This is a genomic window from Halogranum gelatinilyticum (assembly GCF_900103715.1).
Lineage (GTDB): Archaea > Halobacteriota > Halobacteria > Halobacteriales > Haloferacaceae > Halogranum > Halogranum gelatinilyticum.
Genome location: NZ_FNHL01000005.1, coordinates 169,514 through 214,766, shown reverse-complemented (window position 1 = coordinate 214,766; position 45,253 = coordinate 169,514). Strand labels below are relative to the sequence as shown.

Here is a 45,253-nt window from a genome sequence, read left to right as displayed (position 1 = left end):
TCCCCGACTGCACCCAACCTCTGGAACGACGAAGGCAAGACAGTTCGACAACACCGTGAGACGTACTTCACGGCGACTCGACGCCTACAACAGCGTGGGAGTAAACGTATCGCTAACTCCTATGGCGATGAGTTGTGGCGACGAATCGACCAGATTCTTCACACGGTCACGTCGGAGGTCGTCGCCTACGCTGACCAGTTCGACAACCCCGTTTTAGTGCTTGAAGACCTGACGTACATCCGTGAGAACATGGACTACGGTTCGTTCATGAACCGTCGTCTTCACGGATGGGGATTTGCGAAAATGCACGCACAGATTCGTTATAAATCTCTTGAGAAAGGGATTCGTGTCGAGACAGTGAATCCCGCGTACACCTCAAAGACGTGCCACTGTTGCGGAGAGCAGGGCTATCGTCCGAAGCAGGCGACGTTCAAGTGTACGAACGACGAGTGTTGGGTTTCAGAGTATCACGCAGACATTAACGCCTCGCTCAATATTGCAGACCGCTACCTCAGTGGAGAGAGCCATTCAAGAGAACACACGGATGGCGATGACTCGGCTGAGGAAGGGGGGCCTTTGACCGCCCCACAAGACAGCCAAGCCGATGCTACCACGCAAGAGACGCTTGGAACGTATGCGTCTTGAAACCTTAGGGCCGCGCTCGGCCTGAAATCCCATGGTGGGATTCCCGCGACTTTACGCGCGGGAGGAGGTCAATAGATGGCCACTCTAGCTGTGACTGACTACGTAGGCAGCACAGACGGTCCGACGGGCGGGAACCGGTCGTCCGACACGGTCAGGTAGCGTACCGACTACGGCCCGCGCTCCCCGAGGACGTCGCGAGGTCGGCGTAGACGTCGGCGATGCGCTCGCGGATCTCGCGGCCGACGACTCGGGGGTCGAAGTCGTCCTTGTTCGGTGCCCACTCGACGTCGTTGAAGAACGTCTCTCGGTCATCGTCGACGTCCGCGGGCGGGACGATTCCGGCGGCGTGCTCGCGGTAGAAGTCGTAGGCCGTCCGGGTGTACTCGTACTGGTAGTGGGTGTCTTTGTTGACCTTACAGACGCCGTGGCGGAGCATCTCACGCAGCTGGTAGGGCTGGACACCCGAAGAGCCGTGCAGCACGAGCGGAGTCTGAAGTCCGTGGTCTCGCAGTGCCGTCTGGATACGTCCTGCCAGGTCGGGACGCAGTTCGAGGTCCGTCCCCTTGGCGACCCCGTGTTGGGTGCCGACGGAGATGGCAAGGAGGTCACAGCCGGTGCGGTCGACGAACTCGACGGCCTGCTCTGGGTCGGTGTAGAAGGTTTCGTCGGCGACGACCTCGTCTTCGACGCCTTTGATCCGACCCAGTTCGGCCTCGACGAGGATGTCCGCGTCGGCCTCGTCGACCATCTCGACGACGGCCCTGCTCCGGGCGACGTTCTCCTCGAACGACTCGTGGGAGGCGTCGACCATGATCGAGGAGGGAATCCCCAACTCGACTTGCCGTTCGATGAGACCGAGGTCGGTCTGGTGGTCCATGTTGAGAAAGACGCCGACGTCGTACTGTTCGGCGACGAGTTGGATGTAGCCCCCCATCGCTCGGAGTCCCGCGATGGGGTCGCCGTTCCCGGCGAACGAGCAGGCACCGGTGCTCAACTGGAGGAGGAGATCCGAGTCGACGCGGGCCGCACCCGCCATCAGTCCGATGGCCGTGTTCGGCTCGGCGACGTTGCTCGCGATCAGACCGAACCCGTCACCGAGCGCGTCCTCGTACACCGACGCCAACTCGGAGCCGCCGTAGTAGGGCATCAGCACTCACCACAGAACGGCCGTTCGACATCTCCCACGACAACCGAGCGACTACCGCCGATCGAGCGTTGCATACCAGATGGAGCATCCGAGACTATCTAAGTATATGTTATAATCTGTCACAGTCCCCGAGAGGGAGCGAGCACGGCGAAAACGGGACGTGTGGTGTTTTACCAACAACTAAGAGACAAAGAATTGTCGTGTTTGTACGAATGGGGTTTGCGACGACGCTCGTCCACGTCACACTTCTCAGCACGTCAGCAGTGCTTACCGCGTGGCTCGCGGTTGTCGGGTGGCGGCGACGAGACCGGCCGGCTGCGAAGCCGTTCGTCGGGCTGATGGTCGTCGCGACTATCTGGAGTCTGGCGTACGCCGGTGGCTTACTCACCCCGACGCGGGGTGGGCGAGTCCTCTGGGAACAGCTGCAATGGATCGGCATCGCGTTCGTCCCTCTCTTTCTCGTCCTCTTCTTCGCCGAGTACACCGGATTCGAGACGCTCCGCCGACCTCTCACCATGAGCGTTCTCTCGGTCGTCCCGACGCTCACGCTCTGTCTCGTCTGGACGAACTCGTGGCACCACCTCATCTGGACCGACACGGTTCTCGTGCGAGCTAACGGTGTCGTCATCGCCCACCAAGAGTTTGGGCCGTGGTACTGGGTCAATCTGCTGTACACCTATCTCCTCACGGGCGGCGGTCTGTTCTTGCTCTTGCACGCCGTTCGCGAGTCGCGCTCGCTCCTCGCGCCGCCACAGTCGTTGCTCGCGGTGGGAATCGGCCTGCCGTTCGTCGTCAATCTCGCGTCAGTTCTCGGCTACCAGCCCATCGACGGTCTCGACATGACTCCCTACGTCTTCGGCCTGACCGGGCTCGCCTTCTCACGGGCCATCTTCGGCTACGATCTGTTCGACCGTCCGCCGTCGGTACTCAAACTCGGACGGCTCTCGGCACTCGAACACGTCGGCGACGCAATCGTCGTGACCGACACGGGTGACTCGGTCGTGTACCACAACCCGGCGGCCACCGAGGTGCTCGGGAACCGCACGTCGACCGGCCGGGACATCGACGACTTCCTTCACCCGGTACCGGTGCCGGGGGACGAACCAGTCGTCTCGCACATCGCCGACCGAATCTTCGAGATCCAATCGGCCACCATCGCGGATTCCGGGGGTCACGCTGTCGGGACGATGTATCGGTTTCACGACGTCACCGACCGAGAGGAGCGACTGGCCGAACTCGAACGTCGCCAGACGGAACTGATCGAACTGGACGAAATCAACCGCATCCTCCGGAACGTCGGTCAGGTGCTCGTAAGCTCTCGGACCACGGCTGCGGTCGAAGCTGGTGTCGCGAACCAGTTGCGAACGACCAGTCGGTACACCGACGCGACCGTCGTCGACGAGGCCGTTCGAGAGACACAGTACGACGCCGACGAGGAGACGGCACAACTCACCGTACCCGTGCGCTTCGGGACGACCGTGTACGGCTCGCTCCGTGTTCGGACCGACAGACGCGGGGGATTCCCCGAACCTGAGGTCGAACTCCTCGAAGAGCTCGCCGAGACGGTCGGCATGGCACTGAACGCCGTCGAGACGAGACAGACGCTCGTCTCCGACACCGTCGTCGAACTCGGCTACGATATCGGCCCTGCAGGGTCGCCGCTTGCAGCGGTCACCCAGGACGGCGACGCCGAACTGGCGGTCACATCGACCGTACCGCTGGACGCGTCGGCCGTGCTCGCATACGTCGATGTCATCGGCAGCGAGCCTGAAACGGTGGTTTCCGACCTCGACGCGAGGCCCACCGTCGAAGCCGCATCACGCGTACCGAACCGGTCGACTATCGAACTCCACCTCGACGGCACGACACCGCTCGCGATCGCGATTGCTCACGGAGCGAACGTCGTCGACAGCGTCGCGTCGGACGGATCAGAACGGCTCGTCGTCGAGACGGCGAGCGGGTCGAGCGTTCGGACGCTCACCGACGCGCTTCACCAGACGGCTGGCGACGTCAAACTCGCATCGAAGCAACAGCGCGCTCCAGTCGAGCCGGCACAACCGGAACCGTCTACCGTCGACGCCGGGCTGACACCTCGACAACGCGAGTCGGTCGACGCCGCCTACGACGCCGGCTACTTCGAGTGGCCGCGTGACAGCACTGCCGAAGACGTCGCTGCCGCCATGGACATCGCCCCGTCGACGTTCCACAGCCACCTTCGGAAGGCCCAAGGGAAACTGATGACGTGGTACGTCGAACGACGCGACGGATCGTGACGGCCGTGAGTGATGTCCGGACGAACACGCGCCTTCGAGGCTGAACAGGGTGTTTTCCACCTCCTCGCGATCCCGGCACGAAGTAATTAGCGTCGGGAACTTAGCCGAAATCCGAGAATGTGTAGGCTGAACTGACTATGATTCCAGACAGTTCGGTTCACGAGAATGAATCGGAACGCGAACGACATCCGGGAGTCCACACATGAGCGACGAGAGCAGCGAGACGTCCGTCCGACGGCGGACACTACTTGCGACAGTAAGCGGACTGCTTTCCGCTTCCCTCGCGGGCTGTAGCGTCTCAATCGACACCCCGTTCTCGGGGAGCACGGGTTCCGGTCAGTCGACACCGCAGCCGACGCCCGTCACTCGAACGCGGACGCGTGAGCCGACCGCGACTGCGACGGCAACCCCGACCCAGGCACCGACGACTGAGGAGCCGACGACCGCGACACCAGCGGCCTCAACCTCGACGGCGTCACCGACGACCACAACGACGACCACCCCGAACAGCCAGGTGGCCGACGAGACGCCGTCGTTCGACCCCCCACCGTGTCTCGCAGACGGGACCTGTGGCGGCCCGCCGACGAACAGGAACATCACCTTCGATCCGTCGGTGGTCAGCCAGCTTAACCGGTCGTTAATCGACCCCTCAGTGTTGAACGTCGACTTGACCACGTCGAGCGAGACGTCGAGTGACCCTCCATCAGCGACGACGAACAGCGGAGCAGTCTCAGTCGAAGTCACACCGGACCAGAAGCAAACGGAGACGACCAGTCAGGGCGAGTCGTCGACGACGGAGAACGACGGGATGGTCTGTACCGTTCGCAAGAAGACCGCGACGACCGGCGGGTCCGACGTGTTCCTGTTGAACCCGTCGATGACGGAGGTCTATCCGGGAGCACTGCTGACCGCGGCGTCCATCGCCGACGGCTCGTTCGCGCCGGCGTTGACCTCACAACGCCGTGGCGGCGTCTCGACACAGACGATCCGGAACCCGCTCCAGCTGTCGATTTCGCTCGCAAACATCGACGGGACGAACACCAAGACGGTCCAGACACCCTCACTCGGCGCAGTTCGGACCGCGCGAAACGAGATTCTCGACCGTGTCGGCTCGGGTGCGACGCCGGCTGTGATGAGCTACGAGAAACAACGAATCTACTCGAAGGACCAACTCGACGTCGAACTGGGTGCTCACTTCAGCAACCCCTCCGTGGACGTCTCGGGCAGTTTCGACTTCACGCAGACGACAGAGACGAACAAGCTCCTGGCGACGTTCTCACAGAAGTACTACGACATCAGTGTCTCGTTGCCGAACCCTGCCGGTAACGGCGTCGTGAGCGATATGAGCTACCTCCGGAAGAACGACGTCATCGTCAACAACGTGTCGTACGGCCGCCTCCTGTTCTTCAGTGTCGAGTCCAAGTACACCTATCAGGAGGTCGAAACCGCACTCGACGTCGCGGTGAAGTCCGGACTCAACAAGGTCGAGGCCGACCTGTCTACGGCAGACAAGCAGGTGTTGAAGAACACGAAAGTCAACATCAACGTCCTCGGCGGCAGCGCGTCGTCGGCGAGCAAACTCATCAGCGGCTACGGCGACACTGGTGCGGCGGCGGCCATCGGTGACTGGATACAACGCGGTGCGACGTACAGCCCCTCGGACTCGCCGGGCGCGCCGGTCGCGTACCAGACCAAGTATCTCAGCGGGTTGCAGACGGCGAACGTCTACCTCTCGACGACGTACAACGCGCGAACCTGCCGGCCGAAGACGCGTCGGTTCCGCGTCCACAACTTCGACATCCGCGTCGTGACCGCAAACGACGTCGTCGGAAGCAAGAACACCGAGGAGTTGTACGGGAGCATCTTCGTCGGCGGCAGGGCCTACTCGAAGGACGGGTCGAACAGCCAGCCGATCATCGGACTCGACTCGTGGGGGGCCGACTCGAACAACTGGGTCCGGGTCAAGCAGGGCCAGTCGAAAGACCTCAACATCGACAACACGCTCGAATTCTCGACGGAGGGCGAACTCGACCGTCGCAAGTCGTACATCGAGGTCGTGATGGAGCCACGGGAACACGACGCCGCTGGTGACGAGTTCAAAGGTGCCCGCAAGTCAGTGCGGTGGTTCCTCAGCGAGAGTCCGAGCGACCCCGACAGGGCGGGGTCGGGTCGGGGACGGTTCAAAAAGCGGTTCGCCGACAGGGGAACGGAGATCGAGATTACGTTCGACATCACACCGCTCCCGCCGAGGTGAGTGCTCGCGCCCGACGTTTGCTGACCACGTCGTCGTCCACCCCTACCGACTCGCCATCAGCGTCGGAATATCGCACACCACGCGACGAACGTCCGTGGATGCCGGTCGGTCCCGTCTTCGAGATGGCAGTCAGTCGGGGCAGCGTCGCCGAGTGCATCGGGAACTATCTAAAGGCGTGGTAACAACGTACACAAAATGAGCGAAATCGACGACACGGTCCGCCGGATCGAGGAGATGGACACCCAGAGCGCGTCGGTCGTCGCCGTGGAGGCCGCCGAGGCACTCCGAGAGTTGGCCGACCGGGAGTGTTACAGCGTCGACGAGTTCGTCCGTCTCGTCGAGCGCAACAGCAGTGCCCTCCAACGTGCGAACAGTTCGCACGCACCGTTGCATACGACCCAACAACGGATCGTCGAGAGCCTGACCGAGACCGAGGCCGACACCGTCGACGAGGCGAAAGAACGGCTGCTCGCGGCCATCGACGACGTCGTCGAGGAGGTCGAATCGAGCAAGCGGCTCGCGGCCGAGCGGGCCGCAGAGCTGCTCTCCGACGGCGACGTCCTCCTGACACACGAGAACTCCTCGACGGTGATGGCGACGCTCGAACGCGCTCTCGAAGCAGGCAAGACGTTCGAACTGTACGTGACGGAGTCGCGGCCGCGCTTCCTCGGCCGACGGACGGCCCGCCAGCTTGCCGAGTGGCCCGGCGTCGACGTGACACTCATCACCGACAGCGCGGCCGGATACTACCTCTCGGAGTGTGACCGCGTCCTCGTCGGGATGAACTGTCTCATCGACGACGTCGTCTACAACCGGATCGGCACCTACCCCATCGCGACGGCGGCCGCAGACCAGGACGTGCCGATGACCGTCATCGCCTCCTCCGCGAAGTTCATCGGGAGCGGCTTCGACTTCCAGAACAAGTTCCGGCCGGGGTCGGAGGTCCTGCTCGAACCGATGGAAGGGTTCGCGGTCGAAAACCCCGCCTACGACGCCACGCCGATTCGACTGGTAGAGACCATCGTGACGGAGGAAGCGGTGATGCAGTTCTAAGCCTGGCGCGCTGAGGAGCCTCGGCGTTCGGTGTCTTCGGGCGCGCTCCCACCGTCGCGAGCGAGGCCGTCCAGGGTCTTCGGTCGGGGTGAAGCGTTATGCTGTCTCGGGAGAATCTCTCGTGGTATGCGATCACACGGACCCGGCAGTACGCGGCGCAAGCAGCTCCGCGTCGCCGTCGGTGGCGTCCGAAGGGGGTCGTCGACGGACCCCCGGCCACGGCGCGACCCGGAACTTCTCGGACTCGTCGCCGACCCGTATCTCGACGTCACCGACGCACACGAGCGGCTGGTCGGTCTCGCCGCGGCGTTCGAGGAACGGGAGGACCGTCGGGCAGTGTTTCTCAATATCTACGCACGCATGACCGCTGCCGTCGCCGAGGGCATCGACCGGGGCGACTTCGCCGACCCCGAGTGGGTGAGCGCGTATCTCGTCGAGTTCGCGAACCTCTACCGGCAGGCCGTTTACGACTACGAGGCGGGCAACGCCGAACTGGTTCCCGAGGCGTGGCAGCTCGCGTTCGACGCCGCGGCCCGTGGCGACGGTCTCGTCGTCCAAGACGCCGCACTCGGCGTGAACGCCCACATCAACTACGACCTCGCGTTGACGTTGGCGGCGGTGGGAACCGAGTCCGGCCGCCGCGAGAAGTACGCGGACCACCACGCGGTCACGGACGTCATCAGCCACTTGCTCGACGAGACGCAGGACGCGTTGGCCGAGCGGGACGCTCCCGGTCTGGAGACGGTCGACGACTCCCTCGGCCGCCTCGACGAGTGGCTCCTGGTGTTCACCATCGACGAGTGTCGCGACAGCGCGTGGCGGACGGCCGTCGCCCTGCAGTCGCAATTCGGCCCCCGCTGCCGGCTCGCCCGGTGGCTCAACGACGTCACCGCCCGCGGTGTCGCGCGGCTGATCCTCTCCTCACAGGCGAACGAGACCGTCCACGAGCGACTGCGTGGGCTGGAAGCCTCGTCGTAGGGAATCAGAGCGGGAAGCCGCCGTAGCGGAGATAGACCATATCGAGGATGAGCAGCAGCTGAAACGCGCCCTGCACGCCTCCCAGCATGGCGTTCTGTGTGCCGATGGCGGCGATGACCGACGAGTCAGGCGTCGCCGAGCGCATCTCGCGGTACATCCGGATCTCGCCGGGCATGAGGAAGCCGAAGCCCTGGACCGAGAGGATCGTCACGATACCGAGCGCGATGACGAGTGCCGGGTCGATCATCCGGAGATCGCCGAGGGTGAGAGCGACCCACGCGACCGAGCCGACCGTCGCGAGCGCGAAGGGGAGCTGCCACCGCCAGTCGCGCCAGGCGTCGAGCCGCCACGCGATGAGCAACAGTGCCGGGACGAGATTGGCGAAGGTAAACAGCGCGAGCCACGGCTCGCCGTTCGTGAACAGGCCGAGCCGTTGGGCCAACGTGATGCCGCTGGCGATGGTCACGAGTGCCAGCGACGGCAGGAGAAAGGCCGTCTTCGGCGTCAGACGCTGGAAGACGGCGGCACTCTGGTCCTCCTCGAGACCGCCGACGACCGGGCCGAGCACGAGACCCATGAACAGGTCGATGCCCGTCCAGAGCACGCCCGTCATGACGTGGACGTAGGTGTGTTGCTGGAGCGATCCAATAGTCACCGCGTAGCCGAGCGCGGCGAGCGGCACGAACACGACGGCGGCGGCGAACGCCGGGTTCGCTCGGCTCCCCATCCCCGAAATCGTTCCGCGAACTGTCGAAGTTGCCATGCCGATGTGACGAGTATATATCTTTAAAATGACTTGTGTCTCGGCAAACATTAGCCCCCCGGACGGCGGCGTGAGCCGATAGTCCGGTACGTCGCTGGTTCGACCGGGCTCTGGCGGTTCGAAGTCGTCACGGTCAACTGCGGCGTCGAAACGTGTCAAGATAAATGATTACTTGCTGTCGTGTCACTGAAAAAATCGTTTTTGGGATAGACTTTTGTAGGATTTACCCGTCATTTTTACCGGATTATGGCGTCAAGAGAAGTCTCACTCCAAAGCACTGTATCGGGATTCACCGCGACCGGGAAGCTCCACAGCCTGAGCGTCTGGTTCATCCTCGGTCTGCGGCTGATGATGGGAATCGCGTTCTTCCAGAGCGGCATCGACAAGGTGCTGTCGGGGAGTTTCAGTGCCGCAGGCTATCTCCAGAACGCCCCCGCAGCCAATGGAAGTCCGGCCGCTGGACTGTTCGTGGCGATGGGACAGACGCCGTGGTTCGTCGACTTCGTCAACGTCGCCGTCCCGTGGGGTGAGGTGCTCATCGGTCTCGGACTCCTCGTCGGTGCGATGACCCGGCTCGCCGCCTTCTGGGGGGCGTTCATGATGTTGCTGTTCTACCTCGGCAACTGGGACATCGCCCACGGGTACATCAACGGCGACTTCGCGTACATGTTGGTGTTCCTCTCGGTGGCCGCCTTCGGCGCGGGCCGCATCCTCGGACTCGACAGCTACATCGAACAGTACGAGATCGACGGCCAACCGCTCGTCGAGCGGTATCCGTGGACGCGCTACCTCCTCGGCTGAGCGGCGCGCTCAGTCCGCAGGCTGCCCTGCAGACCCGTCGGCGTCCAGCGTGACTCGCTCTTCTTCGATACTACCGAGTACGTCGACTGCCGTCATCGAGACGGAGACTTCGGTCTGCCGACGCGTGGGCGTTGCCGGACCGTCAGCGGGCAGCGACCGCCGTTCCGTCTCGACGTACTCGATACCAGCGGCGACGAGTTCGTCGTCGGCGACCCGCCGCGCGAGGAGCGCGAACCCGTCGTCGTACGGGCTGGCCCGCACGTCGACCGCCGCGACGGCGACCTCCACTCGGTCACCCGACGCCGTCTCCCCGTGTACCACTGCCGCGCTCCGGCACGTGAGCGAGACGCTCTGCGCTCGACGGCCGAGATAGCGTCGCAGCCGACCGAACGCGTCGGTCCGCCGCATCGCGCGGAGACTGTCGTAGTGGTCGTGGTCGGAGACGGTTCGGAGCGTCGCGTCCTCGTCGGCGGCGAGCAGCGAGCGGAGCGAGACACCGAGAACCTCGCTTCCGGTCCGTGGCCGGAGCGTCGGATGGTCGGTGGCGGGGGTTCGGGCGGTCCGAGCGTCGAGCGACAGCCCGTCGGGACCGGCGGCCGACTCGGCGGCGGTTGGGCTCTCGTCGACGGTACGTGTGCGGGGCGCGTCGTGGTCCGGCATCTGTGTGACTAGTACAGCCGGAACCACCTTGTTAAACGTTGTTGTCGTTGTTATCGTTACGATAGTTAAATCGGCATGAAAGTTTAGAACTCAATAATTTGTCTCTAGATATGTTCGGTTCAAGAACCGGTCGTAGCCGTCGGGTCGTCATCGCGTCGTCATCGCGTCGTGCCGTCGTCGCGTAGCGGTCCGCCTGTCGCCGCGGCAGTTCGCGTGTCGCCGTCCCTATCGGCCGCTGTTCTCAGTCGCTGAGAAGCGACTCCCTCGGTTATACTCCCGCAACGCCTCTCTTCAGTCGAGAGATCATGTCGTCAATACTCGTCTGTTACGGGACCACGGAGGGACAGACTGCGAAGATCGCGGGCCGCATCGCCGACGGACTCCGCGAGCGCGGCCACACTGTCGAGACGGTCGACCTCTCGACCTCCGACCCGGCTGACCCCGCCGGATACGACGCCGTCCTCGTCGGCGCGTCCATCCACGTCGGCGGCCACCAGTCGGCCGTCCGGTCGTTCGTCGACGCCCACCGCGAGACGTTGGCGGCGCGGCCGACCGGCTTCTTCCAGGTGTGTCTGAGTATCGTCGCGGACGACGAGGCGACGCAGGCGGAGGCCGCAGGATACGTCGACGAGTTCATCGAGGCGACGGCCTGGCAACCGGACCGCATCGCCGTCTTCGGCGGCGCGCTCCGGTACTCGAAGTACGGCTTCCTCAAACGGCAGGTGCTCAAACGCATCGCGAAGGACATGACGGGCGATACGGACACCTCCCGCGATTACGAGTACACCGACTGGGAGGCAGTGGCGCGGTTCGCCGCGGACTTCGCCGACTTCGTCGAGGGAGACCGCGCCGAGCCGTCGGAGCCGTCGTTCCTTGAGTGACGGGAGCGGCTGTCCGAACCCCACCGGGAACGGGCGTATTCGTCTCGAACCCAACGGAGAGTTGCACTCAACGTCGCTCGACGCGAGGTGGAACTGCTAGTCGCCAGCCGAGCAGGCCCACCAGTGCGAAGCCGAAGGCGTTCAATGCCCCGTGGATGCGAACCATCCGCGAGATGCTCAGGCCGAAGGGATCGAAGCCGAAGTAGACCGCAACAGCGTAGCCCAACGCGAGGCACATCGAGACTGGCAGCGCCAGCGCGGAGAGGCCGACGAGCGTCCCCTGTAACCGAGGTCGTGTCGGTGCCGTCCTGACGAGGACGTATCCACCGAGAACCGCCACGGCGGTCGTGAACACGGTGACTGCGAGCACCTCCACAAGTGGCGAAAACGAGATGCCGACCGCGATGAGTGCCGGACCGACGAGGACGACGGTGGCCACCGCCTCGTATACGCGGCTCTGTCGGGTCGCACTGCGACCTACCAGTCCCGTCACGACCGGCAGGACGAACCCCGCGTAGTGGAAGTGGACTGCGGTGAGCAGGACGATGACGGGGCTGAACCAGAACGTGACGTCGAGGTGGTAGAGGACGAGTGCGACAGCACCGACGACGGCGTAGGCCAACCCGGTGTCAACGACCGTCTCCGGAAGCGGTCGCAGCCCCCGTTCGGAGGCGCGGGCCACCGCAGCGAGTGCGAGGAGTCCGGTGACGACGATCCACGGTGCCGCGAGCACCGCCGCAACGCCACCGTCGAACGGGACGACAACCGACGCAGCGAACAGAATCGCACCGACCGGCTGGATGACGACCGACGTGTCGTAGAGGCGACGTGCTGCCCCCGTGAACGGCGGCGTCGCCGCCATCCCGACACCCAGCGGGACTAACACGAGCGGTGCGAGCGTCAGTGCCTGTTCGACGACGTCGAGGTCGCCGACGAGGAGCAGGCTCAGCCAGACAACGCCACCCACGAGCGCGCTCGCGTCCGGCAGAGCGATACCTGCGAGCGACAGTCCGCCCGCGTCGCTCTCTGTGCTACTCATCTCGGGGGAAGTGTCTCGATGTCGCCGCCGAGGCGGAGGTCGTCCGGAACTGTGTCCACGTCTCTGACCTCCTGCGTGAAACTCCCCCGGTAGCTCAGAATGTGGCCGGCGAGCGGGTTCTCTACCGTCGCGAGGACGTGATACTGCTCGTCGGTGTCGTCGTAGCGGTCCCGCACCTCGACGCTCGCGGCGAGCGGGCCGGGCAGTCGGACGTAGCGGTCGCCGACGCGGACCCACTGTCGGCCGCCGTCGACGACGAGTGCCCCGGCTTCGACGCGTGGACGCAGTTCACTGACGAGATGGCCGTCGCGGCCGAGAAAGTCCAGCAGGCGTCCCGTGTGGTCGTCCCAGACGGTCAGGGAGTCGAACCGCCGTTGGGTACGCGGGAAGGCGAACTCCCGGCGAGTCGTCAGCGCTTCGAACCCGGCGTCGGTCCGGTAGGCGGCGGTCGTGACCGTGAAGGGGATCTTCTTGCCAGCCTCGGGGAACAGCAGGTCCTGGCCGGTCATCGCGTAGAGCGCGGGGAGGACGTGCGTCCCGCGGCTGATATCCATCTTCCCGCTGCCGACGCAGACGAGGGCGTCGTCGGGGTCCAACGCGTACCGCTCACGGACGTTGGGGTGGAGGTCTGCGGCAGCGGAGTCGAGGGCGTGTTCGTAGACACCGGGCATAGCAGACGCTTCGGTCGGTGTGTCCATGAGTTCTCTGGTGGGGCGTACTGATTCGCTCACCGCGTCGCCGTCGGCGATGAGACGAAGACAGAGGTGGAGGGGTGAGACGGAAACTGGAGTGGAGGGCCGTCAGCGGAGCCGAAGCGTCCGCACGTAGTCGAACACTCGCGCCGTCACGACGCCGAGCGTCCACGCAAGCGCGTTGACGACATGTAGCGAGACGACGAGGACGAGAAAGCCAGCGGCAGCGACGACCAGTGCCTCGTTCAGCGTGTCGACGTTCCACGACGTGAGCTGGACGACCGGCGAGAACGTCACGGACCAGAGGTCCTGGACGAACCGTATCTCGGGGGCGAACGTCACGGTGGATTCGACGACGAAGCCGTAGGAGCCCGGCAGGTCGTAGACGAACGGGGCTGCGAGGAGCGTGAGACTGAGCGACGTGAGGAACGTCACGACCACGAAGACGGCGGTGCCGACGACGAACTTCGCGAGGAGGTAGCCGAGACCGACGTACGTCCCCGGGTCGAAGACGAGGTCGCGGACGTAAGGGAGGACGCCGCCGTCGAGGTCGACGCCAACCGGTCGGCCCGCGACCGACACCGAGAGGAGCACGTCGGCCAGTCGGGCTTCGACGGTCGTGAACGCGGTGACGAGGAGCAGCGTCGCGACGACGAGCGGGATGCCGACGCCGACGATGCTCAACCCGAGACCGAGCGCGAACAGGGTGACGAGCGTCGTGAAGTAGAACACGCCGAGCGGGAACTGCAGCGCGAGGTAGACGAGGTTCTTGTACGTCTGGAGCCGGGCAGGGACGCCGAACACCCCCCAGAGCGCGTGGAGGACGTCGTCACCGGCGGATTCGGTGGCGGATGTTTCGGGCATAGGGGGAGTTGTGAGCGAGGTTATTTCAGGTTACGCGTGGTCGGCGGGCGAGCGGTCGTCGGCAGCGCGGGTGGTCGAGAAGACGCGGGCGTGCCGACAGGTGAAGGCGGTGAGGCGGCCCAGCAGCCAGGCGGTCGCGTTGAGCAGGTTCAGCGAGACGAGACACAGGAGCAGCCCGGCCGCCGCCAGCCCGAGTGCCTCGGGGAGCGTGTCGACGACGACGGACGGTCCGGCGGACGAGACCGGTCCCGTGACCAGCCCCGTGTCGGTGACGGCCACCTCGGAGACGGACGGGAGCGAGAAGATGTAGTTCGTCGTCGGGCTCGCGTAGAACAGCGGTGCCGTGACGAAGGCGACGACGAGGGAGCCGGAGACTGTCAGTGCGACGAACGTCGCGACGCCGACGACGAACTTGACGAGCACGAACGCGAGGCTGAGATAGGTGCCGGGGTCGAGGAGGAGTTCCGTGACGTATGCGACGACACCGTCGTCGAGTGAGGCGGTGGCGGCGTGTCGGTCCAGTTCGACCGGCAGGAGCAGTTCGGTCACGCCGCGGTCGACGGTCATCAGCGCGATGCCGAGCACGAGCGTCCCGACGAGCGGGAGACCGAACAGAGCCAACAGCGGGAGCGTCCCCAGCCCAAAGGCGAGCACGGGAACGAGGAGGGTGAAGTACGTCACCCCGAGCGGGAACTGCAGCGCGAGATAGACGAGGTTCTTGTACGTCTGAGCGCGGAACGGTGCGGTCATGAACCGGCCGACGAGGGTCGAGAGACCGTCGCCGGTCGGATCGGGGGGAGTCGCGGACATGACATCCGCTACTCCGTCCCCGGAGTGCATAAGCCGAGAAGCACAGTTTCCGGGCCGGAAACTCGGCCTACACCTTTTATATATGGGGGCGAGTCGTGTCGGGTGTGAGTGAGGACGTGGACGCGGCGGAGGTCCTCCGCCTGCTCGACGACGAGTACGCCCGCGCCATCCTCACAGCGACCAGTCGGGAACCAATGTCAGCGAACGACCTCACGACGGCGATCGACGCTTCACCACCGACCGTGTACCGCCGGGTAGACGCGCTCATGGACGCCGGATTACTCGACGAAGAGCTGAAATACGAGTCCTCGGGGCACCACTACGGCGTCTACCGCGCCAACGTCGAGCGCGTGACCGTCGAGTTCGTCGACGGCGAGTTCGAACTCACCGTCGAGGCGGTCGAAGAGACCGCCGCCGACCGCTTCACTAGACTCTACGAGGGCCTCCGATGACCGGACTACACGCACCCACGGCCGTCACCGACGCACTTACCGCCGCCATCTACACCGCTCCGACCGGCGCGTCGCTTCCGCTGCAAGTGACCTCGACGACCGACTCGGCACAGGTGTTCGTCGTCCTCGTCACGTTCCTCCTCTCGGCACTGCTCGGACTCGTCATCGCCCGGAAGGCGTTTCAGGGCTACCGCCGCAACGCCTCGAAGCCGATGCTGTTTCTCGCGGCGGGCATCGTCCTCCTGACCGCCGTCCCGGCGGTGCTCTCGCTGTTCCTCTCGAACTTCACGGGGCTGCCGAGCTATCAGGTGGTGCTCGTGACCAACGGCTCGGAGCTGCTCGGGCTGCTCGCCATCGCCTACTCGCTGTACGGCCGGTTCTGAGCCACGCGTCGACTCCAGTGGCGGCTGCGGCCGGTGGCGACGGCTCGGCGTTGGCCCAAGCTGTTGGGCACAGCGATTCGGTCGGGGCGACCGAACAGGAACTATGCGCGATAGGACGACTGCCGCCTTCGACAGATTCGATAGCACTCTCGACCCGCGAGCGTATCTGGTGTTCGCGCTCGCGACGCTCCTCGGACTGGCGCACCACGCTGACCACGTGATTCGGGGCAACCACGTCGGCTGGCCCGTCACGCCCGAGGTCAACCCCTTCACGTACAGTCTCGCCATCTACCCGCTCGTCGTCCTCGGCTTCGCCCTCTCGCTCACCGGGCGGGGCGGCGCGCGCTACTGGACAGTGGTGATGACCGCGGGGGCGGCGATGCTGGTGTTCTTCCATCTCAGCCCCTGGGCCGTCGAACCGCCGGGCGACGTCATCCTCCCCTACGCGGACCCGCTGTGGGGCTACGTGGCGTTCGTGATTCTCCTCGCGCTCGTCGGGGTCGTGCTGCTCGGCGCGGGCTACTCGCTCGTCCTGTGGCGACGCGACCTGCGGTGAGTCGGCGGTCCCTATGGCTCGCGGCCGTCACGACAGTGGCCGGAGGGCACGACTTGACTGACTCAGCCGACTCGACCGACTCGACCTTTATCAAGGCCGAAGTCCTCTCCACGGAAGATATGCAGCCGTTTCGGCCGGTTCGACCCACGCTGTTGGTGCGACGCACGCGGCCCTCGGAGGGCGAGCGGTGATCCGAGCGCGGTTCCGGCTGCAGCTCCCGGAGGGGCTGTGGATCACCGAGGTGTCGACGGCGTTCGCCGACGCGACGTTCCGACTGCTCGCGGCCGCACCGTTGGCCGAGCGGACCCTCGAACTCGGCGAGATACGGGGCGAAGACCCGCGTGCGGCCGCCGACGCGCTGGCGACGCATCCGGCCGTCGTCGACGCGGACCTGCTGTACGTCGACGACGGGCGTGCACTCCTGCAGTACGAGACGCGCGAGCAGGGGCTGTTCGACTTTCTCGGTGAGACATCGCTGCCGCCGGAGTTCCCGGTCCACGTCGACGACGGGGAGATGGAGTTCACCGTCACGGCGACGCGCGAGCGGTTCGACGCGTTCGGCGAGCAGCTCGACGCGAGCGGACTCCGCTACGACCTGCTCTCGCTCGTCCACGGCGATAGCCGCGCGGACGTCCTGACGGACCGACAGCGCGAGTGTCTCCGGGTCGCGCTCCGGATGGGCTACTTCGAAGTACCGCGTGACTGTCGGCTCGCCGCCGTCGCCGACGAACTCGACGTCGATACCTCGACCGCGAGCGAGACACTCAGACGTGGGTCGGCACGTGTCCTCAACTGGTTCTTCCTCGGGTCGAGGGAGGTCTGAGCGGGGTCAGATCACGCGGAACACGCGGACGGTGTCGCGGTCGCCCGGTTCGCGGAGCAGTTGGGTGAGTCCGTGCTCGGAGAGGACCTCCTTCCAGTTGCGGTGATAGAGCGGGAAGTCGTCGTTGACGTAGCTGACTTCCGCCCCGTTGCGGCCGCGTTGCGGGCCGTTGCCCTCGTTCTCGGCGGTGACGACGAGGTCGCTTGAGACGCGGGCCAGTTCCGCGAACACCTCGGTGTCGTCGGGGTGGACGTGCTGGAGCGTCTCGACGGAGTAGACCACGTCGAACGCGTCGTCGGGGACCGTCGGCAGGAACTCCTCTAACGCGCTCACGTGGAACGTCCCCGTCTCGGCGAGGCGGGGGTAATACTCCGTCATCACCTCGAAAGACTCGTCGTTGAGGTCGATACCGGTCAGATTCTCGTAGCCCTGCTCGCGGAGGTGCGCGAGATGTCGGCCGGAGCTACAGCCGAGTTCGAGCACCTTGGCGTCCGCCGGGGCGTAGTGGTCGAGGACAGCCGCGAGCGTCCGGCTCACCTCGTTGGGGCCGGCGTCGGCGTAGTAGGCGGGCGAGAACTCGCCCGAACGGCTGGCCCAGCCTCGGCGGTTGTCGTCCGGGTCCATACGCGAGAGGAGAGGGCGGAGGGCTAAAGCCTCGTGGAATCCAGTCAGTAGCTTACTCGCTCGATTTTGGTTGATGTACCTAACTATGGAGTGTCTCTGAGTAGTAACTAAATCCGATTAGCACGAGTATCCATAAACCCAGTTGCACAATTCTATGTTTTGAACGTTTTGTTGGAGGACGATCTATGCGAGTGTAGTGAAAGGATTGTCTCAAAGCTTCGGGAGTTTGGCGTGTCTGTGAGAAATAGTGACGAAGATACAGTGGCAACGGCACAGCAGCTGTTGGCCGAGAGCGGTTCTACGATAAATAAAAGCAAACAACGAGTAGAATACCTGCAGACAGAGGGCTCTGGTGAGTCGCCAGATGGCGTTGAGTTCGATCGTCGGAAGTTGGGAGATAGAGCGGGGGACAGTGGATAATCTGCGTGGAAAGCCTCCGCTTTACCAGCGAGGCAATCAGATTACCTACAAACTCTGTTGGACATCGGGGCGAAGTCACCGACTTCACTCCCTTATTTCTGCACTGTCGACGAGTTCACTTCGATATACCGTCCCGCAACACAGTGAAGTTACCCTAACGTATTACGACCTACCGAATGCAAACATAATAGATTAGATTAATGTGTGTGATTTCCCCCTAATGATATTATTCCAATCTTATAATATTGTATTATAGTGTTTTAACTTGTTGAAGAGCTATTTTCCAATCTAAATTGGGGCATAAACACTAGTAAATAGATTTTAGATTTCGTAAGGTTTAGTCTGAGTATGAGAACTTATGTGTGTAGTTGTGAGGATCAGTTCGTGAGACGTTTCGAGCTTGGCGATAGAAGTCATACTGTCTGATATGGGCGGGTGCTCTACTTCCCGAGCAGTTCGGGTTTACGCGGTTAATTCACGCGGGTAAAAGTGGCGGATGGTGGCCCAGGGGTTGACAGAGATGACAGACGGAACGGTGCTGGCTCCGTAGTGGTTGATGGACCGGCACACCCGCTCGTTCGTGGTCCGATGACCCGAACGACACACTGACTGCGACAGTGTGCTATTGGATAGTGGACAGTCATCAATAATCAATCTAGGGGTGAGCGCGGTATTGTCTCGTCACAATGGTGGGGACAGTCCCGAGCCACACGGCTAACAGATCTCACAGTGCATCTCCGCACCACAACTGACAACCAACGTCAGAGCTGGCCAGTACGCAGCCGCGAGTCAATGCACCAGCTTACCGGGTCACAGCTTGGAACCGATCGATGTCGAACAGGTCGATGTCGACGGCCGAGTCGCTCTCTGTCACGAGGTCCGCCAGTAACTCACCCATGAGGCAGCTAAACTTGAAGCCCTTTCCGGAGAAGCCTGCGCCGACGACGACGTTGGGGTCCGATGGTAGGTAGTCGACGATGAAGTCTTGGTCTGGCGTGTGCGTGACCATGCAGGTTTTCAGCCGCTTGATGCTCTTCGCTCCCTCAGGGAAGTACCGTTGGGCGTTCTCATGTAGCACCGTCCGCAGCCGCTCGCGCTCCTTCTCGGTGGGGCGGGGGTCGAAGTCGCTCGGGTCTGCAACGTCCTCTAAGTTATCGACGAGGCCGAATTTGAACCCCGATATCCCCGCCGCGGGACCGCCGTAATAGCTCTGCTGCTCGTCCTCGATAGAGAAAACGGGGAAGGAATCGGCCGTAAACTGGGTCCGGTTCTCCGGCTGGAAACCACCGACAATGACTCGCCAGGGCGTCAACGTCTCTTCTAGCTCCTCAACGAGCAACTGCGTCCACGCGCCAGCCGTGACGACGACGTGGTCGGCCTCGTAGGTCGTTCGATCTGTCTCGACGGTGACGCCGTCAGCCGACGACTCCCAGTCAACGACTGTCTCGTGGGCGTGCGTGGTCGCACCGTGCTCTTGGCCGAGTTCCACGTGGGCCTGGACGCACTTGGTGGGGTTGATGAACCCACCGTCTGGTTGGTAGACCGCCTCGAAATCCGGAGGGAGCTCGAAGCCGGGGAACTTTTCTGATAGCTCCCGGGCAGAGAGATGTTCGTGTGGCAGGTCGTAATCCGTGCAGGCTTTAAGCGCCCCTTGCACGGTCTCGCTGTCCGCTAGGCCGGCATCGACCGTTCCTGTTCGGTGAAGCAGCTGTTCGCCGTACTCCTCTTCAAGGGACTCCCACAGGGAGAGCGACCGCCGAACGTGCGGGACGTACTCGGGGTCCTCGTGGTTCGTCAACCGGATCAGCCGCGAGTCACCGTGTGACGAACCGATGGAGTTCGGGATGTCGTACTGATCCAACCCTAAGACGTTGAGCCCTCGCCGTGCTAGGTGGTAGACGGCTGCACTGCCAATGCCTCCGACACCCACAACTATGGCGTCGTACTGCTCACTACTGGATCGCATATCCAGTCGTTGCATAAGGGAGGTGTTAAAACTACGGTATCAGGAATATGTGTCTGGTTCGTCGTGATACTCTGTCTCCGACGTGGTCGAGCGGCCTACCGCGGCCCACTGCAGTCCGTCGCGACCGTCAGCCCTTCGTCACTCGTTTGTAACCTGCAAAAAGAATATGTGAGTCGGCTTCCGAACGTATAGCAGACATGAAGAACAGTTCACCCCGGACACTGAGCACGGTTGAGACCACCTGTAGCGTCATCGATGTGCTGGAGGAGAACGGCGGAGCTACCGTCACGGAAGTCGCTGAGACGCTGGGCATCTCGCCTGGCGGTGCCTACAATCATCTGGCAACGCTGTACGAGGAAGGGTATCTGGTCAAAGAAAACGGTCAGTACGAGCTGGGCATGAAGTTCGTCAACAAAGGACGACACGTCATCGACAACAACATCTTGTACCAAGCCGGAAAGGAAGTCACAGAGAAACTCGCGGAGGAGACTGGTGAGTTCACGCACTTGATGACCTGCGAACACGGCCGCGGCGTCTTCTTGCACAAGGCACGCGGTGAGCGGGGGATTTCGCAGGACTTCAACAACATGAAGCTCAAAAAGCACGATTACCTCCACTGGGGTTCCACGGGCAAGGCGTATTTAGCGCACCTCCCGCCCGAGGAGGCGAGACGGATCGTCGAAGAACAGGGCCTGCCGTCGATGAACGAGAACACCATTACTGACCCCGATGAACTATTCGAGGAGTTCGAGACGATCCGAGAACAGGGGTACGCCATCAACGATCAGGAAGAGATCATCGGAACGCGCGCCATTGGCGCGCCTATTGAAAATGACAAAGCGCTCTACGGGGCGATCAGCATCTCGGGACCGAAGAGTCGGTTCACGTTCGACCACCTCCACGGCGAACTGAGCGAAAAGGTTCTGGAGGCCGCCAACATCATCAGTGTCAACATCACCACGATTCAAAATCAGTAATGCAGTCGATTTGTGTATGACAAACAGTGCTGGTTTGTACGTGCGTGTCTGTGTCTTCGTGGTATAGATACGCGCGGTGCCGGCTCTGCTGTGCTTAACGGTGGGTTCTATTACAAACATAGAGATGTAATGGACTGTGGGACTGCTGCCGATATCTGATTTGTGTACCACAAATAACGGTACCAGGGTGTGAACGCCCTCGCTTGCGACCAAGAGCGGCTTCGGTCACGAGCGTGAAAGACGATTACTGACAGCATCGACGGTCTTGGTGGTGTGAGCAAGCCGCTCGCGGTTTGAGCCGCAGTCCCGTCCCCGTGGAACGGCTGAATTTCTGATCACCCAAATATTTATTAATGCGTATGTCAGTCTTTGACGTGCAATGCGCTATGAGTTAGCGACAGATTCCGATACCGCGCTCGATAGGCGACGGTATCTAGGACTGCTCGGTGGAAGTGCTGTAACAGGTATCGCCGGCTGCACGGGTGACTCGAACCAGGAGGGAACGGCGGGGACGTCGTCGGGTTCGGGCTCGGATCAGGGCACCGACTCGTCGTCGGGGTCCGGCGATCAACGTGGCGGCCATCTCCGGATCGCCATCACGCCGGAGACGACGACCATCAACCCGGTGATGATGCAGTCGAAGTTCCCTCAGCGATGGGGTGTGAAGCTGTTCTACTCCACGCTCACGCGCGTCGACCCTAACCTCGAACCGTACGGCGATCTGGCAGAGGACTGGTCGTCGAATGACGCCTCCGACGAGTGGACGTTCACGCTGCGCGAGGCAACGTTCCACGACGGAAGTTCGGTGACCGCCTCCGACGTGAAGGCGACGTTTGAGACAGTATACGACGAGGACGTCGGGAGCCCCGGCATGGGGACGATGGGTGACATCCAGCAGGTTGAGGCCGTCGACGAGCGGACGGTCAAGTTCACTCTTGGAACGCAGAACTCCGACTTCCATAAGCTCGTCTCGAAGGGGTGGGGCTCTATCGTCCCTGAGGATATCGTCACCGACTCCGAGAAGCGTCAAGCACTCGGAACCGAAGAGCACGGGTCAGGTGCCTTCACCTTAGAGTCGTTCGCGCCGGGCGACCAACTCGTCGGGGTCGCGTACGAGGATTACTACCGGACGGGTGACGACGGCGAGTCGCTCCCGTACATCGACCGTATCAGCCAGATCACCATCCCCGAGAAGAGTAACCAAGTCAACGCGCTCCGGTCAGGCGACATCGACATCATTTGGCAGCCTGGCTATGGCCAGTGGGGGCAGCTTCAAAGTCTCAACAGCGTGACTGCCCATCGGACGCCGGGTGGTGAGATCGCGAACTTCGTGATGAACGTGAGCGTCGAGCCGTGGTCCGATCCACGGGTCCGCCAAGCAGTCAAGCATGCCATCGACCGCGAGGCGATCCTGAATGCGGTTCAGGACGGGCTCGGTACCATCGGCCAGGATTCGCTGCTCTCGCCGGCGTACGAGTACTACTCGGATATCGGCGCGCCCGATCGCGACCTCGAGAAGTCGAGAGAACTGCTTGCGGAGGCGGGCTACCCCGATGGCATCAACCTCACCGAAGAGTTCGACCTCACGCTCCAGACGGCCAGCAACATCCCACATATGCGGGGGACTGCTGTGCTGATGCAAGAGCAGCTTAAAGAAGTCGGTATCGAGTTTGAACTCGAAACGATGAGCTACGACAACTGGAGTGCGACTGTCTGGAAGAAGTCTCCGTTCTACGTCGGTGCCTACGGGATGCGTATCAGCGGAGCGAACTTCATGAAGCTCATGCTGCACTCGGAGGGCAACTGGAACGGCGAATCCGACTGGTCGAACGAGGAGTTCGACGAGGTCGTCGACAAGGCAATCGCGGAGACCGATGTAGACCAGAAACAGCAGTATATGCGGACTGCCCAGCAGCTCATGCGCGACCAGGGGCCGTACGCGATATCGTTCTACATCGATACCATCGGAGCCTCAAAGAACTACGTCAATAAGTACGAACTCAACCCGCTCGCATATCAGATCTACCCCGACGAGTACGCACTCGGCCCAGACGCGCCGACGAAGTAATCGGGGTTCGCGAGAGAACACCGTCTGACGAGCACCGAGACCGACATCAACACCGCGTAGACTCTGCGCGCGGCCACGGCGATTAACCGAACCATGGGCTGGTTCGACCCGAGTCGAACCGACACACGCGGCACCTCAGACTGCGACGCGACCTCTCGCGTTGAGTCACCGCGCGCTCCCGCGCACCGTTTATGCCGATACAATCCCACCGAGCGAAGCGGCGGTCCCTGTTCCAACCAGCGGGTCGCACACGATTTCTGTCACGTCGTCAGTCACGTCAGCCCAGTGGCGTATCCCACGGTGGCACCGCTCCCGCAACGTGGACAGTCAGAGAATAGGATGGTTCAGCAACGAGTTTTGCAGCGGAGACGCGCGTTACAGTAAGTCTTCTGTCGGCGTCATCTCCTCGTTGTCGAGGTGACACGAGATCAAGTGATTCGGGTCATCGGGGTCAACAGCTTCGAGCGTCGGGACGTCCCGTTCGCAGACGTCTCCGATCTTCTGCGGACACCGAGTCCGGAACGGACAGCCCGACGGTGGGTCCCGCGCGCTCGGAACGTCGCCTTCAAGGAAGATCCGCTCTCGCTCCACGTCCGGATCCGCTGACGGGATATTCGACAGCAACGCACGCGTGTACGGGTGGAACGGCGGCTCGAAGACCGACTCGGTCGATCCAATCTCGACGAAGTTGCCGAGATACATGACAGCGATCCGGTCGCTGATGTAGTTGACGACACTGAAATCGTGGCTGATAAGCAGATAGGAGGTGCCGTACTCCGCTTGGAGTTCGGTCAGTAGGTTGAGGATGCTTGCCTGGACGCTGACGTCGAGCGCCGAGACAGGTTCATCAAGTACGACGAACGAGGGGTTAACCGAGAACGCGCGGGCAATGGCGACGCGTTGTTTCTCACCCCCGGAGAGGTCCCGCGGATAGCGGTTTGCGTAGCTCGGCTGGAGACCGACCCGCGTCAGGAGTTCCGCGACACGCTCTCGCTGTTCGTCCTCGGACTGGTCAGTAAACAGCTCCAACGGCCGCTTTATCGCCTGTCCGACCGTGTGCTTGGGGTTCAGACTCGAATGCGGGTTCTGGAACACCACCTGACACTCCGAGCGGAACTCCTTCCAGTCGCTGTCTTTCATCTCATCGAACGCTGTCCCTCGGAAGGAGATCTCCCCGTCTGTGGACGGGAGAAGGTTCAACAGTACCGAACCCAGAGTACTCTTTCCACAGCCGGACTCGCCGACGATACCGAGCGTCTCCGCTTCACGGACGTGTAGATCCACGCCGTCAACGGCCTTGACCGGTGGTTCGCCGTCGAACACGCGGTCAAGGAACGAACTCCCGCCGAAATATTTCGTGACGTTCCGCGCTTCGATGAGTGTCGGCCGTTCGGACTCCTTCTTGCGTTCAAGCGTCTGAGTGTCCGCCTGAATGGGGTTCGCCACCGCATGCTCCCACCGGCGACAGCGAGTCAGATGTGATGGGTTACCGTCGACGCTCACCTTCTCGATAGAGCCCTCTCGACATTCGTCGGTCGCAAACTCACATCGATCGGCGAAGACGCAGCCGTCCGGGATCGTCCGTAGATCACCGATCTGACCGGGGATGGGCTTTAGACGGCGGCCCTCTCCCTGCGGTAACGACGCAAGTAATCCCTGGGTATAGGGGTTCGTCGGCGAACGGAACACCTCGTCCGTCGCTCCCACCTCCATGATCTCGCCAGCGTACATGATGCCAACCCGGTCGGAGATTTGGTTAATAACGCCGAGATTGTGCGTGATGAGCAGGACGCTTGTGTCCCGCTCCTCGATGAGGTCGTCGATGAGGTCGAGAATCTTTGCCTGCGTAGTAACGTCCAACCCGGTCGTCGGTTCGTCGAGGATGAGAAGCTGCGGTTGGCACGCCAAGGCGATAGCCAAGAGGACGCGCTGCTGTTGGCCGCCGGAAAGTTCGTGCGGATACTGCGAGGCGTTCGTCTCCGGGTCTGGGAGGTTGACCTCGTGAAGTACCTCGTACGTCTGTTCCATTGCCTCCGACCGCGAGACATCGCGGTGGGTCCGGACAACCTCCGCGATCTGGTCGCCGACCGTCATACTCGGGTTCAGTGACGTGTTCGGGTCCTGCGGAACATGAGCGATCTCGTTACCACGGAGTTCTTTGAGTTCCCGTGAGGAGAGATCGAGGACGGATCGTCCGTCGTACTCGATTGTCCCACCCGTGATTCGGCCGTTCCCCTCCAGATACCGGAGGATTGCGAGCGCGAGGGTACTCTTTCCGCTCCCGCTTTCGCCAGCGATACCGAGCGTCTCGCCGGGTTCGATGTGGAGCGAGACTTCGCGAACCGCCTTAACCGCCCCGTCGTCGGTTCGATACTCGACGGACAGATCATCGACGGAAAGTACTGAACGGTCGTCTTGACCGGTATGAGTTTCACTAACAGCCCTCATTCCTACGCAAACTGTGTACAGCCCGATATAAATATGTTTCTCACAGGATACTGGGTTTCGATGGTGCCGTCCGTCGTCAGCTCTCTCAGACTGTCGACTGTCGCGTACTTCGTCCTCGTATAACCCTGTAACGGCCTGTGCGGTTCACAGGGGGAAAGATATAAGACAATGTGAGAGGGTTGAACTCATGTAGCATGTCCGAATTTAGCGTATACCTAGTCAAGCGGATGGGATATATCGGGGTGACGCTCCTGTTGATCTCCCTGATCATCTTCGCCATCACACAACTGCTGCCGGGTAACGCGGCAGTCATGATCTTGGGCAAGCAGGCGACGGAGGAAAGCATCGCCGCCATCGAGCAGCAGCTCGGGTTGAACCGCGCGTGGTACGTTCAGTACTTCGATTGGTTGGTCGGGTTCGTGACCGGCGACTGGGGGACCAGCTTTTCAAACCGTCAGGCGGTCGCGGAACTCATCTTCCCCCGTCTTGTCCGGTCGGCACAACTTGCAGCTATCACATCAGTTCTCGTGACGGTGACAGCGATACCGCTGGGCGTCCTCGCGGCGATAAAGCGTGACTCTATCTGGGACCTTCTAGCTAGCGCGGGTGGCTACATCGGTGTCAGCATGCCCGAATTCGTCATCGGAACGGCGTTCATCGCGCTCTTTACCGGTCCAGTCTTCCAGATCCTTCCCTACGGTGGCTACGAGCCGCTGAGTTCAGGGGTGGTCACGTGGGCGAAACATCTGATACTGCCGAGCGTCACGTTATCGATTATCTTGACTGCGCACGTGATGCGGCTGACCCGGTCGGAAGTCGTCGAAGTTCTACGGAAAGACTACGTGCGCTCGGCGCGGCTTAAAGGACTGAGTGAGACGAAAGTCATCTCTCGGCACGCACTCAGAAACGGACTGCTGCCGACGATCACTCTACTCACGCTGAACGTCGGCTACCTTCTTGGGAGCATCGTTGTCGTCGAAGAGGTATTCACGTTCCCCGGCCTCGGCAGGCTCCTCGTCCGGTCGATTCAGGCGCGAGACTTGCCGGTTATCCAAGTGACGGTCATGCTACTGGCCATCGTGTATGCCTTCTCGAATCTCACGGCTGACGTGCTGTACACGTATCTGGATCCGCGGATCGAATACGGAGAGGAACAATAATGTCAACTGGCGAATCCACCACTGAGTCGGTACAAATTACGGAACCGTTGACAAGTCGTGTTTCGAGCGTCTTGTTCGGACTACTCTCCACGAGAAAAGGGTTCATCAGCGTGTGCTTTCTCGCACCCATCCTCGTGTTGAGCCTCGCGGCACCATTGATCGCACCATACGACCCCACGGCGACCCACGTCGCCGACAAGTTCGCTGGGCCGGGTGGGCAGTATCTCCTCGGCACTGACAACTACGGCCGCGACCTGCTGTCACGGGTACTCTACGGTGGCCGTGCGAGCATCATCATCGGACTCGTTTCGACTGCGTTCGGACTAGTATTCGGCGTCCCCATCGGTATCGTCTCGGGCTACCTTGGCGGGCGGTTCGATGAGGTGATGATGCGGCTGATGGACACGTTGCTCAGTATCCCTTCGCTGTTGCTGGCTCTGCTCGTCGTGACAGTACTGGGCTCCGGAATCGTAAACACGATCCTTGCTATCGGCGTCGTCTTCACCCCTGGTATTGCGCGTATCACACGGAGCAGTACCCTCTCAGTGAAGAACGAGGAGTACATCACGGCCGCGGAGGCGCGTGGAGAGTCCGTCTACCGCATCGCATTCCGCGAGATTCTCCCGAACGTGAGTTCGCCCATTCTGGTCGAGGCGTCGATCCGTGTCGGCTTCGGTATCCTCATCGGAACATCGCTCTCGTTCCTCGGGCTCGGTACGCAGCCACCGTTCCCCGACTGGGGCTACATGATCTCCGTCTCCCGCAGTCACCTGCATTCGTCAATCTGGTTCATGCTGTGGCCGAGTCTGGCACTTGGGTTCACGATCATGGGCTTCAATCTGATTGGCGACGCACTCCGGGACGTAATGGACTCGAAGGTACACTCCGACTGAACGGGAGCTGTTCTACCCGCCGTCTCACTCTTCGCACGTCTCTTTTCACGCCGGTTCGTTTTCGACGGCTCAGTCGAGGGAAACCACCCCAGACGCGTGTGATACACTGTCAAACCGGTACGCCTAAGTTTCTCACCCATCGTCTTTCGTACATGAAGTTCGGAATCCTAAGTACAGCGAACATCGGCGTCAAACACGTGATCCCCGCAATCAAGCGTACGAACCACGAAGTCACTGCCATCTCCTCCCGGAACTTCTCTCGGGCGCGGCAGGTGGCCGATAAGTACGACATCGAGGAGGTCTACGAGTCCTACGATTCGCTCCTGGCCGACAGTGACATCGATGCCGTCTACAACCCTCTACCGAACGGTCTCCATGCCGAGTGGACGAAACGGGCCGTCGACAATGGTCGGCATGTCCTCTGTGAAAAGCCGCTGACCGCGGACGCCGACGAGGCCCACGACCTCCGCTCCTACGTGGGAAACACCGACTCTCTCGTCATGGAGGGGTTGATGTACGCCTACCACCCGCGGACCGAACGCGCACTCGAGTTGGTCAATGAGGATCTGTCGGGGGTCAGCTCCGTCACCGCGCGGTTCTCCTTCCACCTCGACCGGACGGACGACATCCGTCTCGACGGCGACTTGGCGGGCGGGAGTCTAATGGACATCGGCTACTATCCTGTCGACCTCGTGCGCTCCATGCTCGGAACTCCCCAGTCGATCTACGGAACGCTGGTCGACGCCCGCGACTGCGGGACGGACACGAACATGAAGGCGATTTTCGAGTACGACTCCGGCGCGACGGCACAGCTCTCGTCGAGTTTCGAGTCGCCGCTCACTCAGTTCTACCGCGTCGAAGCGGAGAACGGCTGGTTCGAAGTCAAAGATGCCTTCGACACGCCGGAGGACGTCGGGGCAACGATTCGAGGGGAGATCGACGGCGAGTCACTGGCCGAGACGTTCGACCCAGTCGGTCAGTACGAGAAGGAAGTACTCCACTTCGCGCGCTGTCTTGACGAGGACACGACGCCCCGGACGGACATGACGCGTGCGACCCGGAACATGGAACTGGTTGACGCGATCCGTCGAAGCGACATCCGCGGTGAACCCATCTCCGAGATCTGAACGCAGGACCCGACGGCGCGAATCTCCCCGGCTTCTTTCTGCTCTGAATTACTCGGAATCGAATTACTGGCCAGAGCGAGTCGGTCTGAATAGTGAATCGACTCATAGGGGCACTCGACGACTCTCTGCCAGACACTTTTCTCGCCAAGCGGCGAAGTGAATCGGCGACTAGATTAACAGATACTCAACATTAATGCGACGGGCGCAGAAGTGTCGGCACCACCGTGCCGACTTCCGCTCCACTGTTCCCCAGTATCTGAGTGAAGCTGGTAGACAAATTTGTGAATAGCAAACATAGGATTACAGCACTATGGCTGTAATTCTCTCGTCCGTATCATCGGATGGGAAGTAGCCGGTAGTCCAGATGCTGAATCGGGTTTCCAAAACCGATCGATCCCCTATTATCCCAGAAAGTCTATCGACTGTATCAGACCCCCTACCTAGTGATATTTGTATACAACAAACTAAAACGGGTAGAGCGAATATCTTCACTCGAGTAGTGGTGAGCGCCACTATCAATAGAAATAATAATGCTCGGCTGGTGAATTCAAATATGCCACAGGTAGACAGCTACGACGTTGTCGTGATAGGCGCAGGTTCCATCGGATGCAGCACTGCCGACCATCTCGCAGACGACCACGACGTTCTCGTTCTGGAGAAGGGCGAACTCGAGGAGAGTGCGTCGGCGAACGCGAGCGCGTTTATCTCGGATTGGTGGTTCTTCCTCGAAGGCGAGTATATCCCAGGCGTGACGGCGAAGATCCGCGACTATTTCAGGGAACTGTCGGCAACCGGCGGGTTCGAGTTCTACGACCAACCCTTCATCAGTCTAGTCGACGAAGAAGACATCAATACCCCCGAGACGCGGAAGATGCGCGAGAACGCCGAGAAGATCCCCGGTATCGAGTACTTCAACGCTGACGAACTCGCCGAAGCGTATCCGGACGTATTGAACCTCGAAGGCTTCGTCGGCGGCATCGTCGACACCGAGGCGGGCTACGTCAAGCCGCGCCCGTATCTCAGGGCGATGAAAGAGCGCGCCGAGCGAAGGGGTGCGGAGTTCGAGTTCGGGACGGAGGTTACAGGAATCGAGACGGAAGCCGGCAGCGTCGCCGGTGTGACGACCGATACCGGTGACCTCGTCCAGTGTGACAGTGTCGTCGTCGCGGCTGGTACACACACCGAGTCGGTGGTAGCGGAGTTCACCGACCTTCCCGTCCGGCCGTTCGTCATTTGCGCAGCAGCGGTTCGGGGCGATCCGTCGTTCAGCGGATCGGTACCCACGACCTCCGGCCGCGGGACGCTCATAGGGCCAAACGCCGACGGCGATCTCCTAGTCGGTGACGAGTATTGGATCGAGGATCTCGACAGTATTCCCCGGGACTTCCCTGAAGAGGCTCAAGAGAAAGTCGGTAAACTCCTCCCACAGCTCTTTACGGGATTCGACGGCGGACTGGAGTACGTCGACGGCGGTGAACACCACTGTCCGGAGGGGATCACCATCACGCCGGACCAGGTACCCGTCATCGACGAAGTCGGCGACGTCGATGGGCTAGTCGTCGCCGACGGCAGTCGTGGTGCTGTGTCACTCGCACCTGTCATCGCCGTTGCAGTGCAGTCGATTTTGACTGGGACGGAGACGGAATTCTCTCTGGACCGGTTCGCTATCGACCGCTTCGACTTAGAGGACCCAGAGTACGACCTCCCCATGATAACCGAACCCCGCTCGTGACCAGTCCTCTCCGACCGACTGAGAATGCTTCGGATAGACACACTGGTCACAGGTGAGACTGAAGTCCGGAATCCAGTCTTACCGGCCAGAAATCGCAGTCTGTGAGCAGTCGCCCTTTGTCAGCGCCTGCTGAGAAACGTAGCCGCATCACTCCTGTGATGTTTGGACACCGTGATGCCGAGCATCACCAGTTCTTTGATCTGCGTGTCTCTGTCCAGAGAGATTATTAGAAGTAATTGTACATTAGATGGGAAATTAGTCAAGTGTAGTGTCAACCGCAGCGGTGAGCTCGTCGAAAAACCAGCCCTAGTTGTCTCTAACATTCTGCAATGGAATTTTGTTACGGTGAGTACACGTCAACCTCATCCCCGGGTTGTGAGAAGATCAGATCATCGTCCTGGGCAATCACATCGCGCAAGCACGTTGAGCCACGTTGTCCGAGAAATTTAGCCAATGTGCACGTACTATGTGGAAATCACGCGGTTCAAACGGTACAGATCGGTTGGCTCGACAGATGAACCGCCATAGGGACCAGTATTGTCGCTTTTTTGCGTTTGTTGTTACACTCAGGTTTTGTACTCAGATCCGGCACCGTTTTTGCGAGAATCTTCGATAAGTTACTCTCGCGTAGTTTACCGTTGACAGTCGAAGGCTGCATAGTCGACGTCGAACGTTTGTTTAAGCGAACTATCCGGGGGTGCCAACTTCCACACCGACACGTCAACTCTTACCGCAGTGGGGAGACTATTAGAATTTTGTCTAATTTGTTCTGTTAGTTTACGCTGATATCACGCGGCCCCTAATCGATGGTCGTCCTGAACAGCCTGCTCACGCGGTTCATTTTTGAACCGCATGAGATAGGTGTAGACCGAACGACACGGTGCCGGGTTCTACTCGGAAGCTTGGCTCTGTTGAAATCTCAGTAGATGAGACTGGCAAACCGCAATACAGCGATTGATTTCAGATTGTTCAATATCCATAGAGAGTGGTGACGGTCCCAAGAGAGGAAGACGGTCAGGAGTAGACGAGGAAAAGTTAGATTTCGATCGATTCAGCAGTGGTCCACGCGGGCGTCCAGCGAGGTCTCCAGCGACTCACACCGCAGCGAGACCGGGCCGGACTCGAAGCGGCTCGACCCGTCGGGCCGAACGACGTCGAACGCCGACGAGTCGATCTCGAAGTCGACGACAGTCTCGTCGCCGGGGTCGAGGCTGACGCGCTCGAAGGCGACGAGTTCTTCGACCGGCGTGACGACCGACGAGTGGTCGCGGCCGCCGAACAGTTGGACGACCTCGTCGCCGGAGCGGTCGCCCGTGTTCGCGAGGCGGACCGATACCGTCACCGAGTCGCCCGCAGTGAGTGACTCCTCGGCGACGGAGAGCTCGCGGTACTCGAAGTCCGTGTAGCTCAGCCCGTGGCCGAAGGCGAAGAGCGGGTCGTACGTCGGCAGATGTTCGTCGGGACCGATGGGGTGTGGATGCGGCAGGTAGTTGTGCCGCACTGGCAGATCGGCCTCCGAGCGCGGCACCGAGATGGGGAGCTTCCCGCTCGGGTTGTTGTCGCCGAAGAGCGTCTCGGCGACTGCCGTCCCACCCTCGGCACCGGGATAGTAGGCCTGCAGGATGGCGTCGACGTGTTCAGCCGCCCACGAGACGGCGAGCGGCCGCCCCGTGACGAGCACGAGCACCGTCGGGGTGCCGGTCTCGTGGACTGCTTCGAGGAGGTCGCGCTGGGCGTCGGGCAGGGTGAGCTGTGTGCGGTTCGGGAAGCTGTCGGTCGGCCCGTTGATGACCTCCGGGCCGAACTCGTGGATATACCAGTTTTCGCCGAGCACGACGACGGCAGCGTCGGCGTCTTCGGCCGCCGCGACGGCGGCGTCACGGCTCTCGGGGTCGGCCTCGTCGATGTCCGCCCCAGGCTCGTGGATCACGGTCGTCCCGTCGGCGACGACTCCCTCGATTCCCTCGCGGACGGTCGTCCCGTCGAGGTCGTCCGGCTCCATGAGACTCCAGCCGCCGACCTGGTTGAACAGGCTGTCCGCGTTGGGACCAGTGACGAGCACCTCGTCGGTCTCGGGGTCGAGGGGGAGACGGTCGTCGTCGTTCTTCAGGAGCGTCATCGACTCGCGGGCCGCGTCGAGGGCGGCCTCGCGGTGGGCGTCGTTGTCGAGTGCCTCGGCCGACTCGTCGGGGTCGACGTAGGGGTCCTCGAACAGCCCCAGGTCGGCCTTGAGCTGCAGGACGCGCCGGACGGAGACGTCGACTGCCTCCTCGTCGACCGCGCCGGATTCGACGAGGTCGACGAGATGGTCGACGTGGTCGATCTCGCCCAGCGAGTGGACGTCGAGACCGGCGGTGAACGCCCGCTCGATAGACCCCTGTTGGTCGACGGCGACGCCGTGGTCGCGGTGGAGCATATTGACCCCGTTCCAGTCGGAGGCGACGTAGCCGTCGAAGCCGAGTTCGTCGCGGAGGACGTCCGTGAGCCAGTATCGCGAGCCGTGAGAGGGTTCGGCGTTGATGGAGTTGTAGCTGGGCATGATACCCTCGACGCCCTCGTCGAGCACCTGCTCGAACGGTGGGAGGAAGTCCCGGTAGAGCGACGACAGCGACTTGTCGACCGGCGAGGCGTCTTCGCCGCGCTCGGGTTCGCCGTAGGCCGGGAAATGCTTCGCCATCGCGGCGACGTCGACCGGCGCGGAACGCAGTCCGCGGGCCTTCGCCGAGGCGAGTTCGCCGACGAGATACGGTGACTCGCCGAACGTCTCGAAGGCGCGTCCCCACCGCTGGTCGCGGGCGACGTCGCAGGTCGGCCCGTAGGTCAGACTCGCGCCCGTCGCGGCGACTTCGGTCGCGGTGATGGCACCGATGCGTTCGGCGAGGTCGCGGTCGCGGGCGGCGGCGACGCCGACGTTGTGCGGGAAGACCGCCGTATCGTCGATGTAGGCGTGGCCGTGGATGGCGTCGACCGGGATGAGGATCGGAATCCCGAGCCGCGTCTCCTCGCGGGCGACGCGCTGGAGTTCATTCGCGACCTCGACGACCTCCGTCGAGTCGTGGTACGGCGCCCCGCCGTAGCCGAAGGGGGTCACGAAGCCGATTCCGTGTTCGCGGACCATCTCTTCGGCGTCCTCGATGGTACGCGTCTCTTCCATCGTCCCGACGTAGGTTCCGGCGAGCTGGGCTGCCTTCTCACGGAGCGTCATCTCGTCGAGCAGCGTCTCGACGTGATCGTCTGCCTCGTTCGTCTCTGTCATTCGTGTGTCGTGAGTCGTCATGGGGTTGTAGTGTTAGTGGTTGTGGGAGTGTGAGTGGGGGTGGACGTCGTCGTGTGAATCGTGGGCCTGTCGTGAGAGAGTAGCGGCCATTTCTCAGTGCTCTCCTGCCGCGCCGTCGTCGAGTGTCGCCCCATCAAGCGGCGTGCTGTTCCAGTAGGCGTCGTCCTCGGTTGCCCGGTAGCAGGCGACCTGATGTCGTTCGTCGCCGTCGACGGCCGTCGCCGCCGGCGCGGCAGTCCGACACTGTTCGGTCGCGTTTGGACATCGCGTGTGGAAGCGACAGCCGGCCGGTGGGTTCACCGGGTCCGGGATGTCGATTTCGCGGACCGGCGGCTCGCTGGGACCTTCGTCGACTCCCAACTCCGGAGTTGCCCACTTCAGAACCTTCGTGTAGGGGTGCTGTGGATTCTGCAGGACTTCGTCGGCAGGACCGAGTTCGACCAGCTCGCCGAGATACATCACGCCGAGGCGACCCCCGGCGTGTTCGGCGATGTACCGCGCGTTCGAGAGGTCGTGGCTGATGAACAGGAACGAGGTGTCGAACCCCTCCTGCAGTTCGAGCATCAGGTCCATCATCTCCACGCGGAGGCTCACGTCGAGCGCGCTGACGGCCTCGTCGGCGAGGATGACGTCCGGGTTCATCAGGAGTGCCCGCACGAGCGCGACACGCTGCTTCTCGCCACCCGAGAGCTGGTGTGGGTAGCGGTGGGCGTAGTCCTCTGGCGGCGACATCCCCACCCGCTCGATGAAGTGGAGGATACGCGCCTCGCGGTCCTCCGAGTCGAGGTCGGGCTGCCAGCGCTTGAGCGGCGCTGCCAGCGACGACATGACCGTCCGGTTCGGGTTCAGCGCCGCCCCGGGGTCCTGGTGGATGATCTGCAGTGAACGGCGGATCTCCTCGAAGGGTATCTCGGGGTTCGACCGCCACTTCTTCGCCTCCCAGATGTCCTGCCCGCGGTAGCTGATGGACCCGCCAGTCGGCTGTTGGAGGCCGACGGCGGTCTTACCGAGCGTCGTCTTTCCTGACCCACTCTCGCCGACGATGGCGACGACGTCGTTGCTGCCGATATCGAGGCTCACGCCGTCGACGGCTCGGACCGTCGGCTGGTCAGCGAAGGGATTGAGGCCGCCACCGGACTTCTCGAAGTGGACGTCGACGTCCGACAGCGAGAGGACAGGCTGGTCGGTGCTCATCGCTGCACCCCCGTCGAGAGGGGGATCTCGTCGTCGACGTCGGACCAGTGGTGGCAGGCGACCTCGTGAGTCGCCGAGACTGCGTCCATCGCGGGCTTCACGTCTTCACACTCCGCGGTCGCGAGCGGACAGCGTTCGTGGTAGGGACAGCCCGCCGGGACGTTGACCGGGTCAGGGGCTGCACCCTCGATGGGCCGCATCTCCGAGAGCGGTGCGTCGAGGTTCGGGGTCGCGTTGAGTAGGGCACGGGTGTAGGGATGTTTCGGGTCGTGGACCATCTCCGTCGTGTCGCCAACCTCGGCGAACTCGAACGCGTAGAGCACACCGATGCGGTCGGCGAGTTTGGTGACGAGCGGCAGGTCGTGCGTGATGAAGACCATCGTGAGGTCGTACTTGTCACGCAGGTCCGACAGCAGACTGATGATCGAACGCTGCATGAGAAGGTCGAGCGCGGCCGTCGGCTCGTCCATCACGAGCACCTCCGGTTCGAGGACGAGTGCGAGTGCGATGAGCACCCGCTGTTTCATCCCACCGGAGAGTTCGTGCGGATACGAGTCGAGGACACGGTCCGGGTCGAGATAGAGGTCCGAGAGCAGTTCCTCGGCTCGCTCGATGCCCGCGGCGACGTCGTAGTCGTGGGCGTCGAGCGTCTCGACGAAGTGCTCGCGGAAGCCCATCGTCGGGTTGAACGAACTCATCGCCCCCTGGAACACCATCGAGATGTCCTCCCAGCGGAGGCTTCTCAACGGTCCTTTGTCGAGGCCGAGCACTTCGACCGGGTCGGCCTCGTCGTCAGGCGGGTGGTAGGTGACGCTTCCCTCGGTTCGACCGGGGCTGACGACGGCGTTGAGCAGGGCGGAGGCGAACATCGACTTCCCACTGCCCGACTCGCCGACGATGCCGAGAATCTCACCCCGACGGATGTCCATGTCGACGTCGTGGAGGACGCGGGAGGTCCCGCGGTCCATCTCGAAGGAGACCGAGAGGTCCCGACACTCGAGGATGACGTCCTCGGCGGTCGGGTCCGTGTCGACGTCGGTCGTGTCGGCCACGGCCTCCGCGGTGAACGAGTCGCTCATTGGTTCCCTCCGGGAGCCGGTGACGTCGGGTCCGGCGACGCCGGGTCCGACGACGACGTATCGTTGTCCGTCGACATCGTGTTCGCGTGACGAGCACGGACGCGCGGGTTGAACACCCGGTCCATCCCCTGTGCGAAGAGGATGAGTGCCATCGACAAGAGGACGATGGCGACCATCGGCACGAGCAGCCAGTGGGCGGCGTCGAGCGTGAGCAGACCGCCGTTGGAGTAGGCGAGCTGGAGCATGACACCCCAGTTGACGACTTCTCTGAACGGCAGCAGGCCGAGGAAGTACAGGCCGACGGAGGCGAAGATGACCCCGCGCATCGCGTTGACCATGTTGATCATCACGAACGGCATGATGTTGGGGACGACCTCCTTCGCGACGATGGTCGGCGTCGACAGCCCCATCGCGCGGGCCGACTCGACGTACGAGGTCGACCGGATCGTCAGCACCTGCGAGCGGATGGCGCGAGCCATCCCGGCCCACGCCTGCAGTGAGAGCACGAGCCCGAGGACGATTGGGTTGCTCGGTTCGAGCAGTGCGACGAGGATGAGAAGCAGGGGCAGCCCCGGCAGCGTCATCACGATGTCGATGACCGTCGAGAGTGCCTGGTCGACGCGGCCGCCACTGTATCCGGCGAGCGCGCCGACACTCGTTCCGAGAACGGTGACGAACAGCCCGGCACTCGTAATCATCGTGAGCATCCGCGGGGTCGCGTGGACGACCTGCTCGAGGATGCCGCGGCCGACGTTGTCGGTGCCGAGTGGCCAGTTGAACGCCAGCCACGGGACCGCGACGCCGAACAGAGAGGTCGAGCTGAACTCGTACCAGCTCCCACCGACGACCCCGCCGTGGAAGGGGCCGACGAGAATCGCACCCTGCCCGATTCGGGGCTCGGCAACGAGCGTCGGACCGGCGACGCCCATGAAGACGAAGCCGACGACGAGCACCGCACCGATTCGGGCGCGCGTGTCGTCCCAGACGACCCGCAGGGGTGCGAGGAGCCACAGGTCGAACAGGCGACGTGTCCGTTCGGTCCGGCTCAGCGAAGAGTCGGCGACAGTGCCGAAGCCCCCCGCAGCGAGGCTGTTGGTGTGGTTCTCGCGGCTCATGCGTCACCACCCGTGGAGACACGCGGGTCGACCAAGCCGTACGTCAGGTCGGCGATGAACGCGCCGACGACGACGGCGAGCGTGATGAGGACGAACCCACCCATCATCAGCGGATAGTCGCGCGCCTCGACGGCGGCGACGATGTAGTAGCCGAGTCCAGGGTAGGTGAACACCTGCTCGAGGATGGCCGAACCGCCGATGACGCCGCCGAAGGCCAGCAGCAGGCCCGTGTACATCGGGAGGATGGCGTTGCGGGCGACGTAGCGCAGCGCGATTCGGGTGTCCGAAAGCCCGCGGAGGCGGGCCACCCGGAGGTAGTCCTCGCCGAGTACTTGGATACTGTTGCCGCGCATCGCCAGCGCGACACCACCGAAACCGGTGATGACGACGGCAGCGATGAGCAGGCTCGCGTGGTAGACCGCGTCGGCGACGAACTGGAACGTCGCGACCGGCTGCAGCGGGTCGACGATGGGCACGACCTGTGAGGAGATCTGCCCGCTCGTCGGGAACCAGCCGAGCGTGTAGCCGAAGACGTAGAGGAACAACAGCGCGGTCACGTAGTTCGGCGTCGAGTTGAGGACGATTCCGAGACCAGTCGTCCCGACGTCGAAGCGGCTGCCCTCTTGGTAGGCCATGACCGCCCCGAGAGCGATACCCACGGCGAACATGAGCAGGATGGCGACCGAGAACGCGAAGACCGTCCACGGCAGTGCCTGCCCCAGAATCTCCGAAACGGGGGCGTTCTGACTGATCGACCGGCCGAGGTCACCCTGCAGGATACCCGCGATGTACGAGAGATATTGCTCGTGTAGCGGCGCGGAGACATCGATGTTGATGTAGTTGGCGACCCGGCGGTTGATTTCCTGTTGGGAGAGGTCGGGGTTGTTCCGGATGAGTTGGCCGCGGAGCTGGTCGGCCGGGTTGCCCGGCATGAGCCGAACCAGTGCGAACGAGAGCGACACCACGACGAACGCCGTGAAGAGTGCCTGCCCGGTCCGCTTGACGAAGTAGTCGTACATGACTTACTCCGGCTTGGCGGTCAGCTTGCCCTCGCGGGGCAGGTAGTACTGCGGCCAGTCGACGATGGCGTCCTCGTCGTCGGCCGTGACGGTGTTCCAGTCGTCAGTGGTGACCCACGACTGGTCGACCTTCTCCATCAGCGGAGCCATCGGGAGATGCTGGTTGACGACCCACGCGAGTTCCTGGGTCTTCTGCTTTGCTTCTTCGCCAGTCAGTCCGGCGAGTTCCTGCAGTTCGGCCTCCAGTTCGACAGTGCGCGTCTCGCCCTCGGGCTCGCCGATGGGCGGCACCTCGACTTCCCGCGGGAACTTCAGGATGTCACGCGAGCGGGTGCCGTTGAGCAGTTTGTTCAGCGAGAAGTACGGGTAGAGCTTGCCGTCCGGCCAGCCGAGGCCGGCGACAACGTACTCCTGGTTGCCGTAGATGTCGCCCCAGTAGGACTGACTCGGATTGAGCGAGGCGTCGATGCCGAAGTCGTTGAGGTCCTGCACGATGGACTGCCCACCGGCGGTCCAGTCGTTCCAGCCGGACGGGATCTTGTACGGGAACTCGAGGGGCTTGCCGTTCGCGTCGACCCACGACCCGTCCTGCTTCGAGAAGCCGGCCTCGTTGAGGAGCTGGGCGGCCTTCTCGGTGTTCGGTTCGTAGGCGTCAAAGTCCGACAGCGACTCGCCGAGCCACTCCTTGTAGCTGCCGTCGAAGTTCCCCGGGAGCCCGGAGGGGACCTCGACGGGGACGTGCATCTTCCCACCGGCAGTCTGGGCGAGTTTCTCGCGGTCGATGACGTACTGGATCGCCTGCTTGACGTTCTGCTGGCTGTAGTGTTCGTGCTCGTGGTTGAACATGACGCCCATCCCCCAGTTGGCGGGCATCTGGATCTCTCGGATGTGGTCGCCGTAGGACTGCGCGATGTTTTCGGGCGTGAACACGTTGTCGATGCCGTCGATAGTGTTGCTCCGAAGTGCCGTCCACTGCTTCTGGTTGGACTGGAGGTAGCTCCACTTCATCCGTGGGAAGTTGATCTTGTCCGCGTCGGGGTGGTCGGCGAAGCGCTCGGTGACGAGCTCTTGGTTCCGTGCGTGGACGAACTGGAACGGCCCCGTACCGTTCGGCTCTTCGAGCGTTTTCTCGGCGAGTTCGGGTGCTTCGCCGTCCTGTCGGTAGGCGTCGAGGAACTCCTGGAACTCCGCGGGCGGCGTGTCAAGCGCGATGGGCTTCAGCGAGTAGAGAAACACCTTGTCGGAGACCGCACGCTTGAGACCGAGTTCGACCGTCGATTCGTCGGCGACGGTCACGTCCTCGGCGGCGACGACGTTGCTGATGGCGGCCCCGTTGTGAATCTCCAGTTCGAGCTTGAACGCGACGTCCTCGGCGGTGACCGCCTCACCGCTGTGCCAGTGGTATCCGTCGCGAACGGAGAGGGTGACTGTCTCCGACCCGATGTCCCACGACTCGAGGATGCCCGGCATGAACGTACTCGACGCCTCGTTGACGTAGAGCAGGTTCTCGAAGATGGCGAGTGCAGCGCGATCGGGGTACTTCTGTCCGTAGGGGTTGAACTGCATGTCCTTCGGCACGGACGTCGTCGCAGTGGTGAACGTCCGGTCTGTCATCTGCATCGAATCTTGGGTCGTCTCGCTGTCACCGCCGTCACTACCGTCACCGCTCGACTCGGTTGCCGACTCGTCGGTCGACACCGCATCCTGATTCGAGCCAGCACAGCCAGCGATGCTAGCGGCTCCCGCAGCCCCCACCGCCTGCATGAACCGGCGGCGTGTCTTTCGAAGGTCTCTCTGTGCGTCCACTGTGTGATCGTTGGACATAGAGAGGCAATTCTGCGGGTCGTATGTATGTATTTTTGATGATACTTTTGATGTAGGCACCCGATAAATATGTTTCCTGACATGATCAGAACGAGGCGGTCGGACGGCCGGTATTCCGACGGAGCGTATCGGTCAGGGTTCGTAGAACTGAACGCCTCGACGGATGGCGACACCGATGGCGACTAGTGTCAACAAGATGATGGCGAGCGAAACCTGCGAGATCGCGTAGGCGGTCGACCCCGGCTCTACGAACAGAAAGCCGACTGCGAGAAGCACCAAGAGGACGGCGTCGAGCGCGAAGAGGACCGACAGGAAGTTCTGGCGCATACAGACTCGCGGGAAGCCACCGACAAGAGGGTTCCGCCCGGACGGTCGGGATCACCGGACTATCTCGACGCGACGAGATACAGGGTTTTGTCGCCAGCAGTAGTAGAGTCGGACGATGGAGTCACGAACGAGATATCCGCAGCTGGTGGCGGTCGCACGGGCCGTCTTGTATCTGCTCGGGGCTGTCGGCGTCGTAGCACTCGCGGGATTTGCTCTCTCGTTTCTCGTCCTCGTCGGCGTCCTCGCCACGGCCACGCTCTTGCTCGTCGGCGAAGGGAGTGCGTCCACCATCGCCGCCGTCGGCGGACTAGGCCTCGTATCGGCAGGACTGCTCGCGTGTGTTTGGCTGGCCGTGACGAGACGCGTCGACCGCTATCTGGTCCGGGCGTCACGCATCCCGAGTCCTCTCGAGCAAGTCACCCGACAGTACGTCGACGGCCACATCGACGAGTGGGGCCTCGAACGCGGTCTCGAACGGGCACTGGCGGCGGAGTCTTCCGATCCCGAAGCAACTGTACCGGCGACCACCGTATCCCCGGCCGCGGCGCGTGAACTAGCCGAGGAACGCGCGTAGGCCGAAACAACCGGATCTCAGTCCACACGCCCTCGCCGCCGAGCGGAGCGGCCACTCTCTCCCTCCGAACCTTCATATATTGAGACATACAGGGAGCCACCATGGACCGTGAGACGCTCTCGCAGGCACTGGAGTACGCCGACTTGACGTCGTATCAGGCGGACGCCTACCTCACGCTCTTGGAGATGGGCGTCTCGCCTGCAGTGGACGTCGGCCGCGAGAGTGCCGTCCCCGTCTCGCAGGTCTACGACGTACTCCGGAGTCTGGAAACGAAGGGCTACGTCGAGACCATCGAGCGCGACAAACTGTACGTCCGCCCCTGCGAACCCGACGAGTCGATGACCGACCTCGAATCGCGGGGAGAACTTCTGCACGACGCCGCCGAGGAGATTCGCGAGCGCTACCGTGAACCCGAGCGGATGGACTCCCGGGTCAGCGTGACCAAGCGCGTCGAGACGGCCGTCGAGAACGCCCGCAGTCTCATCAGCGACGCCCAGACGGTCGTCGAGCTAGCAGGGACGTACGAGCAGTTCGAACTGTTGATACCGGAACTCCGTGAAGCCCGCGAGCGTGGTGTCGTCGTCCGCGCGTCAGTCTACGTCGACGACGGCCAGACCCCGCCCGAGGGGTTCGACCCGACCGGAGCATTCTCCGAGATTCGAGCGTGTAGCATTCCCGGGCCGTTCCTCGTCGTCATCGACCGCGACCGGACCTGTTTCGCGCCGAACACCCGTGCCGACGAGGACTACGGCGTCGTCGTCTACGACCGCATCCTCCCCTTCGTCTTCCACTGGTACTACCTCACCTGTCTGTGGGACCTCTATCCGACCGTTTACGCCGACGACCCCGAGCGGTTCACCTACGTCGCGATGGAGGAGTTCGTCCGTGACTGCAACGGCCTCTGGCAGGACGGCTACGAACTCCGGGTCGTCGTCGATGGCATCGACCTCGAAACCGAGCGCGAGACCTCGGTCGAGGGGACTGTCGTCGACCTCTCGTATCTCGGCGACGACCGGCCGCGGTCGCGGCTGGCGCTTTCGGACCTCAGTGCCTACAAGACCGTGACCCTCGACACCGACGACAGCCTCGTCGAGGTCGGCGGTTGGGGGGCTGTCTTCGAGGACGTCGAGATGCGCACCATCACGCTCGTCGGCATCGACGCCGGAGCGACACCGTTCACGGAGTAGGCAGAGACGTTACTCGTCGTTGTCGAACCGGCCGATTTGAACAGGGAGAAAACGTTCGCACAGCGACGGCGTCGGCCGACGGACGGACTCTGCGGCTCAGTCGTCCGCGGCGATGGGTGCCGAGCGTTCGGGGGTCGGCACCGTCGGCTCCGCAGCCGACTCCGAAGCGGCGGGCGTCCACTCCAGTTCGCCCTCGTAGTGGAAGCTCCGGTGCTCCTGCGTGGGGTCGACGACCGTCAGCGACAGCCAGCCGTTGTCGAGCAGCCCAGCGACCGCCGGATGGTCGGCCAGAATCTCCGTCACGCGGTCGACCGGCGCGTGGAGGACCGCCGAGAGCCGCAGCGGCTGGTGGTACGGGTCGTCGTCGGCACTCATGAGCGACTGTAGCGGGAGACCGGTCATCAGGTCGCCGCCGTTGCCCTGGTAGACGCCGACGTTGCCGACGGGGTTGTGCGTCACCTTCGAACCGCTGCCGTAGGCCGCGTTGTCGACGGTGGCAAAGTAGTACTGGTTGTTGATCCACTGCGTGACGACGAGCGGGCCGGTCACGATGGCTTCCAGCGCGTCGCCCTCGGGGTCGGTCTGCCAGTCGTAGGAGTGGAGGAAGGCCCGGCCGTCGAGGTCGAGACCGTCGGTGAGCGAGCGGGGGCCGACGACGAAGCCCGCGTTGCCCGCCAGTCCCCACTCGGGGCGCGTCTCCGCCCAGTCTGCGGCGCGGCGCGTCGCCTCGCGGACGGCGTCGCCGTCTGCGTCGTCGCCGACGCGCTCGGCGGCCGCCCCGGCCTGAGCGGTTTCGAGGTCCGCGCGGAGTCTGTCGAGGTCGTCGGCGTGGGTCGTCGGAACCGCGCCGTCGAACAGTTCGACCTCGTCGGTCGTCGTGTTGTGCTCGCCCGCGACGAAGAGGGTGTCCTCGGGGATGTCGTGGCCACGCTCGCGGAGTTCCGCCTTCACGTCCTCGTCGTTACAGATGGTCGCGAGCACGCGGGCGTTCGGGCCGCCGGGGTTGCCAGCACAGGCTCCGCAGTCGAGACTCGACCCGAACGGGTTGTTCGCCGTCTGGCTGGCGTGGCCCGCAAAGACGACGACGCGGGCGAACTGCTCCCAACCCATGAGGTCGAAGGCCGACTCGGCATATTCGACCTGCTCGTCGAGCGTCAGCCCCTCGCGGAGTTCGTTGACCGAGTCGGGGTTGTAGTCGACCGAGGGTTCACAGAACTCGCGCTCGGCCGGGACGCGGTCGTCGGCGGCGGCGAGGAGGTCGGAGACGCGGTCGGGGACGAGCGTCCGGGCGGCCAGCGCGACCCCGTAGCCGGCTCCGGCGGTCTCGACGAGGCTGAACGCGGTCGCCGCGTTGCCCTTGAGTGATTCGAGCGTCTCTCTGCCAGCGGCGAGGAGACCGGTCTTGTGGTCGTGGCTGTGGCGGGTCTCCTCGTGGTCGCCCGTCGGCCGGTCGGCGATACGGTGGGCCGCGTCGACGATGGGCGGGCAGGCGTCGACGGTCACGTCCGAGTCGTACGCCGAGTGACGCATCGGGACGCCGAAAAACCCGGCGTAGCCGTGCGTGTCGTAGTCGCCCGTCGCCTCGATGTGGCGGCGGATGACCTCCGAGCGCGTGTCGATACAGAAGACGAACTGCGCGTCCGGACGCGTGCCGTCCCCTTCCTCGTCTTCGACGCTCGCACTGGCGTCCTCGACCGCTCCGACCAGTTCGTCGCGGTACGTCGCCTCCCACGCGGAGAGCCAGGCTTCGGCCAGCGGGACCTCGTCCTCGTTATCGTCGAATCCGTCCGTCGCGAGTGACTCGTCTGCTGGGGGAAGGATCGGGGCGTCGAACAGGTCGGCCACCGCCAGCCGGACGGCCAGATAGCCGGGCAGCGTCACCGGGTTCTCGGCCTGCCACTCGTCGTCGGCGTCGATACGCTGATTGAGGAACCCGGTCCAGCCGGGCAGTGCCGACAGCTGATACTCGAAGACCGTCTGCCACTCTGCCGTCGGGTAGTCGTCGAGCAGCGTCTCGACGGCCGCGACGGGGTCGTCGGGGAGCTCGGCCAGCCGCTCGGCGTCGGGAATCCGGCTGTCGTGACGGGCCAGCCGCCGGACGGCGGTGTAGAAGCCCTGCTCGCGGCCGGGCATCGACCAGTGGGCCTTGCCCTGGTCAAGGAACGCGGCGAGCCACTTGGTCAGCACGCGGTCGACGTGGTCGGTCGGGGTCTCGCCGTCCTCGCGCTCGTCGGAAGCCGTCTCCGCGGTGGCCAGTTGCTCGAGGAGGGCCTCTGGGTCGCCCCGGTAGCCGTGTTCGGCGAGTTCGGCTTCGAGGAACTCGGGGTCGATCTGGCCGTTCTCCCACGCAGACCGGAAGACGGCGGCACTCGGGTAGCCGTCGCCGTCGCGCAGGCGTTCACCTGCCGCGACGGCCTCGTGGAAGGGGTGGTCTTCGAACCCGGCGAGCGGGTTGGCGGTCACGAACGAGTGAAGCGGCCAGAGCGAGCCGACGGCGTCGGCCGCCGCCTCGATACTGTCGCGGACGTGGATGTCGGTTTCAGTACTCATTGTAGTCCTCCGTGGCGGTGAGCAGCGTATCGGACGAGGGTTGAGCGGCGTTCAGCAGCGCGACGTAGAGCCGTCCGCTGGACTTGTGGACGCCGGTCTCGATGGCGAGGTAGACGGCGAGGAAGGCGGCGACGACGACGCCGTGGACGACCGTCAGTTCGGTCGGGGCGGCCACGAGCGGGAGGTCGGTCATAACGTGTTCGATGCCGACGTAGACCGCCGCGTAGACGGCGATGGCGGGGAGGAAGACGAGCGGGACAGCTCCGTAGCGGTAGGTCGCCGGGAGCGACGTGTGCGCCAGCGCGTTCCGGGTGGCGTGCAGCGTCGTTAGCACGACGAGAGCGGTCAGGAGCAGTCCGCTGTCGAAGTTCGTTCCCTTGCCGGTCAGCGCGGCGAAGAGTACGCCACCGGCGAGCGCGGAGACCGCGGCGACGGCGAGACCGGCCGGGTCGGTCCGGGCTGACCCGTGTCCCGCGTCGGGACTCGTGTGTTCGACTTCCTCCCCCGAGCCGAGGAACAGGTAGGCCTTGTAGAAACCGTGGAGGACGAGATGGGTGATTGCCGCGCCGAAGAAGCCCAGCCCGACCTGGAGGAGCATGAAGCTCATCTGGCCGACCG

39 protein-coding genes (1 of these 39 only partly in view) are annotated in these 45,253 nt (G+C 63.0%); 19 read left to right on the top strand and 20 right to left on the bottom strand.

Annotated elements, in window-relative coordinates; translation table 11 throughout:
- Positions 1–645: RNA-guided endonuclease TnpB family protein (locus BLR57_RS16655; protein ID WP_139173384.1), on the top strand; the 645-nt coding region annotated here is incomplete at its 5' end.
- A 151-nt stretch (positions 646–796) separates the two neighbouring features.
- Here BLR57_RS16655 and fba read toward each other — a convergent pair.
- Entirely contained in the window at positions 797–1,792 is a 996-nt protein-coding gene (gene fba / locus BLR57_RS16650) for a class II fructose-bisphosphate aldolase (protein ID WP_089699443.1), read from the bottom strand.
- A gap of 212 nt (positions 1,793–2,004) precedes the next feature.
- On the opposite strand from fba, the gene BLR57_RS16645 reads away from it, so the two are divergent.
- Positions 2,005–4,065 carry a histidine kinase N-terminal 7TM domain-containing protein gene (locus BLR57_RS16645; protein ID WP_089699441.1) on the top strand — a complete coding sequence of 687 codons (2,061 nt, stop codon included), beginning with the start codon at positions 2,005–2,007 and terminating at the stop codon, positions 4,063–4,065.
- 336 nt (positions 4,066–4,401) lie between these two features.
- Here the strand turns inward: BLR57_RS16645 and BLR57_RS19525 are convergent, their stop codons facing one another.
- Entirely contained in the window at positions 4,402–4,809 is a 408-nt protein-coding gene (locus BLR57_RS19525) for a hypothetical protein (RefSeq protein WP_170830668.1), read from the bottom strand.
- Between BLR57_RS19525 and BLR57_RS16640 the strand changes: the two genes are divergently transcribed.
- The 3 genes from BLR57_RS16640 to BLR57_RS16630 all read left to right on the top strand — a co-directional run bounded on the left by BLR57_RS16640 (position 4,718) and on the right by BLR57_RS16630 (position 8,350).
- Positions 4,718–6,319: a thiol-activated cytolysin family protein gene (locus BLR57_RS16640; RefSeq protein WP_280140460.1), complete on the top strand. Its 1,602-nt coding sequence runs from the start codon at positions 4,718–4,720 to the stop codon at positions 6,317–6,319. The two genes, BLR57_RS19525 and BLR57_RS16640, sit on opposite strands and share 92 nt — an antisense overlap.
- 195 nt (positions 6,320–6,514) lie before the next feature.
- Complete coding sequence (locus tag BLR57_RS16635; protein ID WP_089699436.1) at positions 6,515–7,372, top strand: eIF2B alpha/beta/delta subunit family protein; 858 nt, start codon at positions 6,515–6,517, stop codon at positions 7,370–7,372.
- Positions 7,373–7,498: 126 nt separating this feature from the next.
- Complete coding sequence (locus BLR57_RS16630; RefSeq protein WP_089699435.1) at positions 7,499–8,350, top strand: DUF5995 family protein; 852 nt, start codon at positions 7,499–7,501, stop codon at positions 8,348–8,350.
- Positions 8,351–8,354: 4 nt separating this feature from the next.
- On the opposite strand, the gene BLR57_RS16625 is transcribed toward BLR57_RS16630, so the two are convergent.
- A complete protein-coding gene (locus BLR57_RS16625) occupies positions 8,355–9,077 on the bottom strand; it encodes a hypothetical protein (protein ID WP_170830684.1) in 723 nt (240 codons plus the stop codon).
- A gap of 282 nt (positions 9,078–9,359) precedes the next feature.
- Here BLR57_RS16625 and BLR57_RS16620 point away from each other — a divergent pair, with 282 nt between their 5' ends.
- Positions 9,360–9,914: a DoxX family protein gene (locus BLR57_RS16620; RefSeq protein WP_089699432.1), complete on the top strand. Its 555-nt coding sequence runs from the start codon at positions 9,360–9,362 to the stop codon at positions 9,912–9,914.
- A gap of 9 nt (positions 9,915–9,923) precedes the next feature.
- On the opposite strand, the gene BLR57_RS16615 is transcribed toward BLR57_RS16620, so the two are convergent.
- On the bottom strand, positions 9,924–10,574 hold the full coding sequence (locus BLR57_RS16615) for a hypothetical protein (protein ID WP_089699431.1): 651 nt from the start codon (positions 10,572–10,574) through the stop codon (positions 9,924–9,926).
- Positions 10,575–10,879: 305 nt separating this feature from the next.
- Between BLR57_RS16615 and hemG the strand changes: the two genes are divergently transcribed.
- Positions 10,880–11,455, top strand: coding sequence for a menaquinone-dependent protoporphyrinogen IX dehydrogenase (gene hemG / locus BLR57_RS16610; protein WP_089699429.1), 576 nt, complete (start codon positions 10,880–10,882; stop codon positions 11,453–11,455).
- A 67-nt stretch (positions 11,456–11,522) separates the two neighbouring features.
- Here hemG and BLR57_RS16605 read toward each other — a convergent pair whose 3' ends face one another.
- The 4 genes from BLR57_RS16605 to BLR57_RS16590 all read right to left on the bottom strand — a co-directional run bounded on the left by BLR57_RS16605 (position 11,523) and on the right by BLR57_RS16590 (position 14,860).
- Positions 11,523–12,494: a YndJ family protein gene (locus BLR57_RS16605; RefSeq protein WP_089699427.1), complete on the bottom strand. Its 972-nt coding sequence runs from the start codon at positions 12,492–12,494 to the stop codon at positions 11,523–11,525.
- Complete coding sequence (locus BLR57_RS16600) at positions 12,491–13,165, bottom strand: DUF4166 domain-containing protein (protein WP_089699425.1); 675 nt, start codon at positions 13,163–13,165, stop codon at positions 12,491–12,493. The genes BLR57_RS16605 and BLR57_RS16600 overlap by 4 nt, the downstream gene beginning before the upstream one ends.
- 129 nt (positions 13,166–13,294) lie before the next feature.
- Positions 13,295–14,050: a sensor domain-containing protein gene (locus tag BLR57_RS16595; protein WP_089699424.1), complete on the bottom strand. Its 756-nt coding sequence runs from the start codon at positions 14,048–14,050 to the stop codon at positions 13,295–13,297.
- A gap of 30 nt (positions 14,051–14,080) precedes the next feature.
- Positions 14,081–14,860 carry a sensor domain-containing protein gene (locus BLR57_RS16590; protein WP_170830679.1) on the bottom strand — a complete coding sequence of 260 codons (780 nt, stop codon included), beginning with the start codon at positions 14,858–14,860 and terminating at the stop codon, positions 14,081–14,083.
- A gap of 104 nt (positions 14,861–14,964) precedes the next feature.
- Here BLR57_RS16590 and BLR57_RS16585 point away from each other — a divergent pair, with 104 nt between their 5' ends.
- The 4 genes from BLR57_RS16585 to BLR57_RS16570 all read left to right on the top strand — a co-directional run bounded on the left by BLR57_RS16585 (position 14,965) and on the right by BLR57_RS16570 (position 17,074).
- Positions 14,965–15,312: an ArsR/SmtB family transcription factor gene (locus BLR57_RS16585; RefSeq protein WP_089699422.1), complete on the top strand. Its 348-nt coding sequence runs from the start codon at positions 14,965–14,967 to the stop codon at positions 15,310–15,312.
- Complete coding sequence (locus tag BLR57_RS16580; RefSeq protein WP_244510073.1) at positions 15,309–15,695, top strand: DUF7521 family protein; 387 nt, start codon at positions 15,309–15,311, stop codon at positions 15,693–15,695. Before BLR57_RS16585 ends, BLR57_RS16580 begins: the two co-directional genes overlap by 4 nt.
- Before the next feature lie 103 nt (positions 15,696–15,798).
- Complete coding sequence (locus BLR57_RS16575) at positions 15,799–16,251, top strand: hypothetical protein (protein WP_211603303.1); 453 nt, start codon at positions 15,799–15,801, stop codon at positions 16,249–16,251.
- 187 nt (positions 16,252–16,438) lie between these two features.
- Positions 16,439–17,074, top strand: coding sequence for a helix-turn-helix domain-containing protein (locus BLR57_RS16570; RefSeq protein WP_089699421.1), 636 nt, complete (start codon positions 16,439–16,441; stop codon positions 17,072–17,074).
- A gap of 6 nt (positions 17,075–17,080) precedes the next feature.
- Here the strand turns inward: BLR57_RS16570 and BLR57_RS16565 are convergent, their stop codons facing one another.
- Positions 17,081–17,698, bottom strand: coding sequence for a class I SAM-dependent methyltransferase (locus BLR57_RS16565; protein WP_089699420.1), 618 nt, complete (start codon positions 17,696–17,698; stop codon positions 17,081–17,083).
- A gap of 1,222 nt (positions 17,699–18,920) precedes the next feature.
- Positions 18,921–20,084, bottom strand: a complete 1,164-nt coding sequence (solA, locus tag BLR57_RS16560) for an N-methyl-L-tryptophan oxidase (RefSeq protein WP_089699419.1) — start codon at positions 20,082–20,084, stop codon at positions 18,921–18,923.
- A gap of 197 nt (positions 20,085–20,281) precedes the next feature.
- Here solA and BLR57_RS16555 point away from each other — a divergent pair, with 197 nt between their 5' ends.
- Together BLR57_RS16555 and BLR57_RS16550 are read left to right on the top strand one after the other, a co-directional pair.
- The gene (locus tag BLR57_RS16555; RefSeq protein ID WP_089699418.1) at positions 20,282–21,061 is read left to right on the top strand and encodes an IclR family transcriptional regulator; all 780 of its coding nucleotides are present in this window, start codon (positions 20,282–20,284) and stop codon (positions 21,059–21,061) included.
- A gap of 379 nt (positions 21,062–21,440) precedes the next feature.
- The gene (locus BLR57_RS16550) at positions 21,441–23,129 is read left to right on the top strand and encodes an ABC transporter substrate-binding protein (protein WP_244510072.1); all 1,689 of its coding nucleotides are present in this window, start codon (positions 21,441–21,443) and stop codon (positions 23,127–23,129) included.
- A gap of 375 nt (positions 23,130–23,504) precedes the next feature.
- On the opposite strand, the gene BLR57_RS16545 is transcribed toward BLR57_RS16550, so the two are convergent.
- Positions 23,505–25,577, bottom strand: a complete 2,073-nt coding sequence (locus tag BLR57_RS16545) for a dipeptide ABC transporter ATP-binding protein (protein WP_089699417.1) — start codon at positions 25,575–25,577, stop codon at positions 23,505–23,507.
- 194 nt (positions 25,578–25,771) lie between these two features.
- On the opposite strand from BLR57_RS16545, the gene BLR57_RS16540 reads away from it, so the two are divergent.
- The 4 genes from BLR57_RS16540 to BLR57_RS16525 all read left to right on the top strand — a co-directional run bounded on the left by BLR57_RS16540 (position 25,772) and on the right by BLR57_RS16525 (position 30,489).
- On the top strand, positions 25,772–26,737 hold the full coding sequence (locus BLR57_RS16540) for an ABC transporter permease (RefSeq protein ID WP_089699416.1): 966 nt from the start codon (positions 25,772–25,774) through the stop codon (positions 26,735–26,737).
- 155 nt (positions 26,738–26,892) lie between these two features.
- Positions 26,893–27,630 (top strand): ABC transporter permease, encoded by a 738-nt coding sequence (locus BLR57_RS16535; protein WP_244510071.1) that lies wholly within the window; start codon positions 26,893–26,895, stop codon positions 27,628–27,630.
- A 152-nt stretch (positions 27,631–27,782) separates the two neighbouring features.
- The gene (locus tag BLR57_RS16530; RefSeq protein WP_089699412.1) at positions 27,783–28,757 is read left to right on the top strand and encodes a Gfo/Idh/MocA family protein; all 975 of its coding nucleotides are present in this window, start codon (positions 27,783–27,785) and stop codon (positions 28,755–28,757) included.
- Positions 28,758–29,121: 364 nt separating this feature from the next.
- Positions 29,122–30,489: an NAD(P)/FAD-dependent oxidoreductase gene (locus BLR57_RS16525; RefSeq protein ID WP_244510070.1), complete on the top strand. Its 1,368-nt coding sequence runs from the start codon at positions 29,122–29,124 to the stop codon at positions 30,487–30,489.
- A 1,051-nt stretch (positions 30,490–31,540) separates the two neighbouring features.
- Here the strand turns inward: BLR57_RS16525 and BLR57_RS16520 are convergent.
- The 7 genes from BLR57_RS16520 to BLR57_RS16495 all read right to left on the bottom strand — a co-directional run bounded on the left by BLR57_RS16520 (position 31,541) and on the right by BLR57_RS16495 (position 40,324).
- Positions 31,541–33,745: a glycoside hydrolase family 3 N-terminal domain-containing protein gene (locus tag BLR57_RS16520; protein ID WP_089699408.1), complete on the bottom strand. Its 2,205-nt coding sequence runs from the start codon at positions 33,743–33,745 to the stop codon at positions 31,541–31,543.
- Between the two features lie 114 nt (positions 33,746–33,859).
- The gene (locus tag BLR57_RS19520; protein WP_170830678.1) at positions 33,860–34,960 is read right to left on the bottom strand and encodes an ABC transporter ATP-binding protein; all 1,101 of its coding nucleotides are present in this window, start codon (positions 34,958–34,960) and stop codon (positions 33,860–33,862) included.
- A complete protein-coding gene (locus BLR57_RS19515; RefSeq protein ID WP_170830677.1) occupies positions 34,957–36,039 on the bottom strand; it encodes an ABC transporter ATP-binding protein in 1,083 nt (360 codons plus the stop codon). The genes BLR57_RS19520 and BLR57_RS19515 overlap by 4 nt, the downstream gene beginning before the upstream one ends.
- Complete coding sequence (locus tag BLR57_RS16510; RefSeq protein WP_089699406.1) at positions 36,036–37,154, bottom strand: ABC transporter permease; 1,119 nt, start codon at positions 37,152–37,154, stop codon at positions 36,036–36,038. The genes BLR57_RS19515 and BLR57_RS16510 overlap by 4 nt, the downstream gene beginning before the upstream one ends.
- Positions 37,151–38,173 (bottom strand): ABC transporter permease, encoded by a 1,023-nt coding sequence (locus BLR57_RS16505; protein WP_089699404.1) that lies wholly within the window; start codon positions 38,171–38,173, stop codon positions 37,151–37,153. Before BLR57_RS16505 ends, BLR57_RS16510 begins: the two co-directional genes overlap by 4 nt.
- A gap of 3 nt (positions 38,174–38,176) precedes the next feature.
- Complete coding sequence (locus BLR57_RS16500) at positions 38,177–39,997, bottom strand: ABC transporter substrate-binding protein (protein ID WP_089699402.1); 1,821 nt, start codon at positions 39,995–39,997, stop codon at positions 38,177–38,179.
- A gap of 132 nt (positions 39,998–40,129) precedes the next feature.
- Complete coding sequence (locus BLR57_RS16495) at positions 40,130–40,324, bottom strand: hypothetical protein (RefSeq protein WP_089699401.1); 195 nt, start codon at positions 40,322–40,324, stop codon at positions 40,130–40,132.
- Positions 40,325–40,439: 115 nt separating this feature from the next.
- Here BLR57_RS16495 and BLR57_RS16490 point away from each other — a divergent pair, with 115 nt between their 5' ends.
- Together BLR57_RS16490 and BLR57_RS16485 are read left to right on the top strand one after the other, a co-directional pair.
- A complete protein-coding gene (locus tag BLR57_RS16490) occupies positions 40,440–40,898 on the top strand; it encodes a hypothetical protein (protein ID WP_089699399.1) in 459 nt (152 codons plus the stop codon).
- Between the two features lie 101 nt (positions 40,899–40,999).
- Positions 41,000–42,085 carry a TrmB family transcriptional regulator gene (locus BLR57_RS16485; protein WP_089699397.1) on the top strand — a complete coding sequence of 362 codons (1,086 nt, stop codon included), beginning with the start codon at positions 41,000–41,002 and terminating at the stop codon, positions 42,083–42,085.
- A gap of 96 nt (positions 42,086–42,181) precedes the next feature.
- Here the strand turns inward: BLR57_RS16485 and BLR57_RS16480 are convergent, their stop codons facing one another.
- Together BLR57_RS16480 and BLR57_RS16475 are read right to left on the bottom strand one after the other, a co-directional pair.
- Complete coding sequence (locus BLR57_RS16480) at positions 42,182–44,635, bottom strand: DUF2309 domain-containing protein (protein WP_089699395.1); 2,454 nt, start codon at positions 44,633–44,635, stop codon at positions 42,182–42,184.
- Positions 44,625–45,253, bottom strand: the 3' portion of a protein-coding gene (locus BLR57_RS16475; RefSeq protein WP_089699393.1) for a proton-conducting transporter transmembrane domain-containing protein. It continues 859 nt past the right edge of the window; only the last 629 of its 1,488 coding nucleotides appear in the window; its start codon lies beyond the right edge, outside the window — the gene reads right to left on this strand; its stop codon occupies positions 44,625–44,627. The genes BLR57_RS16480 and BLR57_RS16475 overlap by 11 nt, the downstream gene beginning before the upstream one ends.

What these genes read in the sequence shown, in the direction of transcription:
- solA (WP_089699419.1), bottom strand. Translation starts at nt 20,084, where the DNA reads ATGCGATCCAGTAGTGAGCAGTACGACGCCATAGTTGTGGGTGTCGGA.
- BLR57_RS16620 (WP_089699432.1), top strand. Translation starts at nt 9,360, where the DNA reads ATGGCGTCAAGAGAAGTCTCACTCCAAAGCACTGTATCGGGATTCACC.
- BLR57_RS16545 (WP_089699417.1), bottom strand. Translation starts at nt 25,577, where the DNA reads ATGAGGGCTGTTAGTGAAACTCATACCGGTCAAGACGACCGTTCAGTA.
- BLR57_RS16615 (WP_089699431.1), bottom strand. Translation starts at nt 10,574, where the DNA reads ATGCCGGACCACGACGCGCCCCGCACACGTACCGTCGACGAGAGCCCA.
- BLR57_RS16510 (WP_089699406.1), bottom strand. Translation starts at nt 37,154, where the DNA reads ATGAGCCGCGAGAACCACACCAACAGCCTCGCTGCGGGGGGCTTCGGC.
- BLR57_RS16590 (WP_170830679.1), bottom strand. Translation starts at nt 14,860, where the DNA reads ATGTCCGCGACTCCCCCCGATCCGACCGGCGACGGTCTCTCGACCCTC.
- BLR57_RS16495 (WP_089699401.1), bottom strand. Translation starts at nt 40,324, where the DNA reads ATGCGCCAGAACTTCCTGTCGGTCCTCTTCGCGCTCGACGCCGTCCTC.
- BLR57_RS16525 (WP_244510070.1), top strand. Translation starts at nt 29,122, where the DNA reads ATGCTGAATCGGGTTTCCAAAACCGATCGATCCCCTATTATCCCAGAA.
- BLR57_RS16580 (WP_244510073.1), top strand. Translation starts at nt 15,309, where the DNA reads ATGACCGGACTACACGCACCCACGGCCGTCACCGACGCACTTACCGCC.
- BLR57_RS16530 (WP_089699412.1), top strand. Translation starts at nt 27,783, where the DNA reads ATGAAGTTCGGAATCCTAAGTACAGCGAACATCGGCGTCAAACACGTG.
- BLR57_RS16575 (WP_211603303.1), top strand. Translation starts at nt 15,799, where the DNA reads ATGCGCGATAGGACGACTGCCGCCTTCGACAGATTCGATAGCACTCTC.
- BLR57_RS16505 (WP_089699404.1), bottom strand. Translation starts at nt 38,173, where the DNA reads ATGTACGACTACTTCGTCAAGCGGACCGGGCAGGCACTCTTCACGGCG.
- BLR57_RS19520 (WP_170830678.1), bottom strand. Translation starts at nt 34,960, where the DNA reads ATGAGCACCGACCAGCCTGTCCTCTCGCTGTCGGACGTCGACGTCCAC.
- BLR57_RS16485 (WP_089699397.1), top strand. Translation starts at nt 41,000, where the DNA reads ATGGACCGTGAGACGCTCTCGCAGGCACTGGAGTACGCCGACTTGACG.
- BLR57_RS16490 (WP_089699399.1), top strand. Translation starts at nt 40,440, where the DNA reads ATGGAGTCACGAACGAGATATCCGCAGCTGGTGGCGGTCGCACGGGCC.
- BLR57_RS19515 (WP_170830677.1), bottom strand. Translation starts at nt 36,039, where the DNA reads ATGAGCGACTCGTTCACCGCGGAGGCCGTGGCCGACACGACCGACGTC.
- BLR57_RS16555 (WP_089699418.1), top strand. Translation starts at nt 20,282, where the DNA reads ATGAAGAACAGTTCACCCCGGACACTGAGCACGGTTGAGACCACCTGT.
- BLR57_RS16635 (WP_089699436.1), top strand. Translation starts at nt 6,515, where the DNA reads ATGAGCGAAATCGACGACACGGTCCGCCGGATCGAGGAGATGGACACC.
- BLR57_RS16550 (WP_244510072.1), top strand. Translation starts at nt 21,441, where the DNA reads ATGCGCTATGAGTTAGCGACAGATTCCGATACCGCGCTCGATAGGCGA.
- BLR57_RS16625 (WP_170830684.1), bottom strand. Translation starts at nt 9,077, where the DNA reads ATGGGGAGCCGAGCGAACCCGGCGTTCGCCGCCGCCGTCGTGTTCGTG.
- BLR57_RS16480 (WP_089699395.1), bottom strand. Translation starts at nt 44,635, where the DNA reads ATGAGTACTGAAACCGACATCCACGTCCGCGACAGTATCGAGGCGGCG.
- hemG (WP_089699429.1), top strand. Translation starts at nt 10,880, where the DNA reads ATGTCGTCAATACTCGTCTGTTACGGGACCACGGAGGGACAGACTGCG.
- BLR57_RS16520 (WP_089699408.1), bottom strand. Translation starts at nt 33,745, where the DNA reads ATGACAGAGACGAACGAGGCAGACGATCACGTCGAGACGCTGCTCGAC.
- BLR57_RS16540 (WP_089699416.1), top strand. Translation starts at nt 25,772, where the DNA reads ATGTCCGAATTTAGCGTATACCTAGTCAAGCGGATGGGATATATCGGG.
- fba (WP_089699443.1), bottom strand. Translation starts at nt 1,792, where the DNA reads ATGCCCTACTACGGCGGCTCCGAGTTGGCGTCGGTGTACGAGGACGCG.
- BLR57_RS16565 (WP_089699420.1), bottom strand. Translation starts at nt 17,698, where the DNA reads ATGGACCCGGACGACAACCGCCGAGGCTGGGCCAGCCGTTCGGGCGAG.
- BLR57_RS16605 (WP_089699427.1), bottom strand. Translation starts at nt 12,494, where the DNA reads ATGAGTAGCACAGAGAGCGACGCGGGCGGACTGTCGCTCGCAGGTATC.
- BLR57_RS16595 (WP_089699424.1), bottom strand. Translation starts at nt 14,050, where the DNA reads ATGCCCGAAACATCCGCCACCGAATCCGCCGGTGACGACGTCCTCCAC.
- BLR57_RS16630 (WP_089699435.1), top strand. Translation starts at nt 7,499, where the DNA reads ATGCGATCACACGGACCCGGCAGTACGCGGCGCAAGCAGCTCCGCGTC.
- BLR57_RS16500 (WP_089699402.1), bottom strand. Translation starts at nt 39,997, where the DNA reads ATGTCCAACGATCACACAGTGGACGCACAGAGAGACCTTCGAAAGACA.
- BLR57_RS16645 (WP_089699441.1), top strand. Translation starts at nt 2,005, where the DNA reads ATGGGGTTTGCGACGACGCTCGTCCACGTCACACTTCTCAGCACGTCA.
- BLR57_RS16600 (WP_089699425.1), bottom strand. Translation starts at nt 13,165, where the DNA reads ATGCCCGGTGTCTACGAACACGCCCTCGACTCCGCTGCCGCAGACCTC.